The organism is Bradyrhizobium sp. 134 (genome assembly GCF_023074155.1).
In the GTDB taxonomy this organism is placed as follows: domain Bacteria; phylum Pseudomonadota; class Alphaproteobacteria; order Rhizobiales; family Xanthobacteraceae; genus Bradyrhizobium.
In genome coordinates, this window is record NZ_JADPKX010000050.1 from 56,942 (window position 1) to 100,816 (window position 43,875).

Consider the following 43,875-nt stretch of genomic DNA (forward strand, 5'->3'; position numbering starts at 1 on the left):
CATCGTCGGCGACGACGGCTGCCTGGTGTTCGACGCGCAGTCGACGCCGGCGATGGCCAACAAGGTGATCGAGCGCGTCCGTACCGTCACCGACAAGCCGATCAAATATGTCGTGCTGTCGCATTATCACGCCGTGCGCGTGCTCGGTGCCTCCGCCTACAAGGCGCAGGGCATCGTCGCCTCGCAGGAGACCTATCGCCTGATCGAGGAGCGTGGCCAGCAGGATTGGGATTCCGAGTACGGCCGCTTCCCGCGCCTGTTTCAGGACGCATCGAGCATTCCCGGCCTGACCTGGCCGACGCTGACCTTCGAAGGCGAGATGTCGATCTATCTCGGCAAGCGCGAGGTGCGCCTGATGCAGCTTGGCGCCGGCCACACCTCCGGCGACATCGTCGCCTGGGTGCCCGATGCCGAGGTGATGTTCTCCGGTGACCTGATCGAATACCACTCGGCCTGCTATTGCGGCGACGCGCACTTGCGCGAATGGCCGCTGACGCTGAACGAGATCCGCAACTTCAATCCCAAGGCGATCGCGCCGGGCCGCGGCGATGCGCTCAACGGTGTCGCCACGGTGCGCGAAGCCATCGCGATGACGCGTGACTTCGTCACCTCGCTCTACGGCGCCGCCGAAATCTCGGTCGCCAGGGGCCGCACGCTGAAGGAATCGATGGCCGCGACGCGCGAGGTCATGGATCCGAAATTTTCGAGCTTCGCCATCTACGAGCACTGTCTGCCGTTCAACGTGTCGCGTGCCTTCGACGAGGCCTCGGGAATCGACGACCCCGTGATCTGGACTGACAAGCGCGACCAGGAGATGTGGGCCGCCCTGCAAGGAGGAGGATCATCATGAACATCAATACCTCGCCCGATCAGATCATTCGCAGCACGGCGCAGGTCACGCCGGGCTACATGTCCGGCTTCGGCAACAGTTTTGAGACCGAGGCGCTGCCAGGCGCGTTGCCGATCGGGCGCAACTCGCCGCAGCGCTGTGCCTACGGCCTCTATGCCGAGCAGCTTTCCGGCTCTCCCTTCACCGCGCCGCGCGGCAGCAACGAGCGCTCCTGGCTCTATCGTATTCGCCCGTCGGTGAAACATTCGGGTCGCTTCGAGAAGGCCGACGGCGGTCTGTGGCGCTCGGCACCGTGCCATGAAAACGATCTGCCGATCGCGCAATTGCGCTGGGATCCGGCGCCGATCCCGAAGGAGGACATGACATTCCTCCAGGGCGTGCAGACCATGACGACGGCCGGTGACGTCAACACCCAGGCTGGCATGGCCGCGCATGTTTATCTCATCACCAAGTCGATGGTGGACCAGCACTTCTACAATGCCGACGGCGAGCTGATGTTCGTGCTGCAGCAGGGCAATCTTCGCATCGTCACCGAGTTCGGTCGCATCGATGCCGAGCCCGGTGAGATCGCGGTGATCCCGCGCGGCGTCAAGTTCCGGGTGGAGATTCCGAACGGGCCGGTGCGCGGCTATCTCTGTGAAAACTACGGCGGCGCCTTCACGCTGCCGGAGCGCGGGCCGATCGGCGCCAATTGCCTTGCCAATGCCCGCGACTTCCTGACGCCGGTCGCTCACTACGAGGACAAGGATACGCCGACCGAGCTTTACGTGAAGTGGGGCGGATCGCTGTTCAAGACCACGCTGCCGCATTCGCCGATCGACGTCGTCGCCTGGCACGGCAATTACGCGCCGTACAAATATGATCTGCGTAGTTTCTCGCCGGTCGGCGCGATCGGCTTCGATCATCCCGATCCATCGATCTTCACCGTGCTGACCTCGCCGTCGGAGACCGCGGGCACGGCGAACATCGACTTCGTGATCTTCCCCGAGCGCTGGATGGTCGCCGACAACACCTTCCGCCCGCCGTGGTATCACATGAACATCATGAGCGAGTTCATGGGCCTGATCTACGGCGTCTACGACGCCAAGCCGCAAGGTTTCGTGCCGGGCGGCATGAGCCTGCACAATTGCATGCTGCCGCACGGCCCCGATCGCGATGCCTTCGAGCACGCCAGCAACGGCGAGCTGAAGCCGGTGAAGCTGACCGGCACCATGGCTTTCATGTTCGAGACCCGCTACGCGCAGCGCGTCACCGCGCACGCCGCGAATTCCGCGACATTGCAGGACGACTACGCGGATTGCTGGAAGGGTCTGGAAAAGCGGTTCGATCCGAGCAAGCCGTAGCCTTCTTACCCTCTCCCTTTGTGGGAGAGGGTGGCTCGCCGCATAGCGGCGAGACGGGTGAGGGGTCTCTCTCCCCAATGAGCCTCTCGCAGTATCAATTGTCGATACAACCCCTCATCCGGCGCTTCGCGCCACCTTCTCCCACAAGGGGAGAAGGAAAAAGGACTGGCGAAAAGTGACAACGCACCCCAACGACCCCAGCCTCCGCTCCTTCATCGACGTGGATCCCGCCTCCGATTTCCCGATCCAGAACCTGCCTTACGGCGTGTTCTCGACCGCGGCCAATCCGACTCCCCGCGTCGGCGTGGCGATCGGCAACTACGTGCTCGATCTCTGGGAGCTCGAGCAGGATTCGCGGCTCGACGTCGGCCCGCTCGGCGTGTTCTCGACGCCGTCGCTCAATGCTTTCATGGCGTTGGGGCCAAAGGTCTGGACGAAGACGCGGGCGCGGATCAGCGAGCTCTTGCGCCACGATCATCCAGAACTGCGCGACAACGAGGAGCTGCGCAAGCAGGCTCTGCTGCCGATGCGCGATACGAAACTGCATCTGCCATTCGCAGTCTCCGGCTACACCGATTTCTATTCGTCGAAAGAACACGCCACCAATGTCGGCGTGATGTTCCGTGGCAAGGACAATGCGCTGCAGCCGAACTGGCTCCATATGCCGATCGCCTACAACGGCCGTGCCTCGACCGTCGTGGTCTCCGGCACAAAGGTGAAGCGGCCGCGCGGGCAGCTCAAGCCGCCGAATGTGGAGGCGCCGAGCTTCGGACCGTGCAAGCGGCTCGATTTCGAACTGGAGATGGGCGTCGTGATCGGCCAGCCCTCAGCCATGGGCGGCATGCTCACGGAGCAGCAGGCCGAGGAGATGATTTTCGGCTTCGTGCTGCTCAACGACTGGAGCGCGCGCGATATCCAGCAATGGGAATATGTGCCGCTCGGCCCGTTCCTCGCCAAGGCGTTCGCGACCTCGATCAGCCCGTGGGTGGTGACGCGCGAGGCGCTGGAGCCGTTTCGCCTGAGCGGGCCGGAGCAGGAGCCGGTGCCGCTCGACTACCTCAAGCAGGGCAAGCCGCAGAACTACGAGCTCGAGCTCGACGTCTCCTTGCGTGCCGCTGGGGCCAACGCGCCGGCCGGTATCAGCCGTACCAATTTCAAGTACATGTACTGGTCCTCGGTGCAGCAGCTGATGCACCACGCCTCCTCCGGCTGCGCGATGAATGTCGGAGATCTCCTGGGCAGCGGCACCATTTCCGGCCCGGAGAAGAACCAGCGCGGCAGCCTGCTGGAGATCAGCTGGAACGGCACCGAGCCGGTCGAATTGCCCGGCGGCATCAAGCGGTCATTCCTGGAAGACGGCGACAGCCTCGTCATGCGCGGCTGGTGCCAGGGCGAAGGCTATCGCGTCGGTTTTGGTGAGGTCGAGGGGACGATTCTGGCGGCGGAGTAGGGCGCCGCCGCTTCCACAAACTCCGTCATTGCGAGCGCAGCGAAGCAATCCAGAATCTTTCCGCGGAGGCAGTCTGGATTGCTTCGTCGCAAGGGCTCCTCGCAATGACCTGGAGAGAGTTCACCGCTTCTCCGACGGTACATCCTTGACCCGCGCGCAATGCGCCGCGACGTCCTCCAGGCTGTATTTCAGATGCACCCGCTTGTCCGACGGCGCCTGCTTCGTCGTGCACACGCCTGGTCGCCACTCCTGCGTTGGCCTGATCGGTCGCGGCGCAAAACCTCCGCCGCAGTTCGGGCAGACGTTGGAGAGCTTCGTCTCCACGCAGTCGGCGCAGAACGTGCATTCATAGGAGCAGATCCGCGCATCGGTTGCGTTTGGCGCCAGGTCGCGGTCGCAATATTCGCAGTTCGGTCGAAGCTGGAGGGCCATGGCTCAGTCTCCGCAGATTTGGCGGGGATCATCGCAGATCGCACGCGCAACGCGAATGCCGGATTTCCCTCGATTTCAGCCGGGCTTGATTTCCTTCAGCGGCAGACGCGTGCTTTCCTTCAGCCTGTCGAGCACGATCGATGAGCGCACATGCGCCACGCTCTGGTGCGGCATCAGCACGTCGTTGACGAGATTGGAGAGACCCTTCAGGTCGCGCAACACGGCTTTCAGCACATAGTCGGCGTCGCCCGTGAGCGAATAGGCCTCCTGGATCTCGTCGATTCGATTGACCAGCGTTCGGAAGCGTTTCGAATTGTCTGGTGAGTGGGTCGCCAGCGTCACCTGGATGAAGGCGACCACGCCGAAGCCGAGGGCCTCGCTGGAGAGATCGGCGTGATAGCCTGATATTATCTTCTCCTCCTCCAGCCGCATCCGCCGCCGCGAGCATTGCGAGGCCGAGAGTCCCGCGAGGTCGGCCAGTTCCTGGTTGGTGAGGCGGCCGTCGTCCTGCAGCGCGCCCAGGATCTTGAGGTCGAAGGCATCCACCAAAGTCATGCGCAATTGTCCCGTTTTATGCACAGATCATGCGCAGGATAACCAAATGACGTCCCATTTGCACGCTCATTGCAGGCGGCATGAAGGATAGTTCATGGCAACAGCAATTTGGGAGAGCACCATGGGCCCGTTTCCGCACGATGCACCGCCGGCCACAATTAGCGCCGACAATCCGATGGGCACCGACGGGTTCGAGTTCGTCGAATATGCGCATCCCGATCCGGAACAGTTGCACGCCCTGTTCAAGCTGATGGGCTATGCGGCCGTCGCGCACCACGGAACGAAGAAGATCACGGTCTATCGCCAGGGCGACATCAATTATCTCGTCAACGAGGAGCCCGGCACCCACGGTCACGATTTCGTCGCCGCCCACGGCCCCTGTGCGCCGTCAATGGCGTTTCGCGTCGTCGATGCGAGGAAGGCCTATGACCGCGCGATCTTGCTCGGTGCCGAACCTGCCGATGTGTCTTCCGCGCAGAAGACGCTCGATGTCCCCGCGATCAAGGGCATCGGCGGCAGCCTGCTCTATTTCGTCGATCGCTACGGCGCCAAGGGTTCGGCCTATGACAACGAGTTCGTATGGCTCGGCGCGCGCGATCCGCATCCCGCCGGTGCCGGCCTGTTCTATCTCGATCACCTCACCCACAACGTTCATCGCGGCCGCATGGACGTGTGGACCAGCTTCTACGAGAAGCTCTTCAATTTCCGCCAGATCCGCTTCTTCGACATCGAGGGCCGCGCCTCAGGCCTGTTCTCGCGCGCGCTGACGAGCCCTGACGGCAAGATCCGGATTCCGATCAACGAGGACGCCGGCGATTCCGGCCAGATCGAGGAATATCTCAATATGTATCGCGGCGAAGGCATCCAGCACATCGCCTGCGGCTGCCGCGACATCCACCGCACCATCGAGGACTTGCGCGAAGCGGGCCTGCCCTTCATGCCGGCGCCGCCCGCGACCTATTTCGAGCGGATCGACGCCCGGTTGCCGAAGCATGGCGAGGACGTCGCGCGCCTGCAGAAGAACGGCATCCTGATCGACGGCGAAGGCGTGGTCGACGGCGGTCAGACCAAGGTGCTGCTGCAGATCTTCTCGGCCAATGCGATCGGCCCCATCTTCTTCGAGTTCATCCAGCGCAAGGGCGACGACGGTTTTGGCGAGGGCAATTTCAAGGCGCTGTTCGAATCGATCGAGGAGGACCAGATCCGGCGTGGGGTGCTGAAGGTGGATGCGGCGTAAGTCGCGCACTTTACGTACACTGCCACATCAAAACAGGTGTCGTCCCGGCGAAGGCCGGGACCCATATACCGCGTGATTTATCGATCTGATCGGTGAGGGTACCGAACTCCGAGTCTTCGCCAAACCACTCCCTGTGGTTATGGGTCCCGGCCTTCGCCGGGACGACAGCGGAGGTTGTTGTAACGGCGGGGGTCTACCGCCCCGCCTTCCACGCCTTCGTCACTGCGCCGATCTCCGCTCCTTCCGGCTCGCGCACCGCCGATGGCGTCCGTGAAAAGCGCGGCGCCGGCGCCGGCTGCTTGACGCCGTGGCGCTCGACGAACACCTGTCGGGCGACCATATGCGGATGCTCGGTTGCTTCCGACATGGTCAGCACCGGCGCAAAGCAGATGTCGGTGCCTTCCATGATCTTGCACCAGTCCTCGCGCGTCTTGCTCTTGAACACCGTCTTCAGTTTTTCCTTCAGCGCGGGCCAGGCCTTGCGGTCCATCTGCGCGTCGAAATCGGCGTCGGTCAGGCCGGCGTGCTCGCGCAGCAGCGCGTAGAATTGCGGCTCGATCGAGCCGATTGAGACGAAATGGCCGCAGGCGCATTCATAGACGCCGTAGAAATGTGCGCCGCCGTCGAGGAAGTTCTCGTTGCGGCCTTCGGTCCAGCGGCCGAGCGTGGTCATGTCGAAGAAGAACGACATCAGCGATGCCGCGCCGTCGCACATCGCGGCATCGACGACCTGACCCTTGCCTGACCGCGAGGCCTCCAGCAGCGCCGCAAGCACGCCGACGACGAGGTAGAGCGCGCCGCCGCCGAAATCGCCGACCAAATTGAGCGGCGGCACCGGCGCCTCCTTCGTGCCGATCGCGGCGAGCGCGCCGGTGATGGAGATGTAGTTGATGTCGTGGCCGGCGGCATTGGCGAGCGGGCCTTGCTGGCCCCAGCCAGTCATGCGGCCGTAAACCAGCTTTGGATTGCGCGCGAGCACGACGTCAGGCCCGAGGCCGAGCCGCTCCATGACGCCGGGACGGAAACCCTCGACCAGCGCGTCGGCATTCGCAAGCAGATCCAGCACCTCCGCGATTGCCGTCTTGTCCTTGAGGTCGAGCTCGACCACCTTGCGGCCGCGGCCTGCGACCGACTTCATGCTCTTCCTGGCGCCGACACGATCGAGCGTGACGACTTCGGCGCCCATGTCGGCCAGCAACATGCAGGCGAACGGGCCGGGTCCAATGCCGGCGAATTCGACGATGCGGAAACCTGCGAGCGGACCGGAGGTGCGAACGGAGGAGGTGGGGGCTGATTTGTCGAGCACGTCGTTGTTTCCTCGGGTCGCGGGCGGATGCCGGTTGTTCGGCAATCGCCTCGGACATTCCTCTGCGGGCGAGTTAATTGGCTGATTAACTTTTCTCGCCTTCACGCCAGCGAGGCAAGCGCTTTTCATCCGCACGGCCAAATAAAAACGGCGCGCACCGAAGTGCGCGCCGCGGAAGATTTGTGTTGAGGCGCTAAAGCGCGATCATCAGCGTGCGGCAGCCACCGCGCGCTGCGCCATCACCTTGATGAGGTTGGCGCGGTACTCCGCCGTGCCGTGGATGTCGGCCAGCAGATTGCTCGCCGAGATGCTCACGCCGTCGATCGCCGACGGTGACCAATTCGCCTTCAGCGCCGTTTCGATGGCCGCGACCCGCATCACGCCGCTTTGCGAGGCGCCGGTGGCGGCTACCCGAATCTCGCCCGACTTCGCCTGCGCGACGAACACGCCGGTCAGCGCGAAGCGAGACGCAGGGTGGCGCATCTTTTCGTAGCCTGCCTTCGCCGGAACCGGGAACGACACGGCGGTGATAAGCTCGCCGTCCTCCAGCGCCGTCGTGAACATGCCCTGGAAGAAGTCATCCGCCGTGATCGACCGCTTGTTGGTCTTCACGGTGGCGCCAAGCGCGAGCAGCGCGGCGGGAAAATCCGCCGCGGGATCGTTGTTGGCGATCGAGCCGCCGATCGTGCCGCGATAGCGCACGGCGGGGTCGCCGAGCACCGAGGTGAGATAGGCGATTGCGGGGATCGCCTTCTTCACATCGGCATTCTGCATGATGTCGAAATAGGTCGTGCCGGCCTTGATGGTCAGCACGTCGCTCGAGAGCTCGACGCCCTGCAGCTCCTTGATCTTGCCGAGGTCGATGACGTCGGTCGGGCTGGCGAGGCGTTGCTTCATCACCGGCAGCAGCGTCTGGCCGCCGGCGAGGAACTTTGCTTCGCTGCTCTTGGAAAACAGGGCGACGGCTTCGTCAACCGAGGACGCGCGATGATAAACGGTCTGGTACATCTTCGTTCCTCCCTTAAGCCGCGTGGATCGTGCGCCACACCCTGTCAGGGGTTGCTGGCATTTCCAGATTGTTCTTGCCGATCGCGTCCGTGATCGCATTGATCACGGCCGCAGAGGCGCCGATCGCGCCGGCCTCACCGCAACCCTTGATGCCGAGCGGATTGCCCGGGCACAGCGTCGTGGTGTGGGAGAGGTTGAACGAGGGAACGTCGTCGGCGCGCGGCATGGCGTAGTCCATGAACGAGGCCGTGACCGGCTGTCCGCTGGCGTCGTAGATCGCGTGCTCGAGCAACGCTTGTCCGATGCCTTGCACAAGACCGCCATGGACCTGGCCTTCGACGATCATCGGGTTGATCAGCCGGCCGAAATCGTCGGCCGCGACGAAGTTGACGAAGGAGGTCTTGCCCGTACCGGGATCGACCTCGAGCTCGCAGATATACGTGCCGGCCGGGAAGGTGAAGTTGGTCGGGTCGTAGAAGGCGCTTTCCTTCAGGCCCGGCTCCATCCCGTCAGGCAGATTGTGCGCGGTGTAGGCTGCGAGCGCGACCATCGGGAAGGCGATCGCCTTGTCGGTGCCGGCCACCTTGAACTCGCCGTTCTCGATGACGATGTCGCCTTCCGAGGCTTCCAGCGCATGCGCGGCGATTTTCTTGGCTTTGGATTCCATCTTCTCCATCGCCTTCAGGATCGCGGTGAGGCCGACGGCCGCGGAGCGCGAGCCGTAGGTGCCCATGCCGAACTGCACCTTGTCGGTGTCGCCATGGACGATCGAGACCTGGCTGATGGGAACGCCGAGGCGCTCCGCAACGAGCTGGCAGAACGTGGTCTCGTGACCCTGGCCGTGGCTGTGTGATCCCGTCAGGACCTCGATGGTGCCGACCGGGTTGACGCGGACTTCGGCGGATTCCCAAAGACCGACGCCGGCGCCCAAGCTGCCGACGGCCTTCGACGGCGCGATGCCGCAGGCCTCGATGTAGCAGGACACGCCAATGCCGCGCAGCTTGCCGTCGGCCTTCGCCTTGGCCTTGCGCCCGGCAAAGCCGGCATAGTCGATCGCCTTCATCGCGGCGTCGAGCGAGGCGTTAAAGTCGCCGGTGTCATAAGCCATGATCACCGGCGTCTGGTGCGGGAACTGGGTGATGAAGTTGGTCCGGCGCAGCGCGGCCGGATCGACCTTCAACTGCCGCGCCGCCGTCTCCATCAGACGTTCGATCAGATAGCTTGCCTCGGGGCGGCCGGCGCCGCGGTAGGCGTCGACAGGCGTGGTGTTGGTGTAGACCCCGACAACCTCGGCATGGATCGCCGGGATGTTGTACTGGCCCGATAGCAGCGTCGCGTAGAGATAGGTCGGCACCGAGGACGAGAACAGCGACATGTAGGCGCCGAAATTGGCGTAGGTCTTCACCTTCAATCCGGTGATCTTGTTGTTGGCGTCGAACGCCATCTCGGCATGGGTGACGTGGTCGCGGCCATGCGCATCGGTGAGGAAGGCTTCGGTGCGGTCGCCGGTCCATTTCACGGGACGGCCGACCTTTTTCGAGGCCCACAGCGCCACCATCTCTTCGGGATAGATGAAGATTTTCGAGCCGAAGCCGCCGCCGACATCGGGTGCGATCACGCGCAGCTTGTGCTCGGGGGCGATGTTGTAGAACGCCGACAGCACGAGGCGGGCGACGTGCGGATTCTGCGACGTCGTGTAGAGCGTGAAGTGCTCTTCCGCTGAATCGTAGTCGGCGATCGCGGCGCGCGGCTCCATTGCGTTCGGCGCGAGGCGGTTGTTGGTGACGTCGAGCTTCACCACGTTGGCGGCCTTGGCGAAGGCAGCATCGGTGGCGCCCTCGTCGCCGATCACCCAGTCGTAGACCTGGTTGCCGGGAGCTTCGGGATGCAGCTGTGGCGCGTCGGACTTGATCGCGGCGTGGACGTCGGCGACCGCGGGCAGCTCTTCGTATTTCACGACCACGGCTTCGGCCGCGTCGCGTGCGAGATTTTTGGTTTCGGCGATCACGACCGCGACGGCCTGACCGACGAAGCGCACCGTCTCCGGCGCCATCGCCGGCCATGCGCCCATCTTCATCGGGCTGCCGTCCTTGGAGGTGATGGCCCAGCCGCAGATGAGGTTGCCGACCTTGTCGTCGACGATCTCTTGTCCAGTCAGCACCGCGACCACGCCCGGCATCTTCAGCGCGGCGGAGGAATCGATTCCCTTCACCTTGGCATGCGCGTGCGGGCTGCGGATGAAATGGGCATGGGTCATGCCCTGCAATTTGATGTCGTCGACGTAGCGGCCCTTGCCGGTAATGAAACGCTTGTCTTCCTTGCGCACGACGCTCGCGCCAATGCCTTCAACACCCATGTCTGGTCCTCCCGACCGGAATTTGTCTTGACCGCGCTTTCCCTCGAAAGCAGCGGCGATCGTTCTTATTTCGAGGCGGGCCGCTTACTCGGCCGCCTGCGAGACCTTCATGCGGCCTGCCGCGTCCAGCACGGCTTTGACGATGTTGTGGTAGCCGGTGCAGCGGCAGATATTGCCTTCGAGCTCGTGGCGGACGGTGGCCTCGTCGAGCTGGCCGCCATAGCGGTGCACGATATCGATCGCCGACATGATCATGCCCGGCGTGCAATAGCCGCACTGCAGGCCGTGATTGTCGCGGAAGGCCGCCTGCATGGGGTGCAGCTCGTCGCCCTTGGCGATGCCTTCGATCGTGGTGATGCTGGCGCCGTCGGCCTGTCCCGCCAGCATGGTGCAGGATTTGACCGCCTTGCCGTCCATATGGACGACGCAGGCGCCGCACTGGCTGGTGTCGCAGCCGACGTGGGTTCCGGTGAGGTTGAGGTGGTCGCGCAGCAGCTGAACCAGCAGCGTGCGGTCCTCGACGTCAACGGCAACAGCCTTGCCGTTCACCGTCAGTTTGACTGTAGACACGGTTGAAGTCCTCCCGGGGTCGATTTTGATTGTTTCTAATTAGAGACAGCGACCCGGAACTTTGCAACTACGATTTTGGTCGCCCGCGTCATGGAAAAGTCATTGATCCAGAATGCCCAACATTGGTTGGGGGGGCGAGTCGGCCAGATCGGGTGCGGCGCCGGGGCGCAGCTGGGATGCCAGCCTCTATATCCTTGCGCGGTTCGCCTTTTCAGTTCGCTGGGCTGATAGAGCCTGAACTCTGCGGCCCACCGAATTTACCGCCCCTTATCGATTCTGCCTTAGTTTTGCGCAGCCAGGTCAGGGGGCGGGGCGCCACCGGATCTCGGCTGAATGAAAATGGGGGTGGGAATGTCCGGGCGTATCGCGTCGTCGTCGAAGCGCACAATAATGCCGACCCTCAGGTTCCGCGCCAAGATCATTCTGGGCTTTGCCGCGGTGCTGGTGATCTCCGCCGGCAGCATGGCTTTCTCCTATTTTGGCTTCGAGCGGGTCTCGTCCGGGGTCGGGTCCTACCGCAGCAGCGTCACCGAGGCCGATCTCGCCCGTAATATCGACCGGGAGCTGCTCGCCTATCGCTCGGCGGTCAAATATTTCGTCGTCACCGGCAAGGAGGACGACGCCAAGACGGCGCTGGACGCGGAGACCGGCCTGAAGGGCGCCATCGACCAGGCGGTCAAGAGCGCCAAGAAGCCGGCGCGGCAGGAAAGTCTGGGCAAGCTCTCCAAGGAGTTTTCCAACTTCTCCGCGACCTTCGCAAAAGTCCTCCAGGCCAAGCGTGACAGCACGCTGCTGGTGCAGAACCAGCTCACGCGCAACGCCAACCTCCTGAAATACAAGCTCGACGACATCGGCAACAATGCCTCCGATTCCGAGGCGCAGGCGATCGAGTTCGGAACCAAGCAGGTCAACGCCCAATTCCAGACCGCGAACGCGGCGGCGACCAATTTCGTGCTGACGTCCGACCAGACGATTGCTACCAGCGCGCTGGCGCGGCTGAAATTCGTCGAGAACTCCCTCAACGCAGTCTATTCGATGGACGACAAGATCGTCGCCGGCCTGAAGGATGCCAGAGGATTGCTCGGCGCCTATCGGGAATCGCTGGAAAAACTGATCGCCAACGCCAAGATGATCGACGATCTCGTCACCGAGATGAGCGGTTCGGCCGGCGCGATCCTTCAGGGTGCTACCGCCATGAAGGCGGACCTCGTTGCCGAACAGCAGCGGCTGGAGTCCGAATCGGAAGCGACCATCGCGAAGACCGAGCAACTGGTGCTGATGCTGGCCGTCGGCGGCACGCTGCTCGGCGCGATCCTCGCTTTCCTGCTCGGCACCGGCATTTCGCGTCCGATGATCGCGATGTGCAAGGCGATGCGCGAGCTTGCCGCGGGCAATTTCGACGTCGTGCTGCCGGGCCTGGGCCGCAAGGACGAGATCGGCGAGATGGCCGGCGCTGTCGAGGAATTCAAGGTGCAGGCCGTGGCCAAGGCCGAGCGCGACGCCGCCGCCAACGAAGCTCAGAACAAGGAAGCGAGCGCTGCTCGCCGTTCCGAGCTGATTCGTTTCGCCGACGATTTCGAGAGCGCGGTCGGTGCCATCGTCTCCAACGTCTCGGCTTCCGCCGTGCAGCTGGAATCGGCGGCCTCGACGCTGACCCGCACTGCCGAGACCACGCAGAGCCTGTCGAGCCAGGTCGCCGACGTCTCCGAGCAGGCCTCCAGCAACATGCAGTCGGTCGCGACCGCGACCGAAGAGCTCTCGGCTTCGGTCGAGGAGATCGGCCGCCAGGTGCGCGATTCCAGCCGCATTGCCGAAGCCGCCGTGGTGCAGGCAAAAGAGACCGATAACCGCATCGGCAAGCTCTCGCATGCCGCCCAGCAGATCGGCGAAGTGGTCAAGCTCATCACGGCAATCGCCGAGCAGACCAATCTTCTGGCGCTCAACGCGACCATCGAGGCGGCGCGCGCCGGCGAAGCCGGCCGCGGCTTTGCAGTTGTCGCCAGCGAAGTGAAGTCGCTCGCGAGCCAGACCGCAAAGGCCACCGACGAGATCTCCTCGCACATCACGGGCATGCAAGGCGCCACAGCCGAGTCGGTTGCGGCGATCAAGGAGATCGGCGCGACCATCGGCCAGATCTCGTCGATCTCGACGTCGATTGCGAGCGCAGTGGAGCAGCAAGGCGCAGCGACGCAGGAAATCGCGCGCAGCGTCCAGACCGTCGCACAGGGCACTCAGACCGCTGCCACCGACATCGGCCAGGTCAACCGCGGCGCCGCCGAAACCGGCTCGGCCTCAGAAGAGGTGCTGCACTCGGCCAAGACGCTGTCGTCCGAAAGCACCCGCCTGCGTGCCGAGCTCGACCGCTTCATGGGCAATATCCGGGCGGCGTAGAGGCATTCCCGCCAATGTCGTCCTGGCGAAAGCCAGGACGACGAGACCCTGCGTCACCTAACCGCCGGTTGCGACGCCACAAATTTACCGCCGCTTATCCTTTGCCATTTACCGTGCTCACGCGTCAGGAAGCGGGCTGCTTCCGGGCTGCGCCTGGTTTTCCGCGAATGGAATGGGGTGGGGAATGCCCGTCAAGTCGAAGCCGACCACATCGAAGCTGCTCACCTTGCGTTTTCGCGCAAAAATCATCCTCGGCTTCGTGGCGGTGCTTGCCATCCTCGCCGTCAGCATGGCTTTCGCGTATTTCGGCTTCGAGCGGATCCAGGCCGCCGTGGCCTCCTACCGCTCCAGCGTCGCCGAAGCGGACCTTGCGCGGACGGTCGATCGCGAGCTGATCGCCTACCAGGGGTTGGCGCGGGCCTACACGCTGACCGGCGCGGCGGATGATGAGACCGCCGCCAAAGCGGCCGAAGAGAATTTGAGGGCCGCGATCGCCAGGTCTGCGGCGGCCACCACGGGCGCCGCGCGCCGCGAGCAGGTCGGCAGGCTCGAGGCCGACTTCAAGAGCTTTACCAAGGTGTTCGGCGAGATCATCACGTTGACGCGCGAGAACGGCAAGATCGCGACGGATGAGCTCAACAGCGTCGGCAACAAGATCCGCTTCAAGTTCGACGATCTTGCCGATACCGCGGCATTGGCGGGCCTGAACTCGGTTCAGGGCACGGCCAAGGACATCACATCGCAATACCTTGCGGTTTCCACCTCGGTCAGCGCCTTCGTCGCCAAGCCGGAGCCGAAGACCGCCGACGGCGTGACCGCCCGCATCAAATTCCTGGAGACCTTGCTGGTCTCGATCTATGCCAACGACCAGAAGATCACCGACCGCGTCACCGAGATCAGCAATCTCCTCAAGCAGTACCGCGCCTCCTTTTCGAAGCTGACCGAGAACGTGAAGGTCATCGTCAAGCTGAACGGCGACATGACCAAGACGGCCGCGTCCATTCTCAAGCTCTCGGGTGAGCTGCGGTCGGAGCTGACGGCGGATCAGCAGCGCATCGAGGTGAGCGCCAATGCCACCATCAGCGAGACCGAGCGGACGATGCTGATGATGGCGCTGGGCGGCCTCGCCATTGGCGCCGCGTTGGCCTGGATGCTGGGCAATGGCATTTCGCGTCCGATGATCGCGATGTGCAAGGCGATGCGCGAGCTTGCCGCGGGCAATTTCGACGTCGTGCTGCCGGGCCTGGGGCGCAAGGACGAGATCGGCGAGATGGCCGGCGCGGTCGAAGAATTCAAGGTGCAGGCCGTGGCCAAGGCCGAGCGCGACGCCGCCGCCAACGAGGCCCAGAACAAGGAAGCGAGCGCTGCTCGCCGTTCCGAGCTGATTCGTTTCGCCGACGATTTCGAGAGCGCGGTCGGCGCCATCGTCTCCAACGTCTCGGCTTCCGCCGTGCAGCTGGAATCGGCGGCCTCGACGCTGACCCGCACTGCCGAGACCACGCAGAGCCTGTCGAGCCAGGTCGCCGACGTCTCCGAGCAGGCCTCCAGCAACATGCAGTCGGTCGCGACCGCGACCGAAGAGCTCTCGGCTTCGGTCGAGGAGATCGGCCGCCAGGTGCGCGATTCCAGCCGCATTGCCGAAGCCGCCGTGGTGCAGGCAAAAGAGACCGATAACCGCATCGGCAAGCTCTCGCATGCCGCCCAGCAGATCGGCGAAGTGGTCAAGCTCATCACGGCAATCGCCGAGCAGACCAATCTTCTGGCGCTCAACGCGACCATCGAGGCGGCGCGCGCCGGCGAAGCCGGCCGCGGCTTTGCAGTGGTCGCCAGCGAAGTGAAGTCGCTCGCGAGCCAGACCGCAAAGGCCACCGACGAGATCTCCTCGCACATCACGGGCATGCAAGGCGCCACAGCCGAGTCGGTTGCGGCGATCAAGGAGATCGGCGCGACCATCGGCCAGATCTCGTCGATCTCGACGTCGATTGCGAGCGCAGTGGAGCAGCAAGGCGCAGCGACGCAGGAAATCGCGCGCAGCGTCCAGACCGTCGCACAGGGTACTCAGACCGCCGCCACCGACATCGGCCAAGTCAACCGCGGCGCCGCCGAAACCGGCTCGGCCTCGGAAGAGGTGCTGCACTCGGCCAAGACGCTGTCGTCCGAAAGCACCCGCCTGCGCGCCGAGCTCGACCGCTTCATGGGCAATATCCGGGCGGCGTAGGGGCATCCGCGCCAATGTCGTCCTGGCGAAAGCCAGGACCCTTAGCCCAAGCAGCAGTTATCGGGCGAACTACTCACTCCGAGTCATCGCCAATTGCTCCCTGGGGTAATAGGTCCTGGATCGGCGCTGCGCTTGTCCAGGACGACGTGGCACTCACTCCCTCCCGAATGCCCGCTTCAGCTCCACCTTTGCCCGCTCCAGCCGCGTGCGCTGCGTCTGCGGCAGCGTCTTGCCGGCGCGGTTGATGTAGAACGTCAGCATCGACAGGGCCGAGCGGTAGGCGCCGGTCTTGCGGCGCGCGCTGTGCTCGGCCGAGCGCTTCAACGAGGTCGCGATCTTCTTCGCGCTGGTCAGCTTGAACACGCCTTGTTTGAGGTCGAGCGCGTCGCTCTCCTTCGTCACGCGCTGCGACCAGCGCTTCGGTGCGGCGCGTTTGGTGCTCTTGCGCGCCGCTGTTTTGCGAGAATGTGTCGTCTTTCTGACATGAGCCATGCGTCAACTCCTTGCGGCTCCAGCGAAAACCAGCGGCGCGAACGGTCGTTCCTGCGGGAACCTGCCCTCGCCGCAGACGTTGTCGCAGGTGGCAGGCGGAATGCCGCACCCCCTCGATCGGATCGCCCCCGTCCACGCCACGTGAACCGGGGCCATGTCCATTGGTCAGATGCAACAACGCGATGGAATTGCAGCGAAGCCCAGCGCCGAACGATGGACCTGTGGTCTCCACCGCGACCGCGGCCGATCGCATCATCGAAACCAGCATTCCCGCGCGACTTGATGCGCTGCCGTGGAGCGGCTTTCACACCCGCGTCGTGCTCGCGCTCGGCATCACCTGGATTCTGGATGGCCTCGAGGTGACGCTGGCCGGCGCGCTCTCCGGCGCGCTGAAGCAAAGTCCCACCCTGCATTTTTCCAATCTCGATCTCGGCGTCGCCAATTCCGCCTATCTCGCGGGCGCGGTGCTCGGCGCGCTCGGTTTCGGCTGGCTCACCGACCGCATCGGCCGCAAGAAGCTGTTCTTCATCACGCTCGCGCTCTATCTCTCGGCAACGGCCGCGACCGCTCTGTCATGGAATGTCGCGAGCTACGCGCTGTTTCGCTTCCTCACCGGCGCCGGCATCGGCGGCGAATATACCGCGATCAATTCGACCATCCAGGAACTGGTGCCGGCGCGCTATCGCGGCTGGACCGATCTCGTCATCAACGGCAGCTTCTGGATCGGTGCCGCGATGGGAGCCGTAGCGGCCATCGTGCTGCTCGATCCCGCGGTGATCGGCCCCGATCTCGGCTGGCGTCTCGCTTATCTCATCGGCGCGGCTATCGGCCTCGTCGTGCTCTTGATGCGGATGTGGATTCCGGAGAGTCCGCGCTGGCTGATGATCCACGGCCGTCCCGACCAGGCCCACGCCATCGTCGACGAGATCGAGCGCTCGGTGCTCGGACACGACCAGGATACGAGCGATGGGCGCTTCGCCAAAATCCGCCTGAAAATGCGGAGTCACACGCCGATCCGCGAGGTCGTGCACACGCTGTTCTCGGTCTATCGCCAGCGGGCGATGGTCGGCCTCGTGCTGATGATCGCGCAGGCCTTCTTCTACAACGCCATCTTCTTCACCTTTGCGCTGGTGTTGACCGATTTTTACGGCATCAGCGCCGATCATGTCGGCTGGTATCTGCTTCCGTTCGCCGCCGGCAATTTCCTCGGTCCGCTGCTGCTCGGTCGCCTGTTCGATACGCTCGGCCGCCGGACCATGATCATGTTCACCTATGGGGTGTCGGGCCTGTTGCTGGCGCTGTCGGGTTATCTGTTCTCGATCGGCGCCTTGAGCGCGCAGGGGCAGACCATCGCCTGGATGGTGATCTTCTTCTTTGCCTCGCCGGCCGCGAGCGCCGCCTACCTCACCGTCAGCGAGACTTTCCCCTTGGAGGTCCGCGCGCTGGCGATCGCCGTGTTCTATGCGGTCGGCACCGGCATCGGCGGCGTGATCGGCCCCGCGTTGTTCGGTGCGCTGATCGACACGGGGTCACGCACCAGCGTGTTCGCAGGCTATCTACTGGGGGCATTCCTGATGATCGCAGCCGCGATCGTGGCGTGGCGCTATGCCGTCTCGGCGGAGCGCAAATCGCTCGAAGAAATCGCGCGGCCGCTGGCTTCCATGGAGTAGACTATGAAATCGGAACTGGCTGAATTGGATCAAAAGCGCGCCATGGTCGACGATGAAGCGCCCGATGCGGTGCCGGTGCCTCACGCACTCGTACCGCATCTCAATGAAACAGCGATCCTGCTCGACATCGACGGTACGCTGCTCGACCTGATGCCGACGCCGCGCGAGGTGTGGGTGCCGCCAGGCCTGTCGGAAACACTGAACCGGTTGACGGAGCGCACGTCGGGCGCGCTGGCGATGGTCAGCGGCCGTTCGCTCAACGACATCGACCTGATCTTCGCGCCCGATGTCTTTCGCGCCGTCGCCGGCCACGGCGCGGAAATGCGGCTTTCCATTGACAATGAAGCCGATGCCGTCAGTGCGCCGCCGCTGGACAAGGAGTTGAAGCGGCGGCTCGCGGCGGTTGCCAAGCTCAGTCCCGGCATTCTGCTCGAAGACAAGGGCTATTCGCTGGCGCTGCATTACCGCCTTGCGCCGCATGCGGAGAAGGCGATCTATGAATCCGTTTCACTGATCCGCGCCGACCTGCCCAATGCGCCGATCGAGGTGCTGCCCGGCAAGTTCGTTTGCGAGATCAAGCATTCCGGTTTCACCAAGGCGACCGGCGTGCGCGAGTTGATGAAGCACGAGCCTTTCAAGGGGCGCCGTCCGATCTTCATCGGCGACGACGTCACCGACGAGACCGTGTTCGCGATCATGCCCGACATGAACGGGCTCGCCTTCTCGGTCGGCCGCCGCGCCATGGGTGTCAACGGGCACTTCGATGCCCCGAACGACGTGCGCGCGTTCCTCGCGCGGCTGCTCGACGACTCAAGGTTGGAATAAGGCACGGACATCTCGGAGCCACATATCGCGCGCGTAATTCCCCAGCGCGTCGGCTTCATGCTGCGCGTGTCACGGTTCCAAAGCCGACTTTGTGTAGCGAAATCGTCGGGTTGCCTCGAGGTAAACCGGTTCCAACGCGCGCGCCCGATTTTGGTTTCAATTGGTGCAAAGGATGATCAGGAACCATATTGATGAACGGCAGTTAAATGGGGTGGAATGAAACAGGAGGGGACGACCTGTGAACTTAGTCGTCGTTTCGAATCGCGTCGCGCGCGGCAAGCCCAACGAGCCCATGACGGGCGGTCTCGCGGCGGCGTTATTACCTGTCGTGGAACATTCGGGCGCGATCTGGGTGGGTTCCTCGGGCCGTGTGCGTGATGGTCATCAAAAGGAGCCGTTCGCCGAGATCGAAGCTTTGGGTTCTGGCGCGATCGCGACGCTGGATCTGCCGGCGGCGCACTATGGCGGCTATTACGAAGGCTTTGCCAATTCGGCGCTGTGGCCGGCGCTGCACTCGCGCAGCGATCTGATCCGCGTCTCGCGTGACGACTATGTCAGCTATCGCGAGGTCAACGCCTTCATGGCGCGGGCCTTGATGCGTTTCCGGAAAGCACAAACCGCGTTCTGGGTGCAGGATTACCATTTCCTCGCGCTCGGCGCGGAGCTGCGCGACCTCGGTGTCGACGACCCGATCGGCTTCTTCCTCCATACGCCGTGGCCGGTCGCGGCGGTGATGCAAGGCGTACCCAATCATCGCGAGCTGATCATGGCGATGTTGGCCTACGATCTGATCGGCTTCCAGACCCATGACGATTGCCAGAATTTTCTCGGCTATGTCGCGGGCGAACTCGGCCTCGCCGTCGAAGACGGCGTTGCGATCTCGCAGCATGGCCGAACGCGCTGCGAGGTCTTCCCGATCGGCATCGATGCCGAGAAGTTCGCGCAATATGCGGCGAAGTCGGCTTCGCATCCGGATGTATCGCGGCTGCGCCGCAGCCTGAACGGCGAGCGGCTCGCAATCGGCGTCGATCGGCTCGACTACTCCAAGGGCCTCGTCAACCGCATCAGCGCGTTCGACCGGCTCTGGACCGAGCACCCGCAGTTCTCGCGCAGCATCTCGCTGTTGCAGATCGCAAATCCCTCGCGCGGGGCCATCGAAGCCTATGGCAATCTGCAGAACGAGGTCGCGCGGCTCGTGTCCGACGTCAACGGCCGCCACGGCGAGGCCGACTGGACACCGATCCGCTATCTCAACAAGGGCTTTAGCCAAGCCGTGCTCGCGGGTCTCTACCGCACCGCGCAGATCGGCGTGGTGACGCCGCTGCATGACGGCATGAACCTTGTCGCCAAGGAATACGTCGCCGCGCAAAATCCCGCCGATCCCGGCGTGCTGGTGCTGTCGAAATTCGCCGGCGCGGCCAACGAACTCGACGCCGCCCTGCTGGTCAATCCGCATGACATCGACGGCATGGCGCGCGCGATCGCGGTCGCGGCCGCGATGCCGCTCACCGAGCGCAAGATGCGCTGGGATGCGATGATGAAGAAGCTGCGCGGCCACACCATCCAGCAATGGTCGGCGGATTTCGTTGCCGAGCTGGAGAAGTGCCGGACGGAGAAGGCTGCAGTAGCGCCGCTCGCAGCACAGCCGCCGCAAGCGCTGCGCTGGCTCAAGTCGGCGATATCAGGCGTGCGGTTGATCTAGTCTCCTTCTCCCCGTTCCTTACGGGGAGGGCAGGGCCGAAGACGAGAGCCTCAATAGCAATACGACACGCCTTCCAGAATCGCGCACTGCCGCTTGTTCGGCGCGTTCGGATCGTCCAGCGGCACCATGCCCTTGCCCTGGCCGACGAACACGCCGGGCCCGACATGCACCGAGCTCTTGTTGCCGATGATGACGCTTTGATGCGGCGTCGCGCTCGAGCGCGTGCCGTCCGGCCAGAGGATGGCATCGCCCGAAAGCATCCCGCGCCGTCCGTCGTCGCAGCTGACATCGCCCCCTTGTCGGGTGCAGACCTGTGCGGCGGCCGGTCCGGCAAAGGCGGCGCCAACGGCCGAAACCAGGCTCAGCGCGGCGATGGTGTTGCGGATGGTCATGGTGCCCCCGGACGTGTTTGACGGTCTTGAGTGAATCGTCGCGCCAAACCCGCCGCCGGTTCAGTCGGCGGACGGTTCCGAACGGTGTGATGGCGCCTGATATTATCTATGAAATACAATATCTTAGGGAAAAATCACCCGATTTCCCCGCGATCCCTTGCAAAATCATCGGCGCCCCTTCAAGAGAGTGCGCTCCGGAGAGATGGCCGAGTGGCTTAAGGCGCACGCTTGGAAAGCGTGTGTGCGGGAAACCGTACCGTGGGTTCGAATCCCACTCTCTCCGCCACCGATTCCATGCACCTAATTGAGTAGATTGCGATTTTGTTGGATCGAACAGATCTGACCCCACATTCCACCCCACAAAACTTTTTGGCTTGGTCCGGCCCTGCGCATGCCATAGGGCGCTGAGCAAGTGCGTCGTTAGGAGCCTTTGCGATCACCGGCACCGCCGGTCCAATTGCCTTTGTCGGTTACAATTTTCAGGGTTACGGGTTCACAGCTTAAGCCGATGCCATAGGCATCTCCCGTCTTGATGGTCTTATCCGTCATGTTGATAAATTGCGCAGCCATCAACATGGCAAGGCCGTTGTTGGAGATGCACTCTGGCCTGCCGTTGACGAGAACTTGCTCGACAGTGATCGGCTGATCGTTCATCGACACGATCCTTAAGTGGCTCCAGCACTGGGTGGCTTTCGGGTCCAAATACCTGCACTCATGGGTCACCCTAAGTGACGGGCCCGTGGGCGGAACGTAACCGGTAGCTATATCGATAGCATTTGCGAGCGCAGGCTTTAGCGCCGGAAACCAAGCGTACAGCGTTTGGATGTTGGCAATCGCGAGCGGAATGCCCAGCAGTAGAAGCAGGGTTAACGTCGCACTGATCTTTTTCATTGAAACCCCCTCGTCCTCGAATCGGAATGGCCAGTAATTTTTGAGGCGTTAAAGCCGTGGGCCAATAAACCACAGGTTGGTTTGGTCCGTACATGGACCTCCGCCAAGTTTTCGCGACCAACCTCAGGCGCATCCGGCATGACCGGAAGCTGTCCCAGGAGCGGTTGGCGAACGATGCTGGGGTGGACCGGGCCTACCTGAGCCGGGTCGAGCGGGCCGTGACCTACGTGGGCCTGGAGATCGTCGAGAAGCTGGCCAAGATCCTGGACGTGGACCCGGCCGAATTCTTTCGGAAGCCGGCAAGGACAGGTGCTCGACGGAAGGCCGGCTGAGCCCCTTCCAGCCCCGCCCGTCTCCCAGGCATCACCGGAATGACCAGCCCTGTTACCCACCGGCGCCCGGGGAGCTTCCCGGCTTGGCTCCTTCTCGTCGGGACTTTATGAGCGAAATCGCTGGACGAAATGGGTTCGTCCGAGGGGCATGGGATGCCGGACTCAGAGCCAAGCTGGACGAGCGAGAGCACGTCGGGGGACGGATGCTTGCCCGCGCCGACGGCCTTGGCGGACAGCCGGGTATAGCGGACATGGACGGCGACGTTGCAAGGACCGGGCTCGAGCACCTCACGTCCGAGAATTGTCATTCCTCAGTTTGGGTCTGAGCGCCGGACGAGCGCCTCCAACCGCTCATGGAGACGAATGCGCACAGGAGCGGTCCGTGTCTGGCCGGAAATCTTAGTGGCAGTGTGAGGTACAAGCCTTAACGAGAACCGATCGGCGACCAGGCCTCATAGTCGTCGCCGGGGGGTCTCGAAAAATGGGCTGGGAAGCATGAAGCCGCCCAGCCCAAACCGAAAACTCAAGCAGCCTTACGAGCCTTGCCGATGCCGCCGGTTTTGGCTGCTTGGCTGAAGTGCTCGTCCAGCTCGCCAGCGCGCACGGCCCCGATCAGGGCGTCGATGACGGCCGGCAGCTTGTCCTTTGAGCCGACGACGATGCCGGCCTTTCCCTTCTCGAACTCGACCGGCTTGGAACCGAACTTGATGGACATGACCAGCTGCCCGCTCGCGTCGGTCTTCCACCAGGGTCGAACGACCTGCTGCTTCGTCGTTGCCTGCCGCTCGCCGTTGACCTTCGTCCAGCGCTGGACGGTCCGGGCGTGATTCGGATCGCCGAGGAGCAGCTTCTGCTCTTCCAGCTTGGTGATGAACTTGGTCCGGCGCATCTGGACCGGATCGTTGCCAGCCTTGGCCAGTGCGGTGAAAGAGAGGGACTTGAGGATCGGCATTGGGCTCTCCATTGTTGGATAAACCCGCCCTACTTTAATCCGGTTCATGACACTGTACATGCTGCCCACTTCCAGTTGCGAGCATTCTACTGGGCAACTACAATCCTTCCCGATTCCCGCATCTTCAGCTGGCCGACGGATTGATATCGTCGATGCTTAACATTCATTCGAAGGCTCATTGTATGCAAAAGGTGTTGATCCTCTTTGTGCACGGCCTGGCCGGTAGTGCCGACAGTTGGGGCGCCTTCAAATCGTTAATCGAACAAGACGATGAGCTAAAGAGCCGGGCGGATGTTGGATTCTTCGTATACCCAACGGGGCTCATTCGTTGGTTTTGGTCGAAGAAGTATGTGAACCCGCAGGATGTCGCCGACGGACTGACGACCGAAATCAGTGTGAGGCGGGCTGACTACAAGAAGATTCTGCTCGTGTGCCACAGTATGGGGGGGCTCATTGGAAAGCGATGCGTGCTCGACCATATTCTTCGCCATCAAGACTTGCGGGTGAACGGAATAGTATTCTTCGCTACTCCCCATCAAGGATCAGAACTAGCGGCGGTCAGCGACGCTCTTTCCCTGGAGCACCACCAGACCAGAGCCATCAAACCCGACACGAATTTTCTCAGTTCGCTCAACGGCGAATGGCTAGAGCGAGCATGCGAAGCGAAGGTGGACACGACCTACGTTGCAGCCGGCCAAGATGCTTGTGTCTCAAAAAAGAGCGCTGAGGGGCCGCGCACTTCTCGGCGGGAAATTGACCTTTATAAAGGTCACATCGACATTGTTAAGCCGCGCACCAGCGATGATCTTGCGTTTCTGATTGTCAAAGCTGCAGCGAAACGAGTGATTTATGACAAGAACGCGGACTACTCTGCGCTCCAGGACGCGATAAACAACGGTGACAGTCATTCCGCAGAAGTTCTAGTCGCAACGAGAGGCCGGAGCTGGATAGAACGGCACGATGCGGACCGCGCAATAGAACTTTTAGAGCGGGTTATTCAGCGATTCGACCCATCCTCAGCGGAAGTCGTTTGGAGCAAATATCTCCTTATCATAGCTAGATTGTTCAAATCCCAGGATACTTCTTCAACGGCTATCGATGACGCCCTGCTAGCAGAATCCGAAAACCTTAGGCTCTCTCCACTGCTGCTTGCGGAGAAAATGGAACTCGCTCGCAAGAGAGGAGACAGCGAACTGGCGCTTAAAATCCATATCGAAGTGGATGATAGGCTTCGCGAACGGGAAACCCCTCGTTCAGCAGGAGAAGCATACGCAATGGCGACTTCTCGCTTTCTGATTGCCAATCTCCTCAGGTCAGGAGGGCTGTATGTAGAAGCCAAAACTGAGATCGAGCTGGCGCAGCGATTGTTTACACCTACAATCATCTCACATCAGACTGAGATGGCTCACTGCCAGTATGCGCTGGAAGTCTGCCGAGCGATGATTGGGAAAACATTGGAAGATCGTAGTCTTCTGACGGGCGGCAGCGAATACCGGCCTTTCGCCGAAGCGTTGCTAGTCCTGGCACGATCTCATTCGGAATGGTCGTTAGCACGAATTGCTGAAGCAACCGAAAGCTCAGAATTGGCTGCAAATGCCTTTGAGGCGATAGGTTATCATCCGTATGCAGTGCGAGCCAAACGCCTAACAAGGCTGCTAGAGGCTTGGCGAAAGCTCGAATGGGGCGCATCGATCGAAAGGGTCATCGCAGCGAGCCCTGCGGACGGAAGCATTCTACGCGCGCTTCTCGGAACATCGGAGCACGCCGGAACGATCCGGGACCGCTTCAATCAGTTGCGTCCGTCTGCGGCTGTTGGGCTACTTCAATTCGCATCTGCCTATAATCCTAACTGGAGCGAAGACATCGGCCGGTTTGCGCTGCCGCCCATTCTCCAAAAGTCTGACGGAAACCTAAGGTGGGTGAACCTCTTTGCCTCGTCCTTGTTCGAGGCCGACAAAATCCTAAGAAGTCGTTTGCGGATTCCGGGAAACTTGTCCGTACCATTGATAGCTGACTAAGCGAGGAATCATGTCGGAGCTTCGGGAGCGAGAGCAAGCGTTTCAAACGCAAAGCGGGCGGTTCATTAGCCGTACCTTGGAACTCATGGGGTATCGATCACTCCAAGATGTCCCGGATGTCACACGTCGGAAGCCGATTGCGCTGCTTCCGGTGCCAATAGCGGATTACAAATGTATTTCTGAGCAAGAGGCTCGTCGAATCTCAGACGGCTTCCACGGAGAGCTTGGAGTCGCGCATTTTCTGGTCATGAATCCAGATGAGCGGAGTAGTTATACGCATCCGTTGCTCGCCATCGCCAGCCAACTGTCTGAGCGGCTACCGCTCAAACATCCGGTTGACCATCCTATGGAAGGCCACGCCGAGGCAGTCAAACGCTTCGGTCCGGCGGACGGCACCCTAAAAATTTACGACCTCGACACCAAAGATGGATCGACCGGCTATCGAGAACAGGCTGAAACATCGGAGATGTTTGACGCACACAATGATGGTTTGGGGTACGCGGGAGCGGTCGAGGCATTCATGCTGTATAGCGATACCGCACCATTGGCTGGCGGATACACATACTTCCAAAACATTGTCCTACTTGCTCTCTTCCTGGCGAGGGAAGACCGTAGCGCTTTCGAAAGTCTCTTTTTGCCTGACGCAATAACGGCCCTACGCCCACGGGGTAAGGGAGCGATCCGCGTCTCAACTCCTGTGTTGTTCGTCAATGAACAGGGCAACCCGCAAGCGTTTCTAAGGCTACAAACTGGAGAATACAAAATTAGTTGGCGCGCGGGAGACGCAGCGCTCGACCGGGCCGCTGCATTTCTTAACTCTAGTGCGGAGCCGTTTGCGGGAGGATCATCATTTCTTCATTTAGATAGAAAGGGTTCGGGATGCATTAGCCGAAATCACTGGACTGTTCACGGACGAACCCCATTCATCGACGGAGCGGAAGCAGCACAACGGCGGGTGCTTGCTCGGAAGTGGTTCATGTGCGCGCCGGAACACACTCATTACAAGCATGTTCCGGGGATGCACATTCATCCAGAATATGCTTCGATTTTCCCAGAAAGGTTTGGCACTGAATTACTAAACGGAGATTGGAACTACGATCCCGATAGAGATGAAAATGTACGAAAGCGCTAGCTATACCAGGCCGAAATTGGATCGGGCTTTAGCAGGTCCCGCTTTCACAATTGACGAGCTGGCTTGCCATTCTGCAGCGAAAACGCTGCGAGTATTGTCCCAAATGCGACCGAAGCAGCAAATGTTTGGCTTTCGATCGCAGTTCCTGTTTCGCTTATGTCTTTCGGCTATTTGCCATCAGATAAACTGGGACTTCCTATCTTCGCGACTATTAGCGGCATTTCAAACGGGTCAGATTGATCCGACATCACTGCAGAAGATTTCAGCCCGAGAAGTGCAGGTCTGGCTCGACGGTTATTCTCGGCCTGAAAGAATACGGGCGTCCGAGAGGGCTCTTCTGTTACGAGATGTCGGCGACGTGCTTGTTGAGCAGTACGGAGCAGACGCTGACAATCTGATTTTGAGAGCTGAAGGGCGGTTGATGGGCACGTCAGGGCTGCTCTATCGTTTAGATCAATTTATCGCTTTCCGAGAAGATCCGCTTAGAAAAAAATCTAATGTGCTAGTTCATGACGTAGTTAGGGATGGCGTGGCCAATTTCTTGGACCAGGACCAAATACTGCCTGCTATCGATTATCACATTATGAGGCTTTACTTGCGTAGCGGGAGGGTCGCGCCGCTGCATCGCACGACGATGGACTTGTTTCGGCGCGATTCGGCGCCCCGACCACGCTTGGTGAAGTTGCTGCGGGAGGCTGTTAGTCAAGCTCTCGCGACTACAGCATTCTACGCAGATCTATCGATACCAGAGATCAACGGCCTCGAATGGGAGATTGGACGCAGTATTTGCGAACGGGCGCATCCAAGATGCTTAGGGCCCGCTGATGATGGTTCATCCGCGTTCTTGATGAAGGACGGGCGTTGTCCGAATATTTCGTTCTGCCGTGCGTTCACTGACCCTGACTGGAAGGAGCTCCGAGAACCTGACTCAACGAAGCGATTCTATTGATCGCCAGCGGCCTTGAAGTAGACGATGGACTCGCTCAGCTGCTTATTTGGCGCATACGTTGTTTGTGTTGGGCTCAAGCGACCCATGTGCGTGTGAACGCTTGTTGATCTCACGACTTCCGCGCTGCACTTGAGGTGGTTGAGCATTTCAGCGCAAATGGTAGCCGTTGGAATTGGAATATCCTTGTAGAAGGAGTCTTGCAGGACGATAACTCCGTGAGCCCCTTTCCGCATTAAGTTGCAGAGCTGGACTAGGGATGCCTGCAGCCGATCGAAATAGCTGTAGTAGGTGTGATAGTAATAACGTTTGCTGGCGTAGCTCGAGTGGCTGTCGATTGCGATCATTACGCGGCGTCCCGATTCGCCCCACACTTGAGGCACGTTTGAATCGAACTTGCCGACGATTTTTGTCGTCCCTATCATCAATTTTCTTAAGTCATCTAGTGAAAAGGCAACCAGCACCTGGAGCACCGAAAGCTCGGGAAGGTGGGCGACGACATAATCAAGGCGATTGGGATAGGGCGGGGAGGTAACGCAGATATCGAACTTGGGAACGCGCTTAACGTGCAGCAAGTCGGCATTTCGGATCTCGAACCGCCGCTCATTCAAAGGCATAGAGGCTAGGTCGGAAATGATCTTCTCAGCTATTTCTTCAGACGCTGCTCTGAACCTATCGCTGGTGCTGTTTTCCGTGACGCCAGAGCGGGGCCGATACCAAATGGGATTGCTTCCTCTCTCGACAACTGCAACCACTCGCGCAGCTAACGCTAAACTTGCAATCGCAATCACTTCGCTGTCGTACTCTCCTACAGCGTCTGTAAGAAGTTTCGCCCAGAGTTCCGGACCTGACAGCTTCCGGGCTTCACAAATCTTGCCGATTACGCCACAAACGTAGGCGCCATCGTGAGGGCTCAGCACCGCCGTTAATGGGGGCGATGAATGCGTGAATATCGGCTTAGCCTTGAGATAGGCTTTAGTTTGACGTTGATCGCCTCTCGTTGAAATTCGAGTGCGTGACAGTAAAGCCGCAAACGGGCTTATGTCGATGCCATAAGATCTCGCACCTTCTAGGTAAGCGGCTATCATCGTGGTCCCCGATCCCAAAAAGGGATCTAAAACAAGGGGGCTTGAGCGGTGCCACAGCTGGCGAATGGCCGCGCGCGCGAATTCGGGAGAGAACGCGGTGTAAGTGTAGGTCCAACTAAAGGGCGAGCTGGGTGAAGGTCGCCTAACCTTCGTCGTTGGCAACGAGCGCCAATCAAAGGTGTTCGAACTGGCTAGCGGAAGCTCCATGGAAGCTTGAGTCGAGTGATTGCGGACCGGCGGGCTCCTCATGATCTGCTTGGGCACTTTTTCCTCTTGATCGAACCGACCTCATCCATAAACCAAGTGCGATGTGCCCGAAACCAAAACTTAGGTCGCTCATGAGTCTTATCCCGGTCCGCCAGCCGGCCTTACCACAAGCCAGTGGTCGCATCACTGCTGACGGAATTACCCTTCCATCATCAGTCCAAGCCCCTGAACAACCGTCGTTTCCATTTTGCCAGGCAGCCATGGCTCGCTCCGGCTGATTATGGTTCGGCACCACGCTGAAGTTCGATAACGAGTAGGAGCGTCCGGCCATGGTACTGAGCCCAGGGTGGTGGGGGGTAGCTGAAATGGGTCCCTGGAAAGTGGAGCACAGCGATCCATTGATTCTTCGCTAGTAAGCTCTGAAGAGCCCCGCCTGCTCCTGTCAGCGTTCATGACGTCGACTCTGCCGTCAAGAGCGGACCTTCCTCAATCGTTGTAGCGAGTCGGCCATGGGGCAAAAGCGAATCTTGAATGTTTGCTCCCTTCAGGAGGCTAGTCTTGAAAGCACATGCTTTCGCTGGAATGCATGCCTTTTAGGTTCGTCATGTGAAATCTGGTATCCAGCTTAGCATCCCCGTGGCCCTTCACGATGCTGCGGTTACAAAAGCATCTCGTGCCATGCGGCTCTACAAATCTGCTTAGCGGAGACCGTGGACATACAGTTGAAGCCGCGAGACGTCGTGGCCCGGCCGTTCGGCTAGAGCTACGGAGGGGTTCGGGTTTGCGCGGACCGGCCGTTGTCTGCTGCTACGTCTGCTTCCCGTCTAGGGCGACCTAGAGCCTACAGACGGCCACGACCAGTGAAAAGGCATAGCGTGTTTTCGAGGGGCGATCTTCCCGGCTGTCGAGGGCAGTTCATCGACGCCGTCCAAGGCCCTGAAGCCGGTCCTAGCGAGCCGCTCCTCTCTTATGGACACTATTGACCATTTGGTTTATTATAGAGAAGATTACTATTTATGAGTGTGCGCATTGCTGATCAGAAGTTTGCTGCGCCTCTTGCGAGGCGACTAATCGCGTCGGGGGTATGCGGAATTCGATGGCAAGGCGATCGAAGAGCGGAAGGTCGGCCGGCAGTAGCCGGCCCTCGGTACTAACCCGACGTATCGTCACGATTCGTGCCGACAAAACGTTTGGAATACCGGAAACCGACATCACAAATCCTGAGCGGCTTAGACGCCTCGCACAAGAATGGACCTACCTCCTTCGGGTGCGCGCCCGCTGGTCGTCGGACCCGGATTTGCGCAAGGCGATTGCTTCGCGAGCGGTGAGTGATCTTGAAAGCATCGGTGTCACGCGCGAGCGCCTTCAGGAATTGGCGACAGCCGACCGCGTCGAGATCGAATTGCACGATTGGGATGCTAACGATTTACAGGCATGCAGTATCTATGAGGCCGCGTCCGAAGTGCCTTGGGAATATATGATTAGCGCCGGCACACGCAGTGAGGGGCGGTATCAGAGTTTCTTGATTTCCCGACATTTCAAAAATGGATTGGATAAGGTTTCTCCACACCCGCCGCGGAGCGTGCTCTTCGTCGAGAGCGCGCCGGGACGATTCAAGGACAAATACGAGTTTGCTGACGAAGAAGGGCGGATTGGCGCCGCCGTTGGAGCGACGATCCGCCCTGAAGAAACGAAGGTCAATAATAAATATTGGGAGATCTTGCCAACCCCGCAGAAGAACGAACTGCAGGAGAGGACTCACGATCCAAGGCATGTTTGGGAGGCCATCCACGTCACTGGGATTGATACCCACCAAGCTGGCTGGTGCATCGAGAACTTTTACCCCGATATCAAGAGGAGCAAGCCGGAGATGTTCGCTACGCTCCTCGACTCCTCCGGCCGGCTGCGTGACGGAATGATCCTTCGTCAAGGCAACGAGAGTGAACTTCCTGTGCGGTATGACGAAATGGCCAAAATCCTTGTTGGCCCGAAGCCTCCTCGGATCGTGACGTTGAACCTTTACTACTCGGGCGCCCGTATCGCGCGCGAGTTGGTTAGAGAGGGTGCGCATGTCGCCGTCGGCTTTCTCGATGAGATCGACGACGAATTGGCAGAGATGTTCTTCCAAGCTTTCTATTGGGAATGGTGTCATCCAAGCGAAAAAATCTTCTCTATTCCTGATGCATTTGTAAGCGCATGGGGGAAAATGCCTAGTGCAGGCATGCATGGCACTTCGATCGTGATCTGGATGGGCCGCAGCGTGTTCGAGCCGGGCAGCGGATCGCGAAAAAACGTCGTTCGGAGATCATCTTCTCGCAAGAAAAGGGGGAGCCGATGATCGACGGCAGGAAGAATATCGGGCGACGTCTTGGAGACACCACGATCGATCGCCTCATTCAGGTCGATCTGGAGGTAGCAGAGGAAATCAATTATTCGCTGCTGCACAACAACAGGCCATTGTTGAACAAGCTTACATTGACCAAACTGGTTGCCGGTCCGGTCGATGAGATCACCGTCCTCGTCGAACTCTACGTCGGCGCCGAAAGCTATCCCTATCGCTATACTATACCGGTCCTGAACGAGGTTCAGGTACCCCTCTCCGCGCAGGTTAAAATCCCGCTCACCGCCAATCTGCCCCGCTCACTTCATGAACGCGTCCAGTCGGCGGTATACGTTAAGGTCACCTGTGGCCCGCGTACGGCGTTTGAGGACACCCGACGGGTAACGCTAATCCCAGTGGATGAATGGCTAGACGATACCAATAATAATCCCTGGCTCCCATCCTTCGTGCTTCCCAGGGATCCGGTCATACTGAAGATCATCAACGCGTCGCGTCGATATCTGATCGGCATTATCGACGATCCGAGCGCCGGGTTTGACGGCTACCAGCAAGCAACAGAGGGAGCCGTCGACCGTCAAGTTCAGGCGATCTGGACCGCGCTCGTGAACGAATATCGCCTTCAATACATCAATCCGCCGCCAGCCTATTCTGAGCAGACCCAGCGCCTGCGCACTCCGAGCGAGATCGTCGCCTCCAACACGGGCACCTGCATTGATCTCGCCCTGCTGCTCGCCTCTTGCCTCGAATATATCGGTATCTATCCGGTCGTCGTCCTGCTCACGGGACACGCTTTCGTCGGTTACTGGCGATCGGACACCGTCCATGACGACTTCATGGCTGTAACGACGGTTCCCTCGACCGTGCCTGCCGTAGGCGATCCCGCCACCCGAGACGCGGGCTTGCCCTATGTCGATCCATATGGTTGGCGGCTGACCAAAATGAGCTATGCGGAGATCATGGCTTATGTGACATCGGGCCATCTCGTAATGCTCGAAGCTACCTATTTGACCGGCGCCTATAGCTTTAAAGACGCCAAAACCGAAGGACGGGCAAACCTGCGCAGCCGCAGCGAGTTCGACAGCCTGCTCGATATCCAATGTGCCCGCGCTCTTAGCGTGACTCCGCTTCCAATGATCAGTTAGCGACGGCTGAACATGTCACAGTTTCTTGCCGAAGATCCTACGAGATTTCTGTCGCAGATCAGCGCGATGGAGAAACACCAAGATCTCTTCCGAGACCTCTATGTGGACTATGACGAGCATGCCGAATCGATAGCTGGATTGCGCCGTCGTCGCCGCCGTGTCTCCAACACCCCGGACACTCCGATCGTGACGGTATCATTAATCGAGGAAAACGGCGTTCTTCATTGGTGTGATGGGATCCCGGCCCAGGAGGACTCGCCAAGACACCGGCGAAGAGCGCAACGTGCAGCCAAGCAGCAAGCGCTTCCGGACCGGACGGTAGTGTTAACGAAGGAGTTTCCGAGGCTGCAGCCCAACAAGGCCGCCGCAGCTATTGGTGCCATCGACATGCGTCTCAATCCTGCGATCGCTTCTTCGATGCGCTCTAGGCTCAGACAAGTTCGACGCCGGCCGGACGGTACTGCGGTCATTGACACTGATATCAACGGACCCTTTGCTGGCCGCACCTTGCTGCTCGTGCATGGCACTTTCTCCAACGCCAGCAACGTGGTCGGCGAATTCATCGCGACGCCGGATGGCCAAATCTTCCTCAATGCCGCTATGACGGGCGCCACGAAATACGACCGTGTGCTCGTATTTGAGCATGCTACGCTAGCAGTCAGCCCGGTGTTGAACGCGCTCGAACTCGGCCGCGCATTTGCCGGCTCTTCTGGACAAATCGACGTCGTGGCACACAGCCGTGGCGGATTGATCGTTCGCTGGTGGCTCGAAGCCTTCGGCAGCTCTCTTTCGCCCGAGGCCCATGTACGTGTGGTGTTCGCCGGCTCGCCACTGGACGGCACCTCTCTTGCAGCACCGGACAAGCTGCGGCACAGCCTGAGCCTGATCTCCAACATCGGGACCTTTGCAGAGAAGACTTTGGAGCTGGTCGGGGGTGCTAATCCATTCTTGTGGGTCGCAGGCAAGCTGGTCGAAATCGTAATGACTGTAACGGGTACTCTTGCGAACACCCCCTTGATCGATGGGCTTGTGGCGCTTATTCCCGGACTGTTCGGCCAGTCTATGATTTCGAACAATTACGAACTCAATCTTTTACGACTTGGACCGTGTGCTACGCAGCCAACTTATTTTGTGGTGCAAGCGAATTTCGAAACGACCAACCCGGGCTGGCAGTTTTGGAAGAATTTTCGGGCGTTGCGCGTCGGGGACATCGCCGCCGACATCGTTTTCCCCGGCCAGAATGATCTCGTTGTAGATACCGTATCGATGACCAAGCTCGGCGAGGTCGGCTTTCCGCTAAATATCAGAAATGTGAAGGATTTCGGGACTTCACCTCAGGTTTGGCACTGCAATTACTTTCGGCAGAAGGAGACGATCACCTTCCTTCGGGAGAGTTTCGCCTAATCAGGGGCACAGACAGCCCTTCGGTGTGTTCGCGGAACAACGCGCGCAGTTTCCGTCGCAGCGGCACCAGGCGTTTCGATGCTGCGCCAAGCTTCCCCGATGGCGCTATCAGATAAGCTTGCAGTTCATCCTGGATGACGTCGCGGGCGTAACCAATTTTGACCAGTTGTCGTTCCAGCATGCCGGTCGAATATGTCCCGAGCATCCGCCGTACTGCATTGCGATATTCTGCATTTGTGAAGAACAGGGCGTGCGCCAGTTCATGAGTAAGATCGCGGCGACGCCGACCAAAAATTCCGACGATGTAAAAGCGCCCCCGCAGCGTTTTAAACAAGCGGAGCAGGTGTTGCTCCTTCCGCGTCAATGGATCGAAGTTTCCTAGGTAAAAGGCACGAAGAGCGGTGGACGGTACGTTAAACCCGGCCCAATCCTGATAATAGGTAAAGTTGCCGTACTGTTCGGCGTACCAATCCGCGTACTCCTCTAAGGAGAATACGCGGCCGTGGAAGCGCGGCGACTCGTAATGCTCTTGGACTCGTAGGAATGTCGCCGCGAGATCGTATTGCGAGTCGAAGCGAAGCAGATAAATACCTCGTCCTATTTTTTTCCTGAGGACCTTTCCTGACATACACTCTCATCACTCCGGGCTGTGGATTTTCGCTGCGATCCGTCAGGGACGGTATCATGGAGAGCGATTTAGCGCGATGGATCGGCGTGACGGGTCGGCCGGCTGAGAGACCGGAGTAGTATGAACGAAGGCGAATAGCATGACTACCGAGCAAAGCGCGGGACGGCCCCGCTAACGGCTTGGAATCGCATGCGACGTCCGCCGGCGCTGCGCCGTAGATTTGACTCGCGCGCTCGCTTTAAATGTGTTTCGATTAGTTTTTGCAACCAGTGTGGGGACATTGTTGTGAAAGTCATTTTGCATTTATCGTGCGCTTTGCTTGTTGCCAGTTGTGCGGTCCGCCCGCTTCCAGAGCAGGCCACGGGCATCACGACTTTCAATATTGTAAAGCAAATCCGTTGTGAAACCCGCGAAGCGGCCTTCAATGTCTTAGTCAATGGCCTTGCTAACAACCCCGATGTGTTCGGGGAGCCGGCGCGCGCAACTGCCGAGGGCTTCCGAGGACATCCCGAACTGATGCATCAGTTCAAGCCAGTGCTCTTTGCGGGCAACGCAAGAGAATTCGTCAATTTCTTCTGGGACACTGGCATCGCGTACAATTTCTCGCTGGATATGACCGAAATCAACGACTTTGGTGCGAACGTCAACCTCATCCAGCTTCCGACGGGATCAACGACCATGTTGGGGCTCGGTGGCGGGGTAGACCGACTGCGGGAGAACAAGCGCACGTTCACAATCACGGATGATTTTAAGGGGCTGCTGAATCTCAAACCTAGGACCTACTGCGATGGGCATCTCGCCACGAACGAAGAAACGATCTACCCGATAACAGGTAGGATTGGCGTCGAATTGTTTATTCGCGAATTCGTTAGAGTCGCCCTATTCACCAACCTAAAGGAGGACAAGGATTACGACGGAGCTCCGACGATGGTGGATACTTTACTCTTCAATACCTTCGTTTCAGGATCCATTTCGCCAAGAGTTGTGTTTTCACCGGTCGGGAGAGCATTCCAACTCGCGGATGCATCCGTTACAGCGGCAGCGAGCCGCCGGGACGTTCATACGCTCACAATGGGTCTGTCCGTCATTGCGGCTCCTCCGGGCGCGGCGGCATCGGGTGGCAGGCAGTTGTTCGGTCGTCTACTGACATCGAGGGGCGGTGGCACGAAAAAAGCCGCAGCGGAAGCGGTCGATCAGGAACTCACTAGGCAAGCGTTGGGCAGAACCATCGTTGTTCGTCCATAAAACAAGAGGATTGTTATGGCCAGAAAACCTTCCACCAAAAAGCGTCCGACCAAGAGAACGGCATCGAAATCCCGGCGGGCAGCAAAGAAAAAAGCTGTCCCAAAGCGTACCCGCGCCGCGAAAGCGGCGAAGCCCCGAAAACCACGGTTTACGGAGGAGTTCAGCGACCTGGACTTGGAGAGCCCACGCGCGGGAGGCACGCGCCGTGCCGAGAAGAAAGCCGCGAAGCGGAAAAAGATCGGAAAGCCAAGGTTCACGGAGACTGTTAGCGACCTCAATCTCGGAGACTAGTCTGAGGTAGGTTCTACGCACTACAGCGGACGTGGGCGCGGCTGATCCTTCGACCTCAGAGTCCTAGTTCGGCGCCATTGGCGCGGGATCGGATTTCGACGCCCCCGGGGGATAGCTGAATTGGGTCCCCTAAAAGGGTAGCACAGTCGCGGAGTTCGCACGAAAGTTCAGGAAACTCTGAGCGAAACAGGCTGATTTTCCTGCTCTCTACTAAGGCTGGTCTGCCAGCAAAAGAGATTGCTTGCCTGACTTGGCGTATGACGAACGATGCAACGGGCGACATCGCCCAAGGCATCTGTTTGTTCGACGTCGCGAGCAAAAGAAAGTCGGGCCGTACGATCGCGTTGCACCCGGAAGCCAGGAGCACCCTGATCGAATACCGGAAGACGGTTACTCGCAGAGCGAGCGAGTACGTTATCGTCACTGAGCGTAAGAGCCGGACCTCTGCACAGGCGGTTGTCAATATGTTTCCGCTGGTATCGGCACCTTGGCTTCTACGGCTGTTCCAGCCACAGCGGTAGACGCACCTTCATAACCGGTACGGCTCGAAAGATCTCAAGTGTTGGCGGATCGCTAGGGGGCGTCCGAATCCTAGCGGGTCATTCGAACCGCGGACTAGCTACGGGATCGGCTGAATCGATGGAATTCCACAGCCGCAGACACCATTTCGGCAGCGCTAGGATCATCTTAGACCGGCGGAGCGCTGCGACCTCCAGGGTGCGCTCGCACGACTCCTTGAAGGCCATCTTCTCCGGCATCCGCATCACGTGGTCATTGGCGGTGGCGAGCGACGAGATGCAAGACCCAGTAGCCGAGCCCCGATGGCTTGCGGCCGTGACGCTCGAGTAGCGGCCAACGCCAATTCGGATGTCGTCTGCCTTGCGCGCGATCTCAGCCGCCGAACACGATCCGACCGAGCACCGGAGAGAGCCTCACAGGCTCCGCCTCGACTTGGGTGAGAGCCAGCCGCAGCGCCTCTGTCGTAAAGCTCTCCGTCAGGGGATCGGTCACAGGCGCCCGCACTGCGAGGCTTGGAAAGTCTTGAACGACTGATGATAGAATAACCCTTCTATCATCAGTCTCCTCAAGGCCCTGACCTGGGGGCATTTTTATGTTCAGTAGGAAGCGCCTCTTTCTCCGACCGATTACTGTTCGGCATCATGCTCGCGTTTTATAACGGGTCGAGCGAGCCGGTTGCGACGCCTGATCTCTGTGATCAGGTCTGGCCTCTGATTGGGGGCTGCGGGTAGCCGAAAATGGGTCCCGCGAAAGGGTAGCACAGCAAGCAAAGATCCTTTGCTGCGAGACCCAAGAAGTCGCTGGTCCACGCTTGCCGCACGTGCCCTTTGAGCCTCGATGTCTGCTCCTGCACCGGGAGCGGACGGAATAGCCCCGCGCCAGCGTGTCGGCTAAGGGCCCACAAGCCGACCTCGGCGACGAAAGGGCCGCTCAAAAAGCCGCCCTCGCGCATAAGCTGCAACATCACTTCAACTTATATGTACCAGTCTGGTGATTGCAGTCTTGAAACGTTCCCTCTTTGATGACTGGGAAAGGCCCCAACGGTTGTACCGTGGCGCTCATGACCATACCATCGTACTTCCCAGTCCCCGCAACTGCCTCTCTGGTTACCTTTCCATCAGAAGTCGAGAAGTATGAAAGTCGCTTATCGCCGTCTCGGTCAATGGACTCGCAAACCGAGGTGCCCGTATTTTTCCCACCAAGAGACGCACTCATCCCTACGCACCGGAATGTATCCTTATCGAAAATCCCACCTGGAGGATTGCTTCGGACAGACCCCGTCTGCTCATAACTTCGCGCAGTGTGGGTCTTGGAAAATGAGATAGTGCTGCTCGTGCCCGACCAGCACGCCGTGTAATCGAAGTTGCCTTCTTTTTGGAGCTCGGCGGCGAAAGCAGACCGGGCAAACGCAAAGACGATCAAAGCTAAGGGATACCTGCATGCGCTTTTCATAGTACCCTCCTTATCTATTAACAGCACCAACGATCCTACGCGAACGCGAGGGGGCGCCTTGATTCAGATCAATGGACGAGAGGACGAGGCTATCCGTACCGGGTCAATCGGGTCGGTTTGCTCGCGAGGCGATGAGTTTCGCTCAAAGCGGATAAGCGGACACGCTCAGATCGAACCGGCATGTTTCGAACGAACCAATAGGTGACGTTCGAGATGTAAGAGGCCGTCAACGGTAGCAAGCGAATAGCCTTGCTTCTTATTGCTCCCGGACCCCTCCCTTCCTCAGCCCATCGAGAATGTCGTCGATCTCTCGGCGAAACTGCGGGTTGGTTGACATTGAGTAAACAAGATCACGGTACCAATGGATCGTGAAGTCTGGTCGCAGCTTGTTCAATTCAGTCAAGCTCCGCTGTGCCTGTTCCAATTGCCCCGTGGCTCCATAAGCCGAAGTCAGATCTACATAAGCGTACATGTGCGAGTTGTTCAGATTGACCGAGCGCCCGCATTCCTCGATGGCTTCTCCATATTGGTGCAGGTGCAAATGTGCATGGCAGAGCCGGAAGCGCCATTGGAAAGCAAAAGGGTCTCTGGGACTGAGACGGAGAGCCAACTGGGCCGGGGAGAAGGCTTCGCGCGCCCGCCCGGAGACGATAAGTGCGATTGCTTTACTACCGTAGGCAGCTGGATAATTTGGATCAATTTCGAGCGCCGCATCGTATTCAGCCGATGCCTCCTCAGGGTGTCCAAATAAAAGAATGTCTCCCTTGGTCGTATGAGCACTCGCGCTTGCCGAGCTTTTGGACAGAACTCTGTCGATAAGGTCGATCGCTTGCCTTTTGTCTTCAACAACGGACGCAGACCATCGGTTGTTCACACCAGCCGCCAGACACCGCGCTTTGCCAATCATGGCCTCAACGTTGTCCGGATCGAGGCGCAGCGCACTATCGAATAGGTCCATTGCCTGACCATTTTGGATCTTCGACTGCGGCTCATAGAGCTTTGCCCAGCCTCGCATCGTGAAGTCCGTAGCGTCTGGATTCCTCGATCGGTCCACTTGGCTGCGACGGCTTTCGGCTTGGATCAGTTCAATGTTAAGCGAGCGAGCAAGCCGCGCTGTGATGTGGTCCTGCAAGGCGGCGAGGTTCGTACGATCGCCGTCGAAACGATCGGACCAGACGTCCCGACCGGTCGCGATATCCGTAAGTGATACGTTGACCCGAACCTGATCCCCGTTGCGCCGCACCGCGCCCTGGACCGCCCAGCGGATGCCAAGCTCCTTGCCGAGCGTCCTGAACTCGACCTGCTTGTTCTTGTATGTAAAGGCCGTTCCCCGTCCGATAACGAACGCGCCGGGCATTTGCGCGAGGTCGGTCGTCAGGTCGGTCGTGATGCCGTCGGCGAAATAGTCCTGCTCCAGATCGTTGCTGACGTTTGCGAACGGCAGAACGACAAGTGACAAGCGGGGAGCAATGTCGGGCCGGGCCGTAGCCTCCCTCTGCGTCTGTTGCTTGTCCGGAAACACGTCGGTGCGGAGCGTCTTCCACACAGTCCAGTAGCCGACGAGGCCACCCGCGACCGCGCCGATAGCCGCAATCGAAGCGAGCGCCCCGCCGATCAATTGCAATCTTACCCGAAAGCGACCCTTAAAGTTGCGAGGTGATGCCGGTTGGTCCGGAGGCTCGTCATCAGATGGCGTTTTGTTCAGTGGGTCACTATCGGATGCCGGTTTATTCGGTCGGTCGCTGGAGACTTCTGAGTCCGTCACCATTGCCTCCCCGCAGGGGCCAAACGCCCAGAGTTCGAAGCTAGCAGAATTCGCGCCTTTGCGATCGGTCAAGGTTGCTGACCAGGTTCACAGCTCTTACAAGTTGTTGTGGTGATGCTGAATGAACGTCCGGTTTGGGTCCACAAGCTGCCCATAGCAGACTGCTTCACCTTGGTCGGGTCATCACCCGGAAGCAGACGTTGCGGCTCTCCGAGCGAAGGTCATCCATCATTCGCGTGACCATCCTGCGAGAGCCGACATTGACCGGCGTCATCGCGGCGCCGACAGATCCACTGTTCACGCTGGCCGATCAGACAGTCTCTCGATTAGTACCGACCCATATTCGCAGAGACGCCGTTGTCATGCTGGCAACAGCCTTATGGTTGGGCGAAGTGAAGTCAGAGGACGTTGGGCAAGCCGCGAAAATATTTGTGCGCGCAGCGTGGAAAGAGGACAGCGTAGACCCGCGCTTTGTCTCGCTGGATGCACCGGCGTTTCGGGGCGGTAAGACGCCGCTGTTAGAAAGGCTTAGCGCCGGCCTTTGGTCCTAATCAAAGCGCGGCCGAGCTAGAGCACGGGCTCGCTGGTTCACGCTGGCGGGCCTCTCTATCTTGTGCCGCAAGTAGGACCGGGCGGCGTCTCAGGCTTGGCGGCAATATTCGCGTCAGATCACACCGGCTCCTATGTCTTGCGGAAGAACCGGGCCAGATCCGCCAATCGGCCGAAGCTGAACCGAAAGCCCGCTGGCGGTCGCGGTCGGTCGGCTTCCGAGGAAGCATTACAGCGGGGGCAAGGATCGCCGGCTGCGCCGCAGCCGCAGGCGTGTGGACCATCCCAAGAGTGGTCCGGGTGGGCTTCGCATACCCAGCCAGTATCTTCGCAGGCGGCGCAGTTCATGGATCAACCTTCGGGGCATCCGATGTTGGCCTCGGATGCACCCGCGCGTCGACCATGACCTCGGTGATGGCATCGCGCAGGCTGTCACGATCGAGAATGCGGATCAGCGCGTCGATTGTGGCCGTGGCATCGCGCTCGTGCGTGAGGTAGTCGGCCAGCGCCATCATGGCGAGGTCGTAGCACTGCTCGATCTGCTCGGCGGGAGTCAGGCGCACCATCAGAGGTCCTCCCGGATGCCCTTGAAGGACGGGTGCCGGACCTTGCCCTCGGCGGACTTGCCCCGATACTCGACCTCCGCGAGGAGCTTCGGCTCGACCCAGAAACCCTTGTGCGACACCCGCTTCGTGTAGGGTTGCGTTTTCCTGATCAGCGGCTTCAGGAGCTTCCGCAGCTCGGTCTCGGACTCCTTGTCGAAGCCGTGGTCGACCTTGCCGGCGTAGATGAACTCATCGCCCATGTGTCGACCGACAAAGAGGCCGTCCCATTTGCTGCCGTCCAGCGCGAACCCGGCGATGGCCAGCGTCTCGCGGTGGGCGCAGGTGGTCTTGACCCAGTGGTCGCCGCGCCTGCCTGCGTGAGGCGAGCTGGCGAGCTTCGAGACGATGCCCTCCAGCCCGGCTTCGCAGGCGCGGCGGTATAGCTCCGCACCCTCGATTTCGAAGTGCTCGCTGTACTCGATCGCGGTGCCCGCGACCACCGGCTTCAAGAGGGCCTTGCGGTCGACGAGCGGCACCCTCCGGAGGGTCCCGGCCGTTGAGGTACAGCATATCGAACCCGACCATGACGATGTTCTCGGCGGCCCCCCTGAGGCTGTTCTGGAGCATCGAGAAGTCGGTCTTGCCGCCTTCCCCCGGCACCACGATCTCGCCATCGATGATGACGGAGCCGGCACCGACCGTATCGGCGTCGCTGGCGATCTTGCGGAAGCGCATGGTCCAGTCGTGACCGCGTTGGTGAAGACCTTGATGGCGCCATTGATGATGTGGAGCTGGGCGCGGTAGCCGTCGTACTTGATCTCGTGGAGCCAGCGGACCCCGCGCGGGACCCGCTCGACCATCTCGGCGAGAAGCGGCTCGATAAAGCCGGGATACGGCGCCTTCTCCCGATGACGGCTGCCGCCTTCTTACGCTGGGACGCCACAGACTACTCCACCACGCAACGACATGGATTTGAGTCTCGCCTCTTGGATTTGTTCCGCGACCGAAGTTAGCGCAGCCGGGGAATTTTGAAACGTTCGCCCAGGGGAACTTCATTGACGGAGAGGGCCGGAGGCTGACGATTTTTGCAGCAAACCGTGAAGCAACCAATACCCGCTCGCCTCGTTGCAGGTGACCCAGATAGGAGATCATCATGCGCAAAATCGCCGCAGCCGCTTTGGCCTCGATCTTGTTGGCCCCGCCATTCGCCTATGCCGATCAGCCGGGGCCAGATTGGGTGCCGATGGAACAGGTCATGGCGAAAGTTAAGCAATCTGGCTATTCGCAGGTTACGAAGCTGGAAGCCGATGATGGCCGGTGGGAGGGTGAAGGCATCAAGGACGGCAAGAAGATGGATTTCCATGCCGATCCACGGACTGGTCAGATCACCTCAGAGAAGCAAGACGATTGACGCCGTGGGAGGCCGCCAACTCAGGCAGCCTTACTCTCTTCGTGCGGGCAGGACGACAGCGGCGATGGTGGGCTCGGTGCCCGGCCTGACGTCGGCGCCGCGCTTCCCACACGCCTTGCAGACGAATCGCGGCGCGAGATCGGAGAGCCTGACCTCGTCCGGCCACTGGTCGGCGGCGTCGCGGCCCAGGATGACGTTGTGGCTGGCGTTGTGCAGGCAGAAGACGATGAGACCACGAACGCCGGCCGACCGCATCTCACCCAGCGTGATCTTCACCGGGCGGCCATCAGGTAGGTTCCGGTTTTCGTGGGGGGCAGGCTTGCGCATTTCGCGATCAAACCCCGCGCCGGCCGGTGGCAAATTGTCGATAGGTGGGGGTGGGAACGGCGCTCAGCTACCGCTGTCGTGGGTGTGGACAGAGGCAGCAACTGAGGCGACTCAGCTACAGCACGCGCCCTTACCGTTCTCTTGCATCGGCGGGCACGAAACGGTGCCGAAGGAACAGAACACGCAGCAGTTGCCAGAGACGGCTTCAGGCGCCACGTTGACGACGGTCCGGATGTCCCATCCAGGGATTAAATGGACAGTCCGCCCGCAGCGGCCAAGCTCATTTGCGAGCCCACGTCACAGGCGAACGACCTTCTAATGATGTCTGACCGGAATCAGCGAAGGACCATTCAGGCTAACCGGCAGTATTTCGAAGAGCACGTGCACCATAGGTGTATCCGTCTTGTTGAAAACGGTGTGGTTTATATCCCCAGATTCAAAGAAGAAATCGCCCGGGGCGTAGACTACAGTCTTATCCGGCAAGACGTAAGTCATGTAGCCGGAGGTGACTTGGCGGATGCCCGGCCCCTCGTGATTGTGCTCACCCACATGTCCGCCGGGCGCAAGCGTCAACTCGGTGACTCTGAGCTTGTACTTTCCATTGATCTCCTTGAGAAATCCTTCAAGCGGCGCCTCGAACTTGATTTTGGCGACCAAGCCGCTGGTATCGACTTTGACTGGGCTTACGCCTACTTGCGCGCGCGCCTCGCCGGCCTGTCCAAGCAATGCCGCGAACGGTGCCGTTGCGAGAGCCAGAAGAAAATCGCGTCGGGCGGGTGTATCGTTTGGCATGATAAATCTCCTGTTGCCGCTAGTCGACGCCAATGGCAATCGAAGCTGCAGCGTAAGCCGCTCGCCGGGCGCTAAACTAGTGCGTAGACCGGACTACTTCCGCACCCCTGCGCCGCGTGATACGCTCAATCATGCACCGTTACGGCCAATATTGTCCCGTGGCGCGAGCGGCGGAAATTCTTGCCGACCGTTGGACCGTGCTCATTGTCCGCGAGCTGCTTGCCAACGTTAGTCACTTCAACGAACTTGAGCGCGGTCTTCCTCACATGTCCCGCACACTGCTTGCGGGCCGGCTGCGGCGATTGCAGCAAGCCGGCGTGTTGGAACGGCGCGGTGCCTCACGGGGCAAGCAGACTGAATACCGACTGACATCCGCTGGGCGCGACCTGCAACCGATTATCGACCAATTTGGCGGATGGGGAGCGCGCTGGGCTTTCGGTGATCCGCGGCCCAACGAGCTCGATCCCGTCGTCCTGCTGTGGTGGATGCGTCGCCGCGTGCGCATCGAGGCCGTAGGGAAACGCCGCGTGGTGATCCAGTTCGACTTCGGTGGTGGGCCGACCCAGCGCTATTGGCTTCTGATCGAGCGCGCGGACGTTTCGGTCTGTCTCAAGAATCCCGGTTTCGATATCGATGTGATCGTCTCAACGGACATCGTGGCGTTTTATAGAGTTTGGCTGGGGCGCATAAGCTTCTCCGAAGCCTTGCATAGGCAGCAGGTCCGGCTGGACGGGACGCCCGCCGACGTTCGAGCTTTCTCGGGTTGGTTTGCTTGGAGTCCGATGGCAGACACCGTACGAGCTACGCTGGCCGATCGGCGGACTTCGCCGTCCAACGATCGTCATCCCAAGCTAGACCAGCCAAAATGAGCGCAGGCTGAAGCTGTGCGTCGTTCGGTATGTCCGGGGTGGGTCATAATCGGCGGTCGTCTAGCGCTCGGCTGCAATCTTCCGGTCTGTCCCGCTGAACCGAACATGTAGCGGGACCGCCTCAGCGGAAGCGATGGGCCATGTGTGGACGGCTCCGGGTTGGCAAGGAGAATCTTCACTTGCGGCGTTGGTCGGAGCAGCCATGTGTTCGGCCTTCTTGTGCGGTACTCAT

The 43,875-nt window shown here is 60.2% G+C and carries 35 protein-coding genes, 1 tRNA gene and 1 pseudogene (1 of these 37 running past the window's edge); 20 read left to right on the top strand and 17 right to left on the bottom strand.

What is annotated here, in order from left to right; genetic code table 11:
• The 3 genes from IVA75_RS20560 to fahA all read left to right on the top strand — a co-directional run.
• Positions 1 to 850, top strand: the 3' portion of a protein-coding gene (locus IVA75_RS20560) for an MBL fold metallo-hydrolase (RefSeq protein ID WP_247284777.1). It extends 113 nt beyond the left edge of the window; 850 of the gene's 963 nt are visible here — the last part of the coding sequence; the start codon falls outside the window, past its left edge; the stop codon is at positions 848 to 850.
• Complete coding sequence (gene hmgA, locus IVA75_RS20565) at positions 847 to 2,193, top strand: homogentisate 1,2-dioxygenase (RefSeq protein ID WP_247284778.1); 1,347 nt, start codon at positions 847 to 849, stop codon at positions 2,191 to 2,193. Before IVA75_RS20560 ends, hmgA begins: the two co-directional genes overlap by 4 nt.
• A 175-nt stretch (positions 2,194 to 2,368) precedes the next feature.
• The gene (gene fahA / locus IVA75_RS20570) at positions 2,369 to 3,643 is read left to right on the top strand and encodes a fumarylacetoacetase (RefSeq protein ID WP_247284779.1); all 1,275 of its coding nucleotides are present in this window, start codon (positions 2,369 to 2,371) and stop codon (positions 3,641 to 3,643) included.
• Between the two features lie 120 nt (positions 3,644 to 3,763).
• Here the strand turns inward: fahA and IVA75_RS20575 are convergent, their stop codons facing one another.
• Both IVA75_RS20575 and IVA75_RS20580 read right to left on the bottom strand, forming a co-directional pair.
• On the bottom strand, positions 3,764 to 4,075 hold the full coding sequence (locus IVA75_RS20575; RefSeq protein ID WP_247284780.1) for a DUF1272 domain-containing protein: 312 nt from the start codon (positions 4,073 to 4,075) through the stop codon (positions 3,764 to 3,766).
• Between the two features lie 75 nt (positions 4,076 to 4,150).
• Positions 4,151 to 4,630 (bottom strand): Lrp/AsnC family transcriptional regulator, encoded by a 480-nt coding sequence (locus tag IVA75_RS20580; protein WP_247284781.1) that lies wholly within the window; start codon positions 4,628 to 4,630, stop codon positions 4,151 to 4,153.
• A 121-nt stretch (positions 4,631 to 4,751) separates the two neighbouring features.
• Between IVA75_RS20580 and hppD the strand changes: the two genes are divergently transcribed.
• Positions 4,752 to 5,867 carry a 4-hydroxyphenylpyruvate dioxygenase gene (hppD, locus tag IVA75_RS20585; protein ID WP_247284808.1) on the top strand — a complete coding sequence of 372 codons (1,116 nt, stop codon included), beginning with the start codon at positions 4,752 to 4,754 and terminating at the stop codon, positions 5,865 to 5,867.
• Between the two features lie 193 nt (positions 5,868 to 6,060).
• Here hppD and IVA75_RS20590 read toward each other — a convergent pair whose 3' ends face one another.
• The 4 genes from IVA75_RS20590 to IVA75_RS20605 form a co-directional block, all read right to left on the bottom strand.
• A complete protein-coding gene (locus IVA75_RS20590; protein WP_027568327.1) occupies positions 6,061 to 7,173 on the bottom strand; it encodes a CaiB/BaiF CoA-transferase family protein in 1,113 nt (370 codons plus the stop codon).
• 207 nt (positions 7,174 to 7,380) lie between these two features.
• On the bottom strand, positions 7,381 to 8,181 hold the full coding sequence (locus IVA75_RS20595; protein ID WP_247284782.1) for a xanthine dehydrogenase family protein subunit M: 801 nt from the start codon (positions 8,179 to 8,181) through the stop codon (positions 7,381 to 7,383).
• Positions 8,182 to 8,194: 13 nt separating this feature from the next.
• Positions 8,195 to 10,537 (bottom strand): xanthine dehydrogenase family protein molybdopterin-binding subunit, encoded by a 2,343-nt coding sequence (locus IVA75_RS20600; RefSeq protein WP_247284783.1) that lies wholly within the window; start codon positions 10,535 to 10,537, stop codon positions 8,195 to 8,197.
• Between the two features lie 84 nt (positions 10,538 to 10,621).
• On the bottom strand, positions 10,622 to 11,107 hold the full coding sequence (locus tag IVA75_RS20605; RefSeq protein WP_007599059.1) for a (2Fe-2S)-binding protein: 486 nt from the start codon (positions 11,105 to 11,107) through the stop codon (positions 10,622 to 10,624).
• Positions 11,108 to 11,458: 351 nt separating this feature from the next.
• On the opposite strand from IVA75_RS20605, the gene IVA75_RS20610 reads away from it, so the two are divergent.
• Together IVA75_RS20610 and IVA75_RS20615 are read left to right on the top strand one after the other, a co-directional pair.
• Positions 11,459 to 13,498, top strand: coding sequence for a methyl-accepting chemotaxis protein (locus IVA75_RS20610; RefSeq protein ID WP_247284784.1), 2,040 nt, complete (start codon positions 11,459 to 11,461; stop codon positions 13,496 to 13,498).
• A 184-nt stretch (positions 13,499 to 13,682) separates the two neighbouring features.
• Entirely contained in the window at positions 13,683 to 15,716 is a 2,034-nt protein-coding gene (locus IVA75_RS20615) for a HAMP domain-containing methyl-accepting chemotaxis protein (RefSeq protein WP_247284785.1), read from the top strand.
• 153 nt (positions 15,717 to 15,869) lie between these two features.
• Here the strand turns inward: IVA75_RS20615 and IVA75_RS20620 are convergent, their stop codons facing one another.
• Positions 15,870 to 16,208, bottom strand: coding sequence for a DUF3175 domain-containing protein (locus IVA75_RS20620; RefSeq protein WP_027568042.1), 339 nt, complete (start codon positions 16,206 to 16,208; stop codon positions 15,870 to 15,872).
• 182 nt (positions 16,209 to 16,390) lie between these two features.
• Between IVA75_RS20620 and IVA75_RS20625 the strand changes: the two genes are divergently transcribed.
• From IVA75_RS20625 to IVA75_RS20635, 3 genes are all read left to right on the top strand, one after another.
• The gene (locus IVA75_RS20625) at positions 16,391 to 17,878 is read left to right on the top strand and encodes an MFS transporter (protein WP_027568041.1); all 1,488 of its coding nucleotides are present in this window, start codon (positions 16,391 to 16,393) and stop codon (positions 17,876 to 17,878) included.
• Between the two features lie 3 nt (positions 17,879 to 17,881).
• Positions 17,882 to 18,703 (top strand): trehalose-phosphatase, encoded by an 822-nt coding sequence (otsB, locus tag IVA75_RS20630; RefSeq protein WP_247284786.1) that lies wholly within the window; start codon positions 17,882 to 17,884, stop codon positions 18,701 to 18,703.
• A gap of 238 nt (positions 18,704 to 18,941) precedes the next feature.
• Entirely contained in the window at positions 18,942 to 20,405 is a 1,464-nt protein-coding gene (locus IVA75_RS20635) for a trehalose-6-phosphate synthase (RefSeq protein ID WP_247284787.1), read from the top strand.
• Positions 20,406 to 20,455: 50 nt separating this feature from the next.
• Here the strand turns inward: IVA75_RS20635 and IVA75_RS20640 are convergent, their stop codons facing one another.
• The gene (locus tag IVA75_RS20640; RefSeq protein WP_247284788.1) at positions 20,456 to 20,797 is read right to left on the bottom strand and encodes a hypothetical protein; all 342 of its coding nucleotides are present in this window, start codon (positions 20,795 to 20,797) and stop codon (positions 20,456 to 20,458) included.
• Positions 20,798 to 20,993: 196 nt separating this feature from the next.
• On the opposite strand from IVA75_RS20640, the gene IVA75_RS20645 reads away from it, so the two are divergent.
• Positions 20,994 to 21,083: transfer RNA gene (locus IVA75_RS20645), tRNA-Ser, on the top strand.
• Positions 21,084 to 21,217: 134 nt separating this feature from the next.
• On the opposite strand, the gene IVA75_RS20650 is transcribed toward IVA75_RS20645, so the two are convergent.
• Positions 21,218 to 21,688, bottom strand: a complete 471-nt coding sequence (locus tag IVA75_RS20650) for a hypothetical protein (protein ID WP_247284789.1) — start codon at positions 21,686 to 21,688, stop codon at positions 21,218 to 21,220.
• Positions 21,689 to 21,780: 92 nt separating this feature from the next.
• Here IVA75_RS20650 and IVA75_RS20655 point away from each other — a divergent pair, with 92 nt between their 5' ends.
• Positions 21,781 to 22,020 carry a helix-turn-helix transcriptional regulator gene (locus IVA75_RS20655; RefSeq protein WP_247284790.1) on the top strand — a complete coding sequence of 80 codons (240 nt, stop codon included), beginning with the start codon at positions 21,781 to 21,783 and terminating at the stop codon, positions 22,018 to 22,020.
• Between the two features lie 523 nt (positions 22,021 to 22,543).
• Here IVA75_RS20655 and IVA75_RS20660 read toward each other — a convergent pair.
• Complete coding sequence (locus IVA75_RS20660) at positions 22,544 to 22,972, bottom strand: DUF6641 family protein (RefSeq protein WP_247284791.1); 429 nt, start codon at positions 22,970 to 22,972, stop codon at positions 22,544 to 22,546.
• A gap of 182 nt (positions 22,973 to 23,154) precedes the next feature.
• Here IVA75_RS20660 and IVA75_RS20665 point away from each other — a divergent pair, with 182 nt between their 5' ends.
• A complete protein-coding gene (locus IVA75_RS20665) occupies positions 23,155 to 24,990 on the top strand; it encodes a hypothetical protein (protein ID WP_247284792.1) in 1,836 nt (611 codons plus the stop codon).
• 10 nt (positions 24,991 to 25,000) lie between these two features.
• The gene (locus tag IVA75_RS20670) at positions 25,001 to 26,122 is read left to right on the top strand and encodes a TauD/TfdA family dioxygenase (RefSeq protein ID WP_247284793.1); all 1,122 of its coding nucleotides are present in this window, start codon (positions 25,001 to 25,003) and stop codon (positions 26,120 to 26,122) included.
• Positions 26,123 to 27,064: 942 nt separating this feature from the next.
• Here the strand turns inward: IVA75_RS20670 and IVA75_RS20675 are convergent.
• Positions 27,065 to 28,420 (bottom strand): DNA methyltransferase, encoded by a 1,356-nt coding sequence (locus tag IVA75_RS20675; protein WP_247284794.1) that lies wholly within the window; start codon positions 28,418 to 28,420, stop codon positions 27,065 to 27,067.
• 1,039 nt (positions 28,421 to 29,459) lie between these two features.
• Between IVA75_RS20675 and IVA75_RS20680 the strand changes: the two genes are divergently transcribed.
• From IVA75_RS20680 to IVA75_RS20690, 3 genes are read left to right on the top strand one after another with little or no spacing between them, the layout of a single operon-like run.
• Entirely contained in the window at positions 29,460 to 30,701 is a 1,242-nt protein-coding gene (locus IVA75_RS20680) for a hypothetical protein (protein ID WP_247284795.1), read from the top strand.
• Complete coding sequence (locus tag IVA75_RS20685) at positions 30,698 to 31,846, top strand: hypothetical protein (protein WP_247284796.1); 1,149 nt, start codon at positions 30,698 to 30,700, stop codon at positions 31,844 to 31,846. The genes IVA75_RS20680 and IVA75_RS20685 overlap by 4 nt, the downstream gene beginning before the upstream one ends.
• Before the next feature lie 12 nt (positions 31,847 to 31,858).
• Entirely contained in the window at positions 31,859 to 33,250 is a 1,392-nt protein-coding gene (locus tag IVA75_RS20690) for a hypothetical protein (RefSeq protein ID WP_247284797.1), read from the top strand.
• Here the strand turns inward: IVA75_RS20690 and IVA75_RS20695 are convergent.
• Positions 33,222 to 33,878, bottom strand: a complete 657-nt coding sequence (locus IVA75_RS20695; RefSeq protein ID WP_247284798.1) for an ABC transporter ATP-binding protein — start codon at positions 33,876 to 33,878, stop codon at positions 33,222 to 33,224. The genes IVA75_RS20690 and IVA75_RS20695 overlap by 29 nt on opposite strands.
• Positions 33,879 to 34,163: 285 nt before the next feature.
• On the opposite strand from IVA75_RS20695, the gene IVA75_RS20700 reads away from it, so the two are divergent.
• A complete protein-coding gene (locus tag IVA75_RS20700; protein WP_247284799.1) occupies positions 34,164 to 35,123 on the top strand; it encodes a hypothetical protein in 960 nt (319 codons plus the stop codon).
• A 2,518-nt stretch (positions 35,124 to 37,641) separates the two neighbouring features.
• Here IVA75_RS20700 and IVA75_RS20705 read toward each other — a convergent pair.
• On the bottom strand, positions 37,642 to 39,222 hold the full coding sequence (locus IVA75_RS20705) for a tetratricopeptide repeat protein (protein ID WP_247284800.1): 1,581 nt from the start codon (positions 39,220 to 39,222) through the stop codon (positions 37,642 to 37,644).
• A 188-nt stretch (positions 39,223 to 39,410) separates the two neighbouring features.
• Here IVA75_RS20705 and IVA75_RS20710 point away from each other — a divergent pair, with 188 nt between their 5' ends.
• Positions 39,411 to 39,701, top strand: a complete 291-nt coding sequence (locus IVA75_RS20710) for a hypothetical protein (RefSeq protein WP_247284801.1) — start codon at positions 39,411 to 39,413, stop codon at positions 39,699 to 39,701.
• Positions 39,702 to 40,043: 342 nt separating this feature from the next.
• Here the strand turns inward: IVA75_RS20710 and IVA75_RS20715 are convergent, their stop codons facing one another.
• Both IVA75_RS20715 and ligD read right to left on the bottom strand, forming a co-directional pair.
• Positions 40,044 to 40,265, bottom strand: coding sequence for a hypothetical protein (locus IVA75_RS20715; protein WP_247284802.1), 222 nt, complete (start codon positions 40,263 to 40,265; stop codon positions 40,044 to 40,046).
• Positions 40,265 to 41,187, bottom strand: a pseudogene (gene ligD / locus IVA75_RS20720) (non-homologous end-joining DNA ligase). Before ligD ends, IVA75_RS20715 begins: the two are co-directional and overlap by 1 nt.
• 210 nt (positions 41,188 to 41,397) lie before the next feature.
• Between ligD and IVA75_RS20725 the strand changes: the two are divergent.
• Positions 41,398 to 41,655 (top strand): PepSY domain-containing protein, encoded by a 258-nt coding sequence (locus tag IVA75_RS20725; protein ID WP_247284803.1) that lies wholly within the window; start codon positions 41,398 to 41,400, stop codon positions 41,653 to 41,655.
• A gap of 30 nt (positions 41,656 to 41,685) precedes the next feature.
• Here IVA75_RS20725 and IVA75_RS20730 read toward each other — a convergent pair whose 3' ends face one another.
• Both IVA75_RS20730 and IVA75_RS20735 read right to left on the bottom strand, forming a co-directional pair.
• Positions 41,686 to 41,982, bottom strand: a complete 297-nt coding sequence (locus tag IVA75_RS20730; protein WP_247284804.1) for a hypothetical protein — start codon at positions 41,980 to 41,982, stop codon at positions 41,686 to 41,688.
• 315 nt (positions 41,983 to 42,297) lie between these two features.
• A complete protein-coding gene (locus tag IVA75_RS20735; RefSeq protein ID WP_247284805.1) occupies positions 42,298 to 42,774 on the bottom strand; it encodes a cupin domain-containing protein in 477 nt (158 codons plus the stop codon).
• A gap of 131 nt (positions 42,775 to 42,905) precedes the next feature.
• On the opposite strand from IVA75_RS20735, the gene IVA75_RS20740 reads away from it, so the two are divergent.
• Positions 42,906 to 43,643: a helix-turn-helix domain-containing protein gene (locus IVA75_RS20740; protein ID WP_247284806.1), complete on the top strand. Its 738-nt coding sequence runs from the start codon at positions 42,906 to 42,908 to the stop codon at positions 43,641 to 43,643.
• Positions 43,644 to 43,875 lie beyond the last annotated feature (232 nt).

Excerpts from the sequence above, each read along its gene's own strand:
- IVA75_RS20655 (WP_247284790.1), top strand. The coding sequence starts at position 21,781 with ATGGACCTCCGCCAAGTTTTCGCGACCAACCTCAGGCGCATCCGGCAT.
- IVA75_RS20730 (WP_247284804.1), bottom strand. The coding sequence starts at position 41,982 with ATGCGCAAGCCTGCCCCCCACGAAAACCGGAACCTACCTGATGGCCGC.
- IVA75_RS20680 (WP_247284795.1), top strand. The coding sequence starts at position 29,460 with ATGGCAAGGCGATCGAAGAGCGGAAGGTCGGCCGGCAGTAGCCGGCCC.
- IVA75_RS20685 (WP_247284796.1), top strand. The coding sequence starts at position 30,698 with ATGATCGACGGCAGGAAGAATATCGGGCGACGTCTTGGAGACACCACG.
- IVA75_RS20725 (WP_247284803.1), top strand. The coding sequence starts at position 41,398 with ATGCGCAAAATCGCCGCAGCCGCTTTGGCCTCGATCTTGTTGGCCCCG.
- IVA75_RS20615 (WP_247284785.1), top strand. The coding sequence starts at position 13,683 with ATGCCCGTCAAGTCGAAGCCGACCACATCGAAGCTGCTCACCTTGCGT.
- IVA75_RS20575 (WP_247284780.1), bottom strand. The coding sequence starts at position 4,075 with ATGGCCCTCCAGCTTCGACCGAACTGCGAATATTGCGACCGCGACCTG.
- IVA75_RS20695 (WP_247284798.1), bottom strand. The coding sequence starts at position 33,878 with ATGTCAGGAAAGGTCCTCAGGAAAAAAATAGGACGAGGTATTTATCTG.
- IVA75_RS20610 (WP_247284784.1), top strand. The coding sequence starts at position 11,459 with ATGTCCGGGCGTATCGCGTCGTCGTCGAAGCGCACAATAATGCCGACC.
- IVA75_RS20670 (WP_247284793.1), top strand. The coding sequence starts at position 25,001 with ATGTCGGAGCTTCGGGAGCGAGAGCAAGCGTTTCAAACGCAAAGCGGG.
- IVA75_RS20600 (WP_247284783.1), bottom strand. The coding sequence starts at position 10,537 with ATGGGTGTTGAAGGCATTGGCGCGAGCGTCGTGCGCAAGGAAGACAAG.
- otsB (WP_247284786.1), top strand. The coding sequence starts at position 17,882 with ATGAAATCGGAACTGGCTGAATTGGATCAAAAGCGCGCCATGGTCGAC.
- IVA75_RS20715 (WP_247284802.1), bottom strand. The coding sequence starts at position 40,265 with ATGGTGCGCCTGACTCCCGCCGAGCAGATCGAGCAGTGCTACGACCTC.
- IVA75_RS20735 (WP_247284805.1), bottom strand. The coding sequence starts at position 42,774 with ATGCCAAACGATACACCCGCCCGACGCGATTTTCTTCTGGCTCTCGCA.
- IVA75_RS20740 (WP_247284806.1), top strand. The coding sequence starts at position 42,906 with ATGCACCGTTACGGCCAATATTGTCCCGTGGCGCGAGCGGCGGAAATT.
- hppD (WP_247284808.1), top strand. The coding sequence starts at position 4,752 with ATGGGCCCGTTTCCGCACGATGCACCGCCGGCCACAATTAGCGCCGAC.
- IVA75_RS20660 (WP_247284791.1), bottom strand. The coding sequence starts at position 22,972 with ATGCCGATCCTCAAGTCCCTCTCTTTCACCGCACTGGCCAAGGCTGGC.
- IVA75_RS20580 (WP_247284781.1), bottom strand. The coding sequence starts at position 4,630 with ATGACTTTGGTGGATGCCTTCGACCTCAAGATCCTGGGCGCGCTGCAG.
- IVA75_RS20640 (WP_247284788.1), bottom strand. The coding sequence starts at position 20,797 with ATGACCATCCGCAACACCATCGCCGCGCTGAGCCTGGTTTCGGCCGTT.
- IVA75_RS20595 (WP_247284782.1), bottom strand. The coding sequence starts at position 8,181 with ATGTACCAGACCGTTTATCATCGCGCGTCCTCGGTTGACGAAGCCGTC.
- IVA75_RS20690 (WP_247284797.1), top strand. The coding sequence starts at position 31,859 with ATGTCACAGTTTCTTGCCGAAGATCCTACGAGATTTCTGTCGCAGATC.
- IVA75_RS20620 (WP_027568042.1), bottom strand. The coding sequence starts at position 16,208 with ATGGCTCATGTCAGAAAGACGACACATTCTCGCAAAACAGCGGCGCGC.
- hmgA (WP_247284778.1), top strand. The coding sequence starts at position 847 with ATGAACATCAATACCTCGCCCGATCAGATCATTCGCAGCACGGCGCAG.
- IVA75_RS20625 (WP_027568041.1), top strand. The coding sequence starts at position 16,391 with ATGGAATTGCAGCGAAGCCCAGCGCCGAACGATGGACCTGTGGTCTCC.
- IVA75_RS20665 (WP_247284792.1), top strand. The coding sequence starts at position 23,155 with ATGCAAAAGGTGTTGATCCTCTTTGTGCACGGCCTGGCCGGTAGTGCC.
- IVA75_RS20650 (WP_247284789.1), bottom strand. The coding sequence starts at position 21,688 with ATGAAAAAGATCAGTGCGACGTTAACCCTGCTTCTACTGCTGGGCATT.